Source organism: Gallalistipes aquisgranensis, from assembly GCF_014982715.1.
Classification (GTDB): domain Bacteria; phylum Bacteroidota; class Bacteroidia; order Bacteroidales; family Rikenellaceae; genus Gallalistipes; species Gallalistipes aquisgranensis.
In genome coordinates, this window is record NZ_JADCJY010000001.1 from 2,247,656 (window position 1) to 2,305,326 (window position 57,671).

45 protein-coding genes and 1 pseudogene (2 of these 46 running past the window's edge) are annotated in these 57,671 nt (G+C 64.1%); 24 read left to right on the plus strand and 22 right to left on the minus strand.

The features are described 5' to 3' along the window. Positions 1 to 221: the final stretch of an AIPR family protein gene (locus INF32_RS09090; RefSeq protein ID WP_226388019.1), read on the plus strand. Its footprint begins 1,897 nt before the window's first position; 221 of the gene's 2,118 nt are visible here — the last part of the coding sequence; the start codon falls outside the window, past its left edge; the stop codon is at positions 219 to 221. A 1,273-nt stretch (positions 222 to 1,494) separates the two neighbouring features. On the opposite strand, the gene INF32_RS09095 is transcribed toward INF32_RS09090, so the two are convergent. The 4 genes from INF32_RS09095 to INF32_RS09110 are packed head-to-tail and all read right to left on the minus strand — an operon-like array spanning position 1,495 to position 4,697. Then, positions 1,495 to 1,980: a dihydrofolate reductase gene (locus INF32_RS09095; RefSeq protein ID WP_226388020.1), complete on the minus strand. Its 486-nt coding sequence runs from the start codon at positions 1,978 to 1,980 to the stop codon at positions 1,495 to 1,497. Beyond that, positions 1,977 to 2,771, minus strand: a complete 795-nt coding sequence (locus INF32_RS09100) for a thymidylate synthase (RefSeq protein ID WP_226388021.1) — start codon at positions 2,769 to 2,771, stop codon at positions 1,977 to 1,979. Before INF32_RS09100 ends, INF32_RS09095 begins: the two co-directional genes overlap by 4 nt. Before the next feature lie 26 nt (positions 2,772 to 2,797). Then, complete coding sequence (locus tag INF32_RS09105; RefSeq protein ID WP_226388022.1) at positions 2,798 to 3,535, minus strand: UDP-2,3-diacylglucosamine diphosphatase; 738 nt, start codon at positions 3,533 to 3,535, stop codon at positions 2,798 to 2,800. 13 nt (positions 3,536 to 3,548) lie between these two features. Further along, complete coding sequence (locus INF32_RS09110; RefSeq protein ID WP_226388023.1) at positions 3,549 to 4,697, minus strand: peroxiredoxin family protein; 1,149 nt, start codon at positions 4,695 to 4,697, stop codon at positions 3,549 to 3,551. 166 nt (positions 4,698 to 4,863) lie between these two features. On the opposite strand from INF32_RS09110, the gene INF32_RS09115 reads away from it, so the two are divergent. Continuing rightward, positions 4,864 to 5,430 (plus strand): DUF4924 family protein, encoded by a 567-nt coding sequence (locus INF32_RS09115; protein WP_226388024.1) that lies wholly within the window; start codon positions 4,864 to 4,866, stop codon positions 5,428 to 5,430. A gap of 111 nt (positions 5,431 to 5,541) precedes the next feature. Here INF32_RS09115 and INF32_RS09120 read toward each other — a convergent pair whose 3' ends face one another. From INF32_RS09120 to INF32_RS09145, 6 genes are all read right to left on the minus strand, one after another. Continuing rightward, complete coding sequence (locus INF32_RS09120; protein ID WP_394368323.1) at positions 5,542 to 6,576, minus strand: DHH family phosphoesterase; 1,035 nt, start codon at positions 6,574 to 6,576, stop codon at positions 5,542 to 5,544. A 273-nt stretch (positions 6,577 to 6,849) separates the two neighbouring features. Beyond that, on the minus strand, positions 6,850 to 8,475 hold the full coding sequence (locus INF32_RS09125) for a S41 family peptidase (protein WP_226388026.1): 1,626 nt from the start codon (positions 8,473 to 8,475) through the stop codon (positions 6,850 to 6,852). A 163-nt stretch (positions 8,476 to 8,638) separates the two neighbouring features. Next, positions 8,639 to 9,322, minus strand: coding sequence for an endonuclease III (gene nth / locus INF32_RS09130; protein ID WP_226388027.1), 684 nt, complete (start codon positions 9,320 to 9,322; stop codon positions 8,639 to 8,641). Positions 9,323 to 9,348: 26 nt separating this feature from the next. Further along, positions 9,349 to 10,050, minus strand: a complete 702-nt coding sequence (locus INF32_RS09135) for an LrgB family protein (RefSeq protein WP_226388028.1) — start codon at positions 10,048 to 10,050, stop codon at positions 9,349 to 9,351. Further along, positions 10,047 to 10,496: a CidA/LrgA family protein gene (locus INF32_RS09140; protein ID WP_226388029.1), complete on the minus strand. Its 450-nt coding sequence runs from the start codon at positions 10,494 to 10,496 to the stop codon at positions 10,047 to 10,049. The genes INF32_RS09135 and INF32_RS09140 overlap by 4 nt, the downstream gene beginning before the upstream one ends. 28 nt (positions 10,497 to 10,524) lie before the next feature. After that, complete coding sequence (locus INF32_RS09145) at positions 10,525 to 13,119, minus strand: ATP-dependent helicase (protein ID WP_226388030.1); 2,595 nt, start codon at positions 13,117 to 13,119, stop codon at positions 10,525 to 10,527. Positions 13,120 to 13,258: 139 nt separating this feature from the next. Here INF32_RS09145 and INF32_RS09150 point away from each other — a divergent pair, with 139 nt between their 5' ends. The 10 genes and pseudogenes from INF32_RS09150 (at position 13,259) to INF32_RS09195 (ending at position 24,103) form a co-directional block, all read left to right on the plus strand. Next, a complete protein-coding gene (locus INF32_RS09150; RefSeq protein ID WP_226388031.1) occupies positions 13,259 to 14,257 on the plus strand; it encodes an AAA family ATPase in 999 nt (332 codons plus the stop codon). A gap of 15 nt (positions 14,258 to 14,272) precedes the next feature. Next, entirely contained in the window at positions 14,273 to 15,154 is an 882-nt protein-coding gene (locus tag INF32_RS09155) for a DUF58 domain-containing protein (protein WP_226388032.1), read from the plus strand. A gap of 98 nt (positions 15,155 to 15,252) precedes the next feature. Beyond that, positions 15,253 to 16,239 (plus strand): annotated as a pseudogene (locus INF32_RS09160) (hypothetical protein); the annotation flags it as partial. A 173-nt stretch (positions 16,240 to 16,412) separates the two neighbouring features. Next, complete coding sequence (locus INF32_RS09165) at positions 16,413 to 17,189, plus strand: tetratricopeptide repeat protein (protein ID WP_226388034.1); 777 nt, start codon at positions 16,413 to 16,415, stop codon at positions 17,187 to 17,189. A gap of 24 nt (positions 17,190 to 17,213) precedes the next feature. After that, entirely contained in the window at positions 17,214 to 18,200 is a 987-nt protein-coding gene (locus INF32_RS09170) for a vWA domain-containing protein (RefSeq protein WP_226388135.1), read from the plus strand. A 12-nt stretch (positions 18,201 to 18,212) separates the two neighbouring features. Continuing rightward, positions 18,213 to 19,232: a VWA domain-containing protein gene (locus INF32_RS09175; RefSeq protein ID WP_226388035.1), complete on the plus strand. Its 1,020-nt coding sequence runs from the start codon at positions 18,213 to 18,215 to the stop codon at positions 19,230 to 19,232. Between the two features lie 250 nt (positions 19,233 to 19,482). After that, positions 19,483 to 20,493 (plus strand): DUF3089 domain-containing protein, encoded by a 1,011-nt coding sequence (locus INF32_RS09180; RefSeq protein ID WP_226388036.1) that lies wholly within the window; start codon positions 19,483 to 19,485, stop codon positions 20,491 to 20,493. Positions 20,494 to 20,579: 86 nt separating this feature from the next. Beyond that, complete coding sequence (locus INF32_RS09185) at positions 20,580 to 21,593, plus strand: homoserine O-acetyltransferase family protein (RefSeq protein WP_226388037.1); 1,014 nt, start codon at positions 20,580 to 20,582, stop codon at positions 21,591 to 21,593. A gap of 38 nt (positions 21,594 to 21,631) precedes the next feature. After that, positions 21,632 to 22,930 carry a phosphoribosylamine--glycine ligase gene (purD, locus tag INF32_RS09190; protein WP_226388038.1) on the plus strand — a complete coding sequence of 433 codons (1,299 nt, stop codon included), beginning with the start codon at positions 21,632 to 21,634 and terminating at the stop codon, positions 22,928 to 22,930. A 66-nt stretch (positions 22,931 to 22,996) separates the two neighbouring features. After that, entirely contained in the window at positions 22,997 to 24,103 is a 1,107-nt protein-coding gene (locus INF32_RS09195; protein ID WP_226388039.1) for a hypothetical protein, read from the plus strand. Here INF32_RS09195 and bioA read toward each other — a convergent pair. Beyond that, the gene (bioA, locus tag INF32_RS09200; protein WP_226388040.1) at positions 24,092 to 25,396 is read right to left on the minus strand and encodes an adenosylmethionine--8-amino-7-oxononanoate transaminase; all 1,305 of its coding nucleotides are present in this window, start codon (positions 25,394 to 25,396) and stop codon (positions 24,092 to 24,094) included. The genes INF32_RS09195 and bioA overlap by 12 nt on opposite strands. 541 nt (positions 25,397 to 25,937) lie before the next feature. Between bioA and INF32_RS09205 the strand changes: the two genes are divergently transcribed. Next, on the plus strand, positions 25,938 to 26,861 hold the full coding sequence (locus INF32_RS09205; RefSeq protein ID WP_226388041.1) for a helix-turn-helix domain-containing protein: 924 nt from the start codon (positions 25,938 to 25,940) through the stop codon (positions 26,859 to 26,861). A gap of 407 nt (positions 26,862 to 27,268) precedes the next feature. Here INF32_RS09205 and terL read toward each other — a convergent pair whose 3' ends face one another. Further along, the gene (gene terL, locus INF32_RS09210) at positions 27,269 to 28,729 is read right to left on the minus strand and encodes a phage terminase large subunit (protein WP_226388042.1); all 1,461 of its coding nucleotides are present in this window, start codon (positions 28,727 to 28,729) and stop codon (positions 27,269 to 27,271) included. Positions 28,730 to 28,901: 172 nt separating this feature from the next. On the opposite strand from terL, the gene INF32_RS09215 reads away from it, so the two are divergent. Continuing rightward, positions 28,902 to 29,621 carry an XRE family transcriptional regulator gene (locus INF32_RS09215; RefSeq protein WP_226388043.1) on the plus strand — a complete coding sequence of 240 codons (720 nt, stop codon included), beginning with the start codon at positions 28,902 to 28,904 and terminating at the stop codon, positions 29,619 to 29,621. A 91-nt stretch (positions 29,622 to 29,712) separates the two neighbouring features. Continuing rightward, positions 29,713 to 30,375 carry a uracil-DNA glycosylase gene (ung, locus tag INF32_RS09220; protein ID WP_226388044.1) on the plus strand — a complete coding sequence of 221 codons (663 nt, stop codon included), beginning with the start codon at positions 29,713 to 29,715 and terminating at the stop codon, positions 30,373 to 30,375. Positions 30,376 to 30,525: 150 nt separating this feature from the next. On the opposite strand, the gene INF32_RS09225 is transcribed toward ung, so the two are convergent. The 10 genes from INF32_RS09225 to INF32_RS09270 form a co-directional block, all read right to left on the minus strand. After that, a complete protein-coding gene (locus INF32_RS09225) occupies positions 30,526 to 32,025 on the minus strand; it encodes an acyloxyacyl hydrolase (RefSeq protein WP_226388045.1) in 1,500 nt (499 codons plus the stop codon). A gap of 19 nt (positions 32,026 to 32,044) precedes the next feature. Further along, a complete protein-coding gene (locus INF32_RS09230; protein WP_226388046.1) occupies positions 32,045 to 33,016 on the minus strand; it encodes a KpsF/GutQ family sugar-phosphate isomerase in 972 nt (323 codons plus the stop codon). Positions 33,017 to 33,082: 66 nt separating this feature from the next. Then, positions 33,083 to 33,865, minus strand: coding sequence for a 3-deoxy-8-phosphooctulonate synthase (gene kdsA / locus INF32_RS09235; protein ID WP_226388047.1), 783 nt, complete (start codon positions 33,863 to 33,865; stop codon positions 33,083 to 33,085). Between the two features lie 11 nt (positions 33,866 to 33,876). Then, positions 33,877 to 34,968 carry a dTDP-glucose 4,6-dehydratase gene (gene rfbB / locus INF32_RS09240; protein ID WP_226388048.1) on the minus strand — a complete coding sequence of 364 codons (1,092 nt, stop codon included), beginning with the start codon at positions 34,966 to 34,968 and terminating at the stop codon, positions 33,877 to 33,879. 92 nt (positions 34,969 to 35,060) lie between these two features. After that, on the minus strand, positions 35,061 to 36,347 hold the full coding sequence (locus INF32_RS09245; RefSeq protein WP_226388049.1) for a glycosyl hydrolase family 28 protein: 1,287 nt from the start codon (positions 36,345 to 36,347) through the stop codon (positions 35,061 to 35,063). A 204-nt stretch (positions 36,348 to 36,551) separates the two neighbouring features. Further along, complete coding sequence (locus tag INF32_RS09250) at positions 36,552 to 39,047, minus strand: glycoside hydrolase family 31 protein (protein WP_226388050.1); 2,496 nt, start codon at positions 39,045 to 39,047, stop codon at positions 36,552 to 36,554. Positions 39,048 to 39,189: 142 nt separating this feature from the next. Next, positions 39,190 to 39,711, minus strand: a complete 522-nt coding sequence (locus tag INF32_RS09255; RefSeq protein ID WP_226388051.1) for a threonine/serine exporter family protein — start codon at positions 39,709 to 39,711, stop codon at positions 39,190 to 39,192. Continuing rightward, a complete protein-coding gene (locus INF32_RS09260; RefSeq protein ID WP_226388052.1) occupies positions 39,708 to 40,580 on the minus strand; it encodes a threonine/serine exporter family protein in 873 nt (290 codons plus the stop codon). Before INF32_RS09260 ends, INF32_RS09255 begins: the two co-directional genes overlap by 4 nt. Before the next feature lie 10 nt (positions 40,581 to 40,590). Continuing rightward, positions 40,591 to 41,871, minus strand: a complete 1,281-nt coding sequence (locus INF32_RS09265; protein WP_226388053.1) for an O-acetylhomoserine aminocarboxypropyltransferase/cysteine synthase family protein — start codon at positions 41,869 to 41,871, stop codon at positions 40,591 to 40,593. A 164-nt stretch (positions 41,872 to 42,035) separates the two neighbouring features. Then, entirely contained in the window at positions 42,036 to 43,664 is a 1,629-nt protein-coding gene (locus INF32_RS09270; protein WP_226388054.1) for a ribulokinase, read from the minus strand. Positions 43,665 to 43,788: 124 nt separating this feature from the next. Here INF32_RS09270 and INF32_RS09275 point away from each other — a divergent pair, with 124 nt between their 5' ends. The 9 genes from INF32_RS09275 to INF32_RS09315 form a co-directional block, all read left to right on the plus strand. Further along, complete coding sequence (locus INF32_RS09275) at positions 43,789 to 44,844, plus strand: LacI family DNA-binding transcriptional regulator (protein ID WP_226388055.1); 1,056 nt, start codon at positions 43,789 to 43,791, stop codon at positions 44,842 to 44,844. A 46-nt stretch (positions 44,845 to 44,890) separates the two neighbouring features. After that, positions 44,891 to 46,936: an FG-GAP repeat domain-containing protein gene (locus INF32_RS09280; RefSeq protein ID WP_226388056.1), complete on the plus strand. Its 2,046-nt coding sequence runs from the start codon at positions 44,891 to 44,893 to the stop codon at positions 46,934 to 46,936. Between the two features lie 94 nt (positions 46,937 to 47,030). After that, on the plus strand, positions 47,031 to 47,954 hold the full coding sequence (locus tag INF32_RS09285; RefSeq protein ID WP_226388057.1) for a dihydrodipicolinate synthase family protein: 924 nt from the start codon (positions 47,031 to 47,033) through the stop codon (positions 47,952 to 47,954). 105 nt (positions 47,955 to 48,059) lie between these two features. Then, complete coding sequence (locus tag INF32_RS09290) at positions 48,060 to 49,544, plus strand: sodium:solute symporter (protein WP_226388058.1); 1,485 nt, start codon at positions 48,060 to 48,062, stop codon at positions 49,542 to 49,544. A gap of 5 nt (positions 49,545 to 49,549) precedes the next feature. Then, positions 49,550 to 51,325, plus strand: coding sequence for an L-fucose isomerase (locus INF32_RS09295; RefSeq protein WP_226388059.1), 1,776 nt, complete (start codon positions 49,550 to 49,552; stop codon positions 51,323 to 51,325). Between the two features lie 222 nt (positions 51,326 to 51,547). Beyond that, entirely contained in the window at positions 51,548 to 54,736 is a 3,189-nt protein-coding gene (locus INF32_RS09300) for a SusC/RagA family TonB-linked outer membrane protein (protein WP_226388060.1), read from the plus strand. A gap of 19 nt (positions 54,737 to 54,755) precedes the next feature. Then, positions 54,756 to 56,351 (plus strand): RagB/SusD family nutrient uptake outer membrane protein, encoded by a 1,596-nt coding sequence (locus INF32_RS09305; protein WP_226388061.1) that lies wholly within the window; start codon positions 54,756 to 54,758, stop codon positions 56,349 to 56,351. A 20-nt stretch (positions 56,352 to 56,371) separates the two neighbouring features. Next, the gene (locus INF32_RS09310; protein WP_226388062.1) at positions 56,372 to 57,400 is read left to right on the plus strand and encodes a DUF5017 domain-containing protein; all 1,029 of its coding nucleotides are present in this window, start codon (positions 56,372 to 56,374) and stop codon (positions 57,398 to 57,400) included. A 12-nt stretch (positions 57,401 to 57,412) separates the two neighbouring features. Further along, on the plus strand, positions 57,413 to 57,671 hold the start of the coding sequence (locus INF32_RS09315; RefSeq protein WP_226388063.1) for a DUF5017 domain-containing protein. It continues 1,604 nt past the right edge of the window; only the first 259 of its 1,863 coding nucleotides appear in the window; the start codon lies at positions 57,413 to 57,415; its stop codon lies beyond the right edge, outside the window.

The following is a 57,671-nucleotide window of genomic DNA, read 5'->3' on the forward strand; positions in this document are numbered from 1 at the left end:
ATATAGATGCCTCAGTTGAGATATTTAAATTGGGAGCTGATTATTGGACTAAGGTGTGCAATGATTTATCAAAAGAGAATATACTGCCATATGGAGATGTGGCATTTATAGGCAGTATCGCAGAGTATATCAAGCGAAATTCTCTGCCGTCTGCCGCACAATGCAAGCGCCTTGTCAAGATTGTTGAGAAAGCCGAGGATAAGGGGTATATTATGCCATAGAAACGACATATAATCTTTGCCGCTTTAATCGGAGTGCCACTCCCGCTTCGAGATTCAACCAGCTATAAAAGACTCTTTCTGCTTGCAGTAAATAGGCAATTTGCCCGACGGCGCAAGGTGGTTGGGGTATTAGGCTCCCCTGAAAGGGATTTTAGTGGACATCGGGCAAGCCCGTTATGCTTTTTATAATCGGCAAATACACTACAAAGTCGGAGGAAATTTACATACTTAAAAGAGCTGCTATGCTGTACTCGCAGCGACCCCAAAGCCGACAATGACCAATACAGAACGAGGGTTGGAGAATTGCACATTCCCCAACCCTCGTTTCTGCTTCAAATAAACCTGCTGTTTTTCGTTTAGCTCTTTATAAGGCTCGAGTCTCAGTCCAGCTCAACCCTCGATACGACAAGCATATTGAATTGGATATTTCCATGAAATTATGGAGTATCGCCACCAAAATTGCAGCGAAAAGAGAAAATACGCAGTAACATTATCTTCTCTTTTGGCTGTACGTTTTCAGAAAGCAGAGAGGAAAAAGCCGAAAATTCAGTTTAGTTTGTGCATTAGCCTTATATAGGCTAAATCAAAGTAAACTATATTTAGAAAGGCATATTTGTTTTTCGGTGTGTCTATGCCGTAAAAAGCAATCATAGCCGAGAACAAGATGATGCGGAGAATCCGAGATGAAATAGTGCTTTGTCTCCTTTCTCTTTTGGATACAATAATAGGCGATGCGCTTTCGCAGTCGTAGCCATAAAACGAAAATGAGCGCATGCAAGTAGAGTGTCGCAGCTAAAAAGGCCTGCGAATGCCAGCAAGTGAAAAGACTGAAAAACAACTGCAATGTAAAAAACGAAGAATCGCTTAAATCCTTGATTTTGTTTCTGTATTGTTGCTTATTAGGACGATGCTCGGATTTATATTACTGAATATAAACAGATTGACATATATCTATCTAAGACTTCCTACGTTTTCAACTACAGGATAAGCATAACGCTTCTTTTCTCCTAATATGTACGGAACAGAATATCGCTCCGAAACAAAGTTAATCAAAAAATCGACAACCGGCTATCAATCAACGGATTTTTTCTGTCGCGGATACCGGAGCGGGAGTGCCCGGACGGGCACCTGCGGGGCACGGACGGCAGGACGGGAATGCAGGGGGCAGGACGGACGGAAGCGCAGGGGCAGGAAAGATCGGCCCGGGAAAGAACCGGGAGCGGGAGAGTCTGCAAGGGCGGAGAAACCGGGATGGACCGAAATCCCGGCGGGGCTACCGCCGGCGCACGAAGTCGCGGAAAGTGAAAGGAAAGGGAAATTTTTCGCCCCGCTCGTGCCGCTCGCAGAACACCTCGGTCCATTCGGCAGGGGCCCACTCCGGAAAGAGGGTGTCGCCCTCGTAGTCGGCTTCCACCTCGGTCAGGCAGAGGCGGTCGGCCAGGGGCAGGGCCTGGCGGTAGATCTCGCCGCCGCCGATCACGAACACCTCCTCCTCCGGCGGGAAGAGAGCCACGGCTTCGGCCAGCGAACCGACGGTCTCGGCCCCCGCGGGCCGGTAGGAGGACTGGCGGGTGACGACCACGTTGCGGCGGCCCGGCAGGGGACGGCCGAGCGACTCCCAGGTCTTGCGGCCCATCACCACGGGATGACCCGAGGTGATCGCCTTGAAGCGGCGCAGATCTTCCGAAATGTGCCAGAGGAGCCGGTTCTCCCCGCCGATCACCCCGCCGCGGGCGACGGCTGCAATCACCGAGATCATACGGCGATGGGGGCTTTGATCGAGGGCCACGGATCGTAGCCTTCGAGCGTGAAATCCTCGTAACGGAAGTCGAAGATCGACTTCACCTGCGGATTGAGCACCATGCGGGGCAGGGGCCGCGGCGTGCGGCTCAGCTGGAGGGCGACCTGATCCAGATGGTTCAGATAGATGTGCGTGTCGCCGAGCGTGTGGACGAAATCGCCCGGCCGGAGGCCCAGCACCTGCGCCATCATCATGGTGAGCAGGGCGTAGGAGGCGATATTGAAGGGCACCCCGAGGAAGACGTCGGCGCTGCGCTGGTAGAGCTGGCAGGAGAGCCGCCCGCCGGCCACGTAGAACTGGAAGAGCGCATGACAGGGGGGCAGCGCCATGCGGTCCACTTCGCCCACGTTCCAGGCGCTGACGATGTGGCGGCGCGAATCGGGGTTGCTGCGCAGCGACTCGACCACCTGCGCGATCTGGTCCACATGTCCCCCGTCGGGCGTGGGCCAGCTGCGCCACTGGTAGCCGTACACGTGGCCCAGGTCGCCGTTTTCGTCGGCCCACTCGTCCCAGATGGTCACCCCGTTCTCGTGCAGGTAACGGATGTTGGTGTCGCCCTTCAGGAACCAGAGCAGTTCGTGGATGATCGAGCGCAGGTGCAACTTCTTGGTGGTGAGCAGGGGGAAGCCCTCGCCCAGGTCGAAGCGCATCTGATGTCCGAAAATACTGATCGTGCCGGTTCCCGTGCGGTCGCTCTTGCGCACGCCCTCGGCCTCGATCTTCCTCAACAGGTCCAGATATTGTCGCATACCGATTCGATTGTCTTGTTCAGGAGCTACTGCCAGTAGCTCACCAGTTCCATGTTTCCCTCCGCATCCAGCACCGCGTAGGAGGGGTGTTCGATCCACTCCCCCAGGAAGAGCACGCGGCTGCCTCCGCCCAGGTCGTAGTTCTCCGCGCAGTGGATGTGGCCGAAGACGAAATAGTCCACGGGCTCCTCCGCCAGCCGCGCGCGGGCCCACCGCACCAGCCACTCTCCCTCGCCCCGGAAGGAGTGGGAAATGCTCTTGGCCTCCCGGCTCTTGCCCGACCACCAGTGGCCGAAGCGCATCGCCAGGTCGGGATGGACCAGCGCCGAAAAGAGACGGCGGACCGTGGGCGAATGGAACGCCCACACCATCAGCCGCTCCAGCCACGTGCGCTCGCCGCCCATGTTGTCGCCGTGGGCCACGAGCACCCTCCGGCCCGAGAGTTCGAACACTTCGGGAACCGTGTGCATCACCACGCCGCACTCGCGGCTCAGGTAGTCGCAGGCCCACATGTCGTGGTTGCCCGTGAAGAAATGGATCGTCACGCCGCGGTCGGTCAGCTCCGAGAGCTTGCCCAGCAGGCGCGTGAATCCCTGGGGCACCACCCGCCGGTATTCGAACCAGAAATCGAACACGTCGCCCACGAGGAAGATGGCCTCGGCATCGGCCGACACCTCTTCCAGCCAGCGCACGAGCAACTTTTCCCGGCGCCGCGGATCGCCGCAGCCCGAGCCCAGGTGCATGTCCGATGCGAAATAGTACACGCTCTCCCGGATTTTACAGCAAACCCTTCACCTTTTCGACCAGCACCGCACCGTAGAGGTCGCGCCCCACGATGTTGCCCTCGCGGTCGATCAGAAAGTTGGTCGGCACGCTGCGGATGTTGTAGAGCCGGGCGGCGGGACTCTCCGCCCCCCGGAAGTCGCAGACGCTCACCCAGGGCAGCTTCTGGTTCTGCACCGTGGTCACCCACAGCGGCTTGGAGTCGTCGAGCGACACCTGGTACACCTCGAAACCGCGCCCCTTCAGCTCGTCGTAATGCTCCTTCATCTCGGCGTTCATCAGCCGGCTGCGGTCGGAAACCGCCGACCAGAAGTCGAGCAGCACCACCTTGCCCTCCAGCGAGGAGAGCCGTATCTTTTTCCCGTACATGTCGGGCAGTTCCAGGTCGGGATAGTTCATCGACCGGACCCCGTCGCTCCGGGAGAGGAGCTGCTGGAGCGTGTTCCCGGCGGTCATGTTCTGTATCTGGCGGCGCAGCGGGGCCAGGTAGGGCGACCCGGGCAGGCGGGACTCCACCGAGTCAGCCACCATGCGGTAGTAGACCACGTCCCCCTCGCCGTTGAAGAGCGCGTTGTCGTTGGGCAGCCGCTGGTAGAGGGCGTAGAAGGCGGCCAGCGAACCCGGATTGCCCACGATGAAGGCGATCTGCTCGCGTTTGGTCTTATAGAACTGGCGGGCGTAGTCCGAAGCGATCCGGCGGCGCAGGGAGTCCTCGCCGGGTTCGAGTTTCGCATAGCGCCCCGTGATGGAATCCAGCGCCGAGGCTCCCTCGACCATGATGCGGCTGAGCTCCTTCATCAGGGCCGAACCCTCCGACCCCTGCACGGTGTAGTTCCGCGAGAGGCGGCCCATCGAACTGATCTTCACGTGCTCCCCGGCCTCAAGCAGCAGGGGGATCGACTCCTCGCCGCAGCGCACGGTGTAGATGGCCGGACCCTCGGGCAGCTCCACCCGGAAACGGAAATCCCCCTTCTCGGTGGTCTTCGCCGAATCGACGATGCTGTTGCCCGTCGGGGAGACCGACTCCAGATATACGGTACGCGGGTCGCCGCAGGCGAACCGTCCGCTGATCTTCGCACGATCGCCCCCGCACGAGGCCAGAAGCCCGCCCAGGGCCAACACGCACAAGCTGTATCCTTTCATTTTCTATCGTTTAGAGAAACAAATATACGAATTTTCCGCAATCCGTACACCATTAGAACGCAGGAAAACGAGAAAACGTATCGCACAGGGAAAGAAGGCAGCGAATTTGCGAAAGAGTTCGTATCTTTACCCGTCCGGAACGAACCGGCAAAAAACGAACCGAACCATGTATATCGCACGCGCCAAACGCAAAGAGAACATCGCCGAATACATCCTCTACCTCTGGCAGCTGGAAGACCTGCTGAGGGCCCTCCAGATGAGCCCCGAAGCGATCTACTCCCAGCTCGCGGAGCCGCTGCCCGCCGACGCCGCGGGCAGGCAGGAGGCTTTCCTGTGGTATATGGAGCTGGTGAACCTGCTCCGCGAGGAGGGCAAGGAGCAGCACGGCCACCTCGACCACACGCTCCACCTGATCGCAGACCTGCAGAACCTCCACCTGCAGCTGATGAAGCTGCCCGCCGGGGAGCACTACCGCACCCTCTTCGCCCGTCTGGCCCCCGAGCTGCCCCGCCTGCGCCAGGCGCTCGGCAAGCCGGAGGTGAGCGACATCGAACTCTGTTTCCGCGCCCTCTACGCCGTGATGCTCTACCGGATCAAGGACAAGGACGCCCCGGCGAACGAACAGACCGCCGTGCGGGACGTGCTGGAACTCATCTCCCCCGTCATCGCCGAGCTGGCGAAGGTCTACGGCCAGAGCGAGCGGGGAGAGATCGACCTGTTCCGCGAAGCCTGACGCGGCCCGCGCCGGCATCAAACGTTTCACCCCTGCCGGAACGGGTTCCGGCAGGGGTGACGATTATCTTTCCGGGGCCGGCAAGCGGCCCTTCCCGCAGTCGCGGACGGATCACTCCGCGCCGCTTCTCTCCCCGAAAAACTCCTCCACCGCGGCGCGGAAGCGCTCGACCGTCTCCGGCATGGGCAGGAACGACTTGCCGCCGGCGGCGTTGCGGTGTCCGCCCCCGTCGAAATAGCGGCGGGCGAAGACGTTCACGTCCACGTCGCCCCGCGAACGGAGCGACACGCGGATGAAGTTCTTCGTCTCCAGGAACATGGCCGACATCGAGACTTCGCGGATCGCCAGCGGGAAGTTGACGAACCCCTCGCTGTCGCCGATCTGGAAGCGGAAGCGGCGCAGGTCCCTCTCGGTGAGCGAAATGTAGGCCGCGCCGTAGGGGTGCATGATCTCCATCTTGCGGTTGAGCGCGTAGCCCAGAAGACGGATGCGGCCCTCCGAAAAGCTGTTGTAGACGTTGTTGTGGATCGCGGGGATGTCGATGCCGCGCTCGGCGAGCACGGCCACCGCCCGGTAGAGCTCCGGAGTGAGGTTGCTGAAGCTGAAGTTGCCCGTGTCGGTCATCATGCCCACGTAGAGCGACTCGGCCGTCGCATAGTCCACGGCCTTCTCGCCCGCCAGCGCCACGATGAGGCCGTACACCAGGAACGAGGTGGACGAGGCGGCCGGAACCGAGAACTGCAGGTCGTAGATGGCCGGGGGATTGAGGTGGTGGTCGATCAGCACGCGCCGGGCCCGGGTGTTGGCCGCGATGGCGGCGCTCATTCCCTCGAGCCGCTCGATCTGGTTGAAGTCGAGGCAGAAGATCAGGTCGGCCTCCGCGATGAAGCGGGCCACCTCCCCGTCCGTGTCCTCGCGGAAGATGCGCAGGTGGCCGATGTCGGTCATCCAGCCCAGAAATGCCGGGTAGCGGTTGGGCACCGCGCAGCACACCTCATGGCCCATGCCCGCCAGCAGCCTGCGCCAGGCCAGCGCCGAACCGATGGCGTCGCCGTCGGGATTGGTGTGGGCCACCACCGCGATCCTCTGCCCGCCCGGAGCGAGCAGCCGCTTCAGTCTCTCCAAGTCGTTGCGATCTATCATCACCGTAATCCTTTCTTTCCGTTTTTTCAGATTTACCTTCGGGATTGAAGGGGCAAAAGTAACGAAATTTCCCGAAATCCGCCATCATCCCCGCACGATTTCCCGGACGGACCGCCTTCCGCCCGTCCGGAAAGGCGGGAGACAGGGGTTCCGGCAAGTTTTTTTGATGTCACGGACGCACTCCGGAACGGAAATACTCCCTCCGGGGGGAACGGAGACAGAAGCGGAGGGCACCCCGGACCGCGTTCCGGACGGAGCGGGAAGAGGGGCCGAAAATCACTCTCCGGGAAGCGCCGTGCGCACGTATCCCCCGGCCGCCTTACGGTCGAGCGACGAGAAGGGCAGTTCGCGGAACCCGCTCCCCTCTCTGCCGCTGCGCACCGGAACGGCAGAAAGGGTCTCTCCGCCGGAGATCAGCGAGAGGGCCCGGTCCAGCAGGGGCTCCGAGAGGTCGCCCAGCGGGGGGAGACGGAACTCCTCGCCCGCCACCGGATCGGGCAGTTCGTCCGCCTCGTAGGCTTCGCTGCCGGCGGCGTCCGTGCCGGGCGGGAAGCCGTTGGCGAAGTCCGACTCGTTCCGGGCGTTGAAGTTCTGGAAGCAGATCGGACGGATATAGTACTCCGTCCCTCCGAACACACCCCCGGCATAGGGGGTTCCGGCCGTGGTGGTCCGGTCGAAGAGGTAGGAGCCCACGTTCTTTCCCTCGGTCCGCTTACCGATCAGGTGCACCGCGACGCCCGCGCCCCGCAGCCCGTTGACGAGCACCTCGCTGGCCGAGGCGGTGCGGGAAGAGGCCAGCACCCAGAGCCGATCCAGCCCGAGGCAGACGCCCTCCCCGCCGGTGAAATTCCCCTCGGACATCTGGGATAGGGTGAGGAAGCGTTCGTCCGTATAGCGTCCCGCGTTGTCGCGCACCCGGTTGAACACCGTCCCGGCCCGGTCCGCCGGGGCGATCATGCTGGCCAGCAGCTGGCACGAGAGAGCGTAGCCGCCCGGATTGTAGCGCAGGTCGAGCACCAGGTCGTCGAGGGGGGCCATCTCCCGCAGCGCCTCCTTCAGCGCATCGTCGTAGGTGCGGTCGTCGTAATCGTCCTCGAAGGTCGAGGGGTCGCGTCCGCGGTCGAAACCGTTGTAGACCAGATAGCCCACCCGGCGGCCGCCCACCTCGTGCACCGCATGGAGGTGGACCGGACTGTCGTCCACGGCCCCGGCCGTCAGCCTCACCTTCTGCGGCGTGTCGTCACGGACGATCAGCCGGCCCGCGGGAGTGCATTCGATCGGCACCACCGTCACCTCGGCCTGTGCGCTTCCCGAACCGGGGAGCAGCTTCCGGGCGAGGTCCGCGTAGTTCGAATCGGTGAAGGCCACGCCGTCCACCTCCATGATCCAGTCGCCGCGCCGCAGGCCCGCCCGGTCGGCCGGGGAGTCCGGCACCGTGTAGAGCACCTGCGCGAAGACGAGGGTCCCGCCGGTCGAGCGGAATCCGTATATCTGGAACTCGAACCCGAAGGAGCGCGTGCCCGACACCGAGCGCACGGCCGGCTCCACGGAGCGGATATAGGAGTAGGGCGACCAGACGGAACCGAACGACTCCACCGTACCGTCGTGCGGCTCGCCCGAAGGCAGGAGACCGAGGCCCGAGAAGGAATAGCTCCCGGGCACCGGCCTCTTGAGCAGGGAGCGGAAAAACTCCTCGTAGCCGAGCGAATAGTCGGGCGACGGGGTGATCTCCCCGTTCCAGAGATAGCTCACCTTCATCACCTTGTAGACCCAGCGGTTCAGTTCGCCGTCCGCCGGAGCGGAACCGTCTCCCCCGCCGGAGACCTCCTCCTTGCCGCAACCCGCGGCCAAAACGCCCGCTGCGATCAGAGGCAGCAGGCGGCAGTACCACACTTTTTTCATAGCGATTTCATGGATCGGAACCGGATAAAAGCCGTCCGCACCCTCCCCGGCCTCCCGCAGCTCCGTCCCCGGAAAGGGAGACGGCACCGGCGGAAGCCCGGCGAAAATCCGGACAGGACCTAAAGCTACGAAAAATTTTCCGAGGCCGCTCCCCTTTGCGGCACTATTTCGACACGGGAGCCTCTTTTTTCTCCCCGGCGGCCGCCTTCCGGGCCGCCGCCTGTCCGTAGCGGCACCAGCGGAGGATGCCGCACTCCCCGCATCGGGGTTTGCGGGCCGTGCAGACGTAGCGCCCGTGCAGGATGAGCCAGTGGTGCGCCACGGGCAGCAGCGGGGCGGGGATGTGATCGGTCAGCTGCAGCTCGGTCTGGAGCGGGGTCTTCGCCCCGCGGGTGAGGCCGATGCGGGCCGACACGCGGAAGACGTGGGTGTCGACCGGCATGACGAACTTGTTGTAGATGACCGAGGCCACCACGTTGGCCGTCTTGCGGCCCACGCCGGGCAGCCGCTGCAGCTGCTCCACGTCGTCGGGCACCACGCCCCCGAACTCCGAAGAGAGCATCCGGGCCATGGCCGCCAGGTTCTTCGCCTTGTTGTTGGGATAGGAGATGCTGCGGATGTAGGGATAGATGTCGTCCTGGGTGGCCGTGGCCATCGAAGCCGCGTCGGGCCACCGTTCGAACAGCGCGGGAGTGGTCATGTTCACCCGCTTGTCGGTGCACTGGGCCGACAGGATCACGGCCACCAGCAACTGGAACGGGTCCGTGTAGTGCAGTTCGGAACCCGCCGAGGGCATCGCCTCCGAAAAGTAGGCGATCACCCCTTCGTAACGCTCTTTGATCGTCATATCGTTCGAGAGTTAAAATGGATGTGTCACATGACCGATTCGATCACCGGGATCACCAGCGAGGTGGCCACGCCCATCAGCCCGATGGCCGCGCCCCCGATGGCGCCCTCCACGGCCCCCAGCTCCATGGCCTTGGCCGTGCCCATGGCGTGCGAGGCGGCGCCCATGGCCAGCCCCCGCGCCACGCTCTGCTTCACCCCGGCCGTGCGGAGCAGCCACGGGCCGAAGATGCTCCCGAAGATGCCCGCCACGATCACCGCCACGGAGGTCAGGGCCGGAATCCCGCCCGAATGTTCCGAGACGGCCAGCGCGATCGGCGTGGTGACCGACTTGGGCTGGAGCGAGGCCACGATCGCGTGTCCCGCGCCCAGCCAACGGGCGATCAGCACCACGCTCACCACCCCCAGCACGCTGCCCACGAAGACGGAGAAGAGGATCGAGAGCTCCTTGCCGCGGATCTGTTCGAAATTCTCGTGCAGGAGGTAGCCCAGCGCCACCACCGAGAGGCCCAGCATGAAGTTGATGATGCCGTTGGCCTCGTAGTAGGCCCGGTAGTCCACGCCGGTCCATTTCAGGAAGAGGATGATGACCACCATCGAGACCAGCAGCGGGTGGAGAACGCTCCAGCCCGTGCGTCGGTAGAGCGTGACGGCCCCCCAGTAGACCCCGACCGTGAGGGTCAGCAGGAAGAGCGGCTCCGAAATCCAGCCGTCCAGCAGCGCGGTCATGGCCGTACCTCCTTTCCCTCCTCTCCGGCGGCCCGGGAATCCCCCTCCGACGGCTCCCGGTGCCAGCGGCCCACGGAGTGGCCGGCCCGGCGCACGGCCATATAGCGGCGCGGATGGAGCGACCCGGCCGTCTGCTGCACCCGGCCCACCACGACGATCACCAGCACCGTGCTCACCACGAGCGAGACGAGAATGGCCCAGAGGTTGCCCCCGATCATCGAATAGGTGGTCATCAGGCCCACACCCACGGGCACGAAAAAGAGCATCATGTTGTCCAGCAGCAGGTTCACGATCCCCGCCACCTCCTCCGCCCGCACCACGCGGCTCCTGAGCGCCGCGAAGAGCACGAGCATGCCCAGCACGCTGCCCGGCAGGAAGCCGCCCAGCAGCGCGGCGAGCAGGTCGCCCGCCAGGTAGGCCAGCAGTATGAAAAACAGTCCTTTCATCCTTCCGTTCTTTCCGGTTCGTTCCGCGTCAGCCGATCACCGTCAGCCGCGCGAACTTGCTCAGCAGGGTTTTGCGTCCGGCGCCGTCGAACTCCACCACGAGCTTCACGTCGTCCGAGGCGCGCTCCACGGCCACGATCCGGCCCCGGCCGAACTTGCCGTGCTCGACCGTCATTCCCTCGGCGTAGGCCGCCGTTCCGGACGAGGGTGCGGAGAAGCGGCTCGGAGGCACGTCGCCCTCCACGGCCGGGGAGGCGGCACGCACGCCCATGCTCCTGAAGCGGGTCCCCTCGCCCACCTGCGGCCGGGGCACCTCCACCCTCTCCACGGGCCGCGGGGCCGCGGGCGATCCTCCGCCCGGCCGGGGACTGACCCACCGCCGGGCCGCCTCGCCCCGCTGCGTATTGTATTCGCGGTCGGCGGACGAACGGCCGTCGCGCCCGGCATACCCACCGCGCGCCGCACCGCCGCCGTACCCCTCCCGGGAAGCTCCGTAACGGCCCGCCGGGGCTCCGCCGGACTCCCGTTCGGCGAAACGCCGCCGGGCTCCCTCGACGGGGTGTTCCTCCCCGCCTTCGCCGGGGCCCTCCAGGTCGAAGGCGATGTCCAGGTATTTCGGGTCGATCTCCGAGAGGAAGCGGCTCGGGCGACAGAACTCCGTGTTGCCCCACTTGAAACGTGTCTCGGAAAAGGTCAGCACCGCCGCCTCCTTCGCCCGCGTGAGGGCCACGTAGAAGAGCCTCCGCTCCTCCTCCAGCCCCTCGAGCGTGCCCATCCCCATCAGGTTGGGGAAGAGGTTCTCCTCCAGCCCCACGATGAAGACGAAGCGGAACTCCAGCCCTTTGGCGCTGTGGACGGTCATGAGCGTCACCTTGTTCCGCTCGTCGGGCTTCTCGTTGTCGGCGTCGGTGAGCAGGGCCACGTTCTGGAGCCACTCCTCCAGTGTGGGAGGACCCGACACCTGCACCCCGGCCCCCTCCGGCAGCCCCTCCGCCTCTTCGGGCGAGGACTCCTGCATGCGCAGCTCCTCCTCGCGCTGCTCCTCGAAGGTCTTCATCGAGTTGAGCAGCTCCTGTATGTTGTCGAGCGCGCTCATCGCCTCGGGCGTGTTCTCCATCTTGTAGAGCCCGATGATCCCGGAGCGCGCGGCGATCTCCAGCCCCATGTCGTACAGGCCGGTGGTGGCCCGCATCAGCGACAGCGAACGGATCAGCTCCACGAACTCGCCCACCTTCCTCCCCGCTCCGGACTTCAGCGCCAGATCGTCGGCCGGCAGCATCGAAACCGCCTCCCAGAGGCTCACCCCGTGGGCGGCGGCCGCCTCGCCGATCCGGTTCAGGGTCACGTCGCCGATCCCCCGGGCCGGATAGTTGACGATGCGGCGGAACGCCTCGTCGTCCTTCGGGTTGACCACCAGCCGGATGTAGGCGATCAGGTCCTTCACCTCCTTGCGCTGGTAGAAGGAGAGACCGCCGTATATCTTATAGGGAATACCCCGCCGGCGCAGCGCCTCCTCCATCACGCGCGACTGCATGTTCGTGCGGTAGAGCAGCGCCGCCTCGCTCCAGTCGGCCCCGCTGTCGCGCACCCGGGCCCGCAACTCGTCGGCCACCAGCGACGCCTCCTCCTGGTCGGTGTAGGCCTTCAGCACCTTGATCGCCTCGCCTTTGGCCCCCTCGGAGAAGGACTCCTTCCTGATCTGGTTGCGGTTCTTCCCGATCACGCTGTTGGCGGCGTTCACGATGGTCTGCGTCGAACGGTAGTTCTGCTCGAGCTTGAAGATCTCCGCCCCCGGAAAGTCGTTGCGGAAACGGAGGATGTTCTCGATCTTCGCCCCGCGGAACGAGTAGATGCTCTGCGCGTCGTCGCCCACCACGCAGACGTTGGAGTGGTGCTGGGCCAGCCGCCGGATGATGATGTACTGGGCGTAGTTGGTGTCCTGGTACTCGTCCACCAGAATGTAGCGGAACATCTGCTGGTACTTGGCCAGCACCTGAGGGAAGTCGCGGAACAGGATGTTGATGTTGAGCAGCAGGTCGTCGAAGTCCATCGCCCCGTACTCCCGGCACCTAGCGGCATAGCGTTTGTATATCTCGCAGAGCTGGGGCACCTTCCGCTCGCGGTCCTCGCCCACCAGCGCGGCGTTGGCCTCGTAGGCCTCCGGCGTCACCAGATTGTTCTTGGCCAGCGAGATGCGGGCCTGGATGGCCGCCGGCTTGTAGGTCTCGTCGCTGAGGGAGAGCTCCCGGACGATGGTCTTGATGACATTGCGGCTGTCGGCCGTGTCGTAGATAGTGAACGACTGGGGGTAGCCCAGCGAGGCGGCCTCGGCGCGCAGGATGCGCGAAAAGATGCTGTGGAAGGTCCCCATCCAGATGTAGCGGCTGCGGGCCTGTCCCACCAGCGCGGCGATCCGCTCGCGCATCTCGGCGGCGGCCTTGTTGGTGAAGGTGAGGGCGAGGATCGTGTGGGGGGCGACCCCCTGCTCGAGCATGTAGGCGATGCGGCAGGTGAGCACGCGGGTCTTGCCCGATCCGGCGCCCGCCACGATCAGCGAAGGCTTCTCGAAATGGACCACGGCGGCACGCTGGGCCTCGTTCAGGTTCTTTATGTAATCCGACACTTCGTTTCCGTTTTGGGCGCAAAGTTACGAACGAAAAATGTGAAAAGCGGGAGTAATTTTCTTTTTTTTATAATAACTTTGCCTTCCGTTCGTTATGAACGCGGAGACCGGACAAACCGAAAACAAGATAAACAGAGTTATGAGTGAGGTAATCAACATCAAGGAACTCAACGAGCGCATCGAACGCGAAAGCGTCTTCGTCGACACGCTGAACATGGAGATGGGCAAAGTGATCGTGGGCCAGAAGCATCTGGTGGACACCCTGCTGATCGGCCTGCTCTCCAACGGGCACATCCTGCTGGAAGGCGTTCCCGGGCTGGCCAAGACGCTGGCCATCACCACGCTGGCGCAGGCCGTGGATGCCAAGTTCAGCCGTATCCAGTTCACCCCCGACCTGCTGCCCGCCGACCTGATCGGTACGCTGATCTACTCGCAGAAGAGCGAGGAGTTCACCGTGAAGAAGGGTCCCGTGTTCGCCAACTTCGTGCTGGCGGACGAGATCAACCGGTCGCCGGCCAAGGTGCAGAGCGCCCTGCTCGAGGCGATGCAGGAGCGCCAGGTGACCATCGGCGACCAGACCTATCCCCTGCCCCGGCCGTTCCTCGTGCTGGCCACGCAGAACCCGCTGGAACAGGAGGGGACCTACCCCCTGCCCGAGGCGCAGGTGGACCGTTTCATGCTCAAGGCCCGGATCACCTATCCCAAGAAGCAGGAGGAGCGCGACATCGTGCGCCTGAACCTGCTGGGCGGCGGCCTTCCCCGGCCCAACCGCGTGATCTCGCCCGAGGACATCGTGAAGGCCCGCGAAGTGGTCGGCGACGTCTACATGGACGAGAAGATCGAAAAATACATCGTGGACATCATCTTCGCCACGCGCGAGCCGCAGGAGTACGGGCTGGCCTCGCTCTCGCCGCTCATCGGCTACGGCGGCTCGCCCCGTGCCAGCATCTCGCTGGCCAGGGCCTCGAAGGCCTACGCCTTCATCAAGCGCCGCGGGTACGTGATCCCCGAGGACGTGCGGGCCGTATGCCACGACGTGTTGCGCCACCGCATCGGGCTCACTTACGAGGCCGAAGCCGAGAACATCGACAGCGAGGAGATCATCACCGAGATCCTGAACAAGGTGGAGGTACCCTAATCCCTTTCCCCGGCCATGGAAACGAGCAGCGACATACTCAAACAGGTCCGCAAGATCGAGATCAAGACGCGCGGCCTCTCCAACGACATCTTCGCGGGGCACTACCACAGCGCCTTCAAGGGGCGCGGCATGGCTTTCAGCGAGGTGAGGGAGTACCGCATCGGCGACGACGTCCGCGACATCGACTGGAACGTCACCGCCCGCAGCCGCAAGCCCCACATCAAGACCTACGAGGAGGAGCGGGAGCTCACCATGATGCTCCTGGTGGACGTCAGCGGATCGCGCCTGTTCGGCACCACGGACAAGCTCAAGAAGAACACCATCACCGAGATCGCCGCCGTGCTGGCCTTCTCCGCCGCCGAGAACAACGACAAGGTGGGCTGTATCTTCTTCAGCGACCGCGTGGAGAAGTTCATCCCGCCGAAAAAGGGGCGCTCCCACATCCTGATGATCATCCGCGAGCTGATCGAGTTCCGTCCCGAGCACCGCACCACCTCCCTTTCGGAGCCCCTGCGCTACCTGACCAACCTCATCAAGAAGCGCTGCACGACCTTCATCCTCTCCGACTTCCTCGACACGAAGGAGGGCGAGAGCGCCTTCGAGGAGGCGCTCAAGATCGCCTCGGGCAAGCACGACCTGGTGGGCATCCGCATCTACGACCGTCGGGAGACGGAGCTGCCCGACGTGGGCATCGTGGAGCTGCAGGACGCGGAGACGGGCCGCAAGGCGTGGGTGGACACCTCCTCCCGCACCGTGCGCGACACCTACCGCCGCCGCTGGGAGGAGAGCAGCCGCGCGATCGACACCACGCTCAGGCGCAGCCGCGTGGACAGCGTGTCGGTGGCCACGGGCGAGGACTACGTGAAGTCGCTCATCAAGCTCTTCAAGAAACGGTGACGCCTCCCCTCCGCCGGGGAAGCGTCCGGCACAGAAACGAAACCTTATTTTATCGACATACAAAGACTATGTCCGTAACGAACATACCGCATTTTACGATCCGCACGGCGCTCGCGGCGGTGCTGGCCGCAGGCGCGCTCGCGGCGGAGGCGCAGAACGCCCCGGCCGGTTCCGGGGCCGGGAAGGCGGCGGAGGGAGCCCCCGTCGTCCGCGCCCGCTTCGAGCCCGACAGCGTGGGGATCGGCGACGCCTTTCTGCTCAGGGTCGAGGTCGAGAAGGACATCGTGCAGCAGATCGGCTTCCCCCAGTTCGACAACAACAAGCTGGGCGACGTGGTCGAGATCATGGAGGAGAGCGCCTGCGACACGCTCGCCCGGGAGGGCCGCCGCGTGACCCTCGGCAAGAGCTACCGGCTCATCTCCTTCGACGAGGGGATCTACCGCATGGGGCATTTCCCGATGCTCTACATGGACAAGAACATCACCGACACGCTCTACTCGCGCGACTCGCTCAACCTCTTCGTGGGCACCTACCAGATCGACACCGCGACTCAGACCATCTACGACATCCTGCCCCCGATGGAGACCCCCTTCCGGCCGGGCGAGATCAGCGGCTACGTGCTCTGGGGGCTGCTGGGCGCCGCCGTACTGGGCGTGCTCGCATGGCTCCTCGTGAAGTACCGCCGCCGGCTGCCGGGCCTGGGGCCCAAGCCCAAGGAGCCGCCCCACGTGATCGCCATCAAGGCGCTCGAGGCGCTCCACAACCAGAAGGTGTGGCAGAACAACCGGCATAAGCTCTATTATACGCGGCTGACCGACATCCTGCGCGAATACCTCACGGGACGTTTCGGCGTGCGGGCCATGGAGATGACCTCGGACGAGATCATGGAGGCCGTCCGCGGGCTCGACCTCCCGGCCAGGAGCGCCGGGGAGCTGAACGCCCTGCTGCGCACGGCCGACCTAGTGAAATTCGCCAAGCACGTCCCCGAAGCGGAGGAGAACGAGAGCTCCTACCTGAGCGCCTACTACTTCGTGGAGGAGACCAAGGAGGCCACCGAGACGGCGATCGAAAGTCCCGACACTCCGGTGGAGCCGGTCACCCCGGCAGACAGGAAGGCCCCTTCCGCCGCGCCGGCCGCGGAAGGAGAGGCGGCCCTCCCCGCATCCGGGGCGTCCGCACCGGGCACGGCAGGCGACGGAACGCCTGAGAAGCGGCCTGTGCCGCCCCCCGCACCCCAACCGAGAAAGGAGGAGGAACGATGAAACGGATCGCAGTCATGACGCTGGCCGCCCTGTTCTGTTCGGCGGGGCTCCACGCACAGAAATATCCCGAACGCCGATACGTCCGTTCGGGCAACGAGGCATACGAACGGAGCAACTACGTGGAGAGCGAGGCGGCCTACCGCCGGGCGCTGGAGAAGACGCCCGGCTCCTACGAAGCGCAGTTCAACCTGGGCAACGCCCTCTACCGGCAGGGACGCTACCCCGACGCCGCGCAGGTGTACGGGCAGCTGGCCGCCGACTCCACGCAGACGGAGCGTGCGGCGGGCGCCTTCTACAACACGGGCAACGCCCTGTTCCAGCAGCGCCAGCTGGAGCAGGCGCTCGAAGCCTACAAGAACGCCCTGCGTCTGAACCCCGGGGACGAGCAGGCCAAGTTCAACCTGGCCTACACCAAGAAGCTGCTCGACAAGGACAAGAACGGCGGCGGGGGCGGAGGCGACCAAAACCGAAACGACCAGAATCAAAACGACAAGGACAAGAACCGGCAGGGCGGAGACGACCGGAAAGACCCGGACAAGAAGGGGCAGGAGAAGAACGACCCCGACCGGCAGCAGGGCGGAGAGAATCCGGACAGGAACCGTCAGGAGCCCGGGAAGTCCGACCCTTCGGAGGGGCAGCCGCGCGAAGGCGGCATGAGCCGCGAAGAGGCCGACCAGATGCTCCAGGCCATGCAGAACGAGGAGAACAAGACCCGCGAAAAGGTCAACGCGCAGAAGGCGAAGGCCGTGGGCCGTTCGGGTAAAAACTGGTAAAGAGAGAAGTACGTCATGGATATCATACGTTTCGCAAATCCGCACCTGCTCTGGCTGCTGCTCCTGCTGCCGGCCATGATCGGGTACTACGTCTACCGCAACCGGCAGGGGGGCGCCACCCTCCGCATCTCCACGCTGGACGGGGTGAAAGGGGCCCCGAAGACCCTGCGCTACCGGCTGCGGCACCTGCCCTTCGTGCTGCGCTGCTGCACGGTGGCGCTGCTGGCCGTGGCCATGGCCCGTCCGCAGAGCTCGGAGAGCAACAGCCGCTCCACCACCGAAGGCATCGACATCGTGCTGGCGCTCGACGTCTCGACCAGCATGCTGGCCCGCGACTTCGACCCCGACCGCATCGGCGCCGCGAAGGAGGTGGCCGCCAAGTTCATCGTGGACCGTCCGAACGACCGGATCGGGCTGGTGATCTTCGCCGGGGAGAGCTTCACGCAGAGCCCGCTGACCACCGACAAGAAGTCGCTGCTCAACCTGCTGGGGCAGGTGCAGAGCGGCATGATCGACGACGGAACGGCCATCGGCACCGGTCTGGCCACGGCCATCAACCGCCTGCGGGAGAGCGACGCCAAGAGCAAGGTGATCATCCTGCTCACGGACGGCGTGAACAACGTGGGGCAGATCGCCCCCCTCACCGCGGCCGGAATCGCCGAAGAGTACGGCATCCGTGTCTACACCGTGGGCGTGGGCTCGATGGGCACGGCCCCCTATCCGGCCGTGGACATCTGGGGCAACATCTCCTTCGTCCCGGCCAAGGTGGAGATCGACGAGGAGGTGCTCACCCGGATCGCGGAAGAGACCGGGGGCGAGTATTTCCGGGCCACGGACAACAAGACCCTCTCCGCGATCTACGACAAGATCAACCAGCTGGAACGCTCCAGGGTCGAGGTCGACAACTTCACCCGCTACCACGAGCGGTTCGCCCCGTTCCTGCTGGCGGCCGTCCTGCTGCTGGTAGCCGAATTCCTCACCAAGTTCATCTGGCTCCGCCAGATCCCCTAACACCCGCACGTCATGTTCAGATTCGAATCCCCCCATATCCTCTGGCTGCTGATCCTCGTCCCGCTGCTGATCGGCGGCTACCTCTGGGCCGCCCGGCTCTACCGCCGGCGGCTGGCCCGCTTCGGCGAACCGGAGACCGTCCGCACGCTCATGCCCGACGCATCGCCCCTGCGCGTGCGCAACAAGTTCATCCTCTGTCTCGCGGCCCTCGGGCTGCTGGTCGTGGCGCTGGCCCGCCCGCAGTTCGGTTCGAAACTGCGCGAGGTGACGCGGCAGGGCATCGAGATCATGCTGGCGGTGGACGTCTCCAACAGCATGCTGGCACAGGACTTCGAGCCCAACCGGCTCGAACGCACCAAATTCGCCATCAACCGCCTGCTCGAAGGGCTCCGCCAGGACCGCGTGGGGCTGGTCGCCTTTGCCGGCGACGCCTACGTGCAGCTCCCCATCACGGCCGACTACGTGACGGCCCGCAACTTCGCCGCCCAGCTCTCGCCCACGATGGTCTCGCGGCAGGGCACGGCCATCGGCGCGGCCATCGACCTGGCCGCCAGCTCCTTCTCCTCGGGCAGCGAGGGGAGCCGGGTGCTGATCGTCATCTCGGACGGAGAGAACCACGAGGACGACGCCCTGGCCGCGGCGAAACGGGCTGCCGAGCAGGGTATCAAGATCTACACGATCGGTATCGGCACCCCCGAGGGGGCCCCGATCCAGATCGGCGGAGAATTCCTGAAGGACGACCAGGGCAACATGGTGGTCTCGAAGCTCGACGAGCCCTCGCTGGAGGAGATCGCCCTCTCCACGGGCGGTGCCTACATCCGGGCCACGAACAAGAGCATCGGGCTGGAGGAGATCATCGCCAAGATCAACCAGACCGAGAAGAAGAAGCTCACCTCCACCATCTTCGAGGAGTTCAACGAACAGTTCCAGTACCTGGTGGGGGCGGCGCTGCTCCTGCTGCTCGCCGACGTGCTGATGCTCAGCCGCCGCAACCGCATCTTCGCCCGGTTCAACATCTTCAACCGCAGCTGACCGCACCGCCGGGACCCCGGTTGCGGCCATCCTTCTGCCGATGAACCGGGAGAACCTCATCGGCCCGGCGCACCTCGCCGTCTTCGCGGGTGCGTCCGTCCCCATGCGGAGATACCGGCTCCATCCGACCCTCACCGGCTGCCCGGCCGGAACGGCCGGAACGAGCCGCGACCGACCGGAGTTGTCCGGAAAATTGTGTAATTTCGCAACGTGCGGGAACTCCACCCGGCACCGAAAACCATACACGACCATGAAGAAAGCACTCCGAACGATCCTCCTGCTGCTCCTGCCGCTGCTCGCGGCCTGCGGGAAACAGGAGGGAGGCGGGACGGTCCCCCCGGCCCCCGACTATGCCGACGCGACCTACTGGTACGAGCTCTCCGCCCCCGACCGGGCGGTGGACATCTTCTACGTCTACCCCACCGTGGGGACCGTTCCCACCGACGAACACGGCAACGTGCTCGAATACACGAACGTAGACCAGCCGCGCGAACGGGAGGCCGCCGTGGCCAATCAGCGGTTCAACCGGGAAGCCTACGCGGCCGGGCGGTTCAACTTCTTCGCCCCCTACTACCGGCAGATCACCATGGCCGTCTACGAGGCCGGACCCGAGGCGGTGGAGGCCCGGAGCGACATTCCCCGCGGAGACATCCGCCGCGCCTTCGACTACTACATGGAGCACCTCAACGGCGGACGTCCGTTCCTGCTGTTGGGCCACAGCCAGGGATCGGCCGTGCTGATCGACCTGCTCAAGCACGGCATGAGCGAGGCCCGGCGCTCCCGCATGGTGGCCGCCTACCTGATCGGCTACCAGATCACCCGGGAGGAGCTCGGACGCTATCCCGACCGCCTGCGCCCGGCCGCGGGTCCCGACGACACGGGGGTGATCGTCCTCTACAACTCGCTCACCGACCCGGCGGCCCGCTCGCCCCTGATGGACCGTTCGGCGGTCTGCATCAATCCCCTCAACTGGCGCACGGACGGCACCCCCGCCTCCCGCGCCGAGCACCGGGGCATCATCCGCTACAATCCCGGCACGGACTCCTACGACGAAGTGCCCGGCTACACGACCGGCGCCCGCATCGAGGACCATTACCTGATCTGCGACGACATCGACCCCCGCGAATGTTACGCCGAGGAGTACCGGGAGCTCTTCCCGCTGGGCAACCTCCACTTCATGGATTCGTGGCTCTATGCGGTGAACCTGCGCGAGAACATGGTCCTGCGGAGCGAAGCCTTCCTCTCGTCGGCGCAACGGTGAATCTTTTCGGAACCGCCGCGATTTTCCGGAGCGGGGAGAGCCGGATTTTTGGAAAAATTGCGTAGCTTTGCGGGAACAGAAAACCGATGCCTGTCCGCTATTTCAAATACGACAAGCCCTTCCGGCTCGAAAACGGGGAGGAACTTCCCGAACTCACCATCGCATACCACACTTTCGGAAAACCGAAAGGGGACAATACGATCTGGGTGTGCCATGCCCTGACGGCCAATTCGGACGTGGCCGACTGGTGGCCCCACTCGGTGGAGCAGGGCCGGTTTCTCGACCCGAGGCGCTATTTCGTGGTGTGCGCCAACATCATCGGCTCCCACTACGGCTCGACCGGGCCGCTGAGCGTCAATCCCGCCACGGGCCGCCCCTACTACGACACGTTCCCCTTCATCACCGTGCGCGACATGGTCGCCGCCCACCTGCTGCTGGCCGACCACCTCGGCATCCGCCGCATGCGGGCCATCGTGGGCAGTTCGATCGGAGGGTTCCAGGCGATGGAGATGGCCCTCTCGCGCCCGGGAATCGCGGAGAAACTGGTGCTGATCGCCACCGCCGCCCGCAGCCAGCCGTGGGCCATCGCCTTCAACGAATCGCAGCGCATGGCCATCGAGGCCGACGCCACCTACGGACGGCCCGAGCCCGACGCCGGGATGAAGGGCATGCGCGTGTCGCGGTCGATCGGCCTGCTGAGCTACCGGGGCTCCTCGGCCTACAACGCCACCCAGCAGGAGAACGACACGATGTACAAGGTGGCCGGTTTCCGCGCCACCACCTACCAGCAGTACCAGGGCGACAAGCTCTGCCGACGCTTCGACGCCTACTCCTACTACCGCCTCACGCAAGCGTTCGACTCCCACAACGTGGGCCGCTACCGGGGCGGCATCGAGAGCGCCCTCGGCCAGATCGCCTGCCCCACGCTGGTGGTGGGCATCTCGTCGGACATCATCTTCCCCGTATCGGAGCAGATATACCTCTACCGCCACATCCCCGGCGCCCGGCTGCACCTGATCAGCTCGCCCTTCGGGCACGACGGGTTCCTGGTGGAGCACGACAAGCTCAACGCCCTGCTCAAACCCTTTCTGGCAGACTGACCCATACAACACAACATACACACATTAAGCCATACGCAATGAAATTACCCGAATCCGTCAACGTGTTACTCCTGGGCTCCGGCGGCCGCGAACACGCGATCGCCCGCCAGATTTCGCTCAGCCCCCGCACCGCACGCCTCTACATCGCACCCGGCAACGCCGGAACCGCGGCGCTGGGTACCAACGTGGAACTCTCGCCCACCCATTTCGGCACGCTGAAACAGTTCGTCCTCACCAACAATATCAACCTGGTCATGGTAGGGCCCGAGGAGCCCCTCGTCAAGGGGATCTACGACTTTTTCCACGAAGACAGCGACATCCACCACATTCCGGTGATCGGTCCGTCGGCCGCAGGGGCCCGGCTCGAAGGGAGCAAGGATTTCGCCAAGGCCTTCATGGCCCGCCACGGCATCCCCACGGCCGCCTACCGCAGTTTCACGAAGGAGACGCTCGATGAAGGACGCCGCTTTCTGGAGACCCTGAAGGCACCCTACGTGCTCAAGGCCGACGGGCTGGCCGCCGGCAAGGGCGTGCTGATCCTCCCCTCGCTCGACGAGGCGAAGGAGGAACTGGGCCGGATGCTGGAAGGCAAGTTCGGCGCCGCGGGCAACACGGTGGTGATCGAGGAGTACCTGGACGGCATCGAGTGTTCGGTCTTCGTGGCCACCGACGGCGCCCACTACAAGATTCTCCCCGTAGCCAAGGACTACAAGCGCGTCGGAGAGGGCGACACGGGCCTCAACACGGGCGGCATGGGCGCCGTATCGCCCGTTCCGTTCGCCGACGACGTCTTCATGGAGAAGGTGCGCACGACGATCGTGGAACCCACCGTGGAGGGGCTCCGGAAAGAGAAGATCGACTATAAGGGATTCATCTTCATCGGCCTGATGAATGTGGGCGGAACGCCCTACGTCATCGAATACAACGTCCGCATGGGCGACCCGGAGACCGAGGTGGTCTTCCCGCGCATCGAATCGGACATCATGGAGCTCTTCGAGGGCATGGCCCACGGGTCGCTCGACCGCTACCGGCTGAAGATCGACCCGCGCACGGCCACGACCGTGGTCTGCGTCTCGGGCGGCTATCCGGGCGACTACACGAAGGGATTCGCCATCGAGGGGCTCGACACGCCCTGCGAGAGCATCGTCTACCACGCCGGCACCGCCGTCAAAGGGGGGAAAACCGTCACCGCGGGCGGGCGCGTGCTGGCCGTCACCTCGCTGGGAGACAGCATCGCCGAGGCACTGGAAAAGAGCTACCGCACCATCTCCGGCATCCGCTACGAGGGTCTCTACCGCCGGGGCGACATCGGGCAGGACCTGATGAAACTGGAATAACCGGACCGCCCGGCAGGCCGGGTGTCCGCGCGGGTGCCGCCCGCCGAACCGCCAACAGGAAACACCATGCAACTCGACATCGTCCGCCAACCGCTTTCGCTCACCCTGCTGCTGCTCGCCCTGCTGCTGGCCCTCTTCTGGGGCAGCGGGGATGCCGGGCCGGCAGGAGTGCGGGAACGGCAGGCCCTTCCTGCGGCCGTGATGCGGGAAGCGGCGGGTCCGGCGGACCGGGCGGAGGGCAGAGCGGAGAAGAACGGAACGGGGGCCGGAGAGGATACCGCCACGCGGGCTGCGGCCCGTGCCATGCCGCTGGAGGCGCTGCTCGTGCCGGGGAGCGTCCCGCCCGGATTTCCCTACCGGCTCGGGACGGCCGCCCTGCTCTTTCTGGCGGCGCTGCTGGTCACGCGCATCGTCACCCGCAACATGGTGCTGGTGGTACGCACCTATCTGCCGGCGCTCTTCTTCGCCGTCGTCGCCTCGGGATTCTACCGTTCGGACAACGGAGCGGCCTCGGCCGTGGCCGCGCTGCTGCTCATCGCGGGTTCCGACCGGCTGATCGCGGGATTCCGGCGCAAGGCGAGTTTCGATCCGCTCTTCCGGGGAGCCTTCCTGCTGGGCACCGCCCCGCTGGTCGCCGCGCCCGCCGTGCTCTTCTTTCCGGCGGTGCCCGTGGCGGTCGTCCTCTTCCGGCGCAACGGACACGAGGCGGCTGTCGCCCTCATCGGGTACGTGCTGCCCCTGCTGGTCTGCTCCTATGTCTATTGGGGGATGGGGTATCCGTTCGGCCACGTGGGGGAAATGCTCGCCGGGGCGCTCACGACACCGGCCGTCCCCGACATGCTGACGCTGCGGGCCGGGCTCTGGCGCATGGCGCTCGCGGCCCTGCTTCTGCTGCTCACCGTCCTCTCCATCGTCTCCTTCGCGGGCCATGCGGCGCAGATGCGGACGCGCGCCCGCCGCATTTTCCTCTATTTCATCTATATGCTGGTCCCCGGAGCGGGACTTTTCCTGCTGCCGGGCCGCTCGCCGGAGATGTTCGCCCTGCTGGCCGTGCCGCTGGCGGTCATCGCCCCCAACTTCTTCGTGCGGCATACGGGAGCACTGCCCGCCCTGCTCTACCTGTCGTTGCTGCTCTGTGCAGCGGCCGTCCGCTTCCTGCCGTCACCCTTCTGATCCGGACTCCGCAGACACCACGTCCACCAGCGCGGAGGTCAGCCGGGCCAGTTCGTCGTCCGTGATAATATAGGGAGGCATCACATAGACCAGCCGTCCGAAGGGACGCACCCACACGCCGCGCTCCACGAACCGCCGCTGCATGGAGGCCATCTCCACGGGCCGCCGCATCTCGACCACGCCGATCGCCCCCAGCACCCGCACGTCGGCCACGCCCGGCAGTCCGGAAGCCGGGGCCAGTCCCCGCCGCAGGCCCTGCTCGATCTGCGCGATCCGCTCCAGGGGCGGATGTTCCGCGAGCAGTTCCAGCGAGGCGTTCGCCACGGCGCAGGCGAGCGGATTTCCCATGAAGGTGGGCCCGTGCATGAATTCGGCCGGATCGCCCGAAGAGATGGTGTCGGCCACCCCGCCCGTGGCCAGTACGGCCGCGAAACTCATGTAGCCGCCCGTGATCGCCTTGCCCACGCAGAGGATGTCGGGCGTGATGCCGGCCCACTCCGAGGCGAACATGCGGCCCGTGCGCCCGAATCCGGTGGCGATCTCGTCGGCGATGAGCAGCATGCCCAGCTCCGAGCACTTCTCCCGCAGCCGCCTGAGGTAGTCCGGATGGTAGAACCACATGCCGCCGGCCCCCTGCACCACGGGTTCGAGAATGACGGCCGCGATACGGTCGCGGTGCTCTTCGAGCAGGGCCGCCATCGGTGCGAAATCGGCCTCGTCCCACTCACCGCCGAAACGGACGGAGGGACGCGGAGCGAAGAACTGGATCGGCAGCCGCCCCGTGTAGAGCGAGTGCATGCCCCCGACCGGGTCGCAGACCGACATGGCGTGCCACGTGTCGCCGTGGTAACCGCCCCGGATCGTGGCGATGCGGTTGCGGCCCCCTTCGCCCCGGGCGTGCATGTACTGGAGCGCCATCTTCACGGCCACCTCCACGGCCACCGATCCCGAGTCGCAGAAGAAGACCCGGTCGAGTCCCTCCGGGGTCATGGCCACCAGCCGCCGGGCCAGCTCCACGGCCGGGGCGTGGGTGAGGCCGCCGAACATGACGTGGGCCATCCGCTCCGACTGCTCCCGCAGGGCGCGGTTGAGTACAGGATGGTTGTAGCCGTGCACGGCGCACCACCACGACGACATGCCGTCGATCAGGCGCCGGCCGTCCTCGAGTTCGAGCCAGACGCCCCGGGCGGAGACCACGGGATAGACCGGCAGGGGCCGGATCATGGAGGTATAGGGGTGCCAGATGTGGTCGCGGTCGAACGCCGTGTCGACACGCTGCTGTTTCGGGTCCATTCGCATCGTATTTAACGGGACAAAGATAACATTTCCCCGCCGAAACGGATCGCCCGGAGCCGCACAATATCGCATGCGGCCGGCCGGAAAGAGGGCGGACACCGGGGATCCCTCTCCGCCGCGGTCCGCGGGACACGGACGGAAGCCCCGGAAGATGAACGGGGAGGCCGCGATACCGCCGCATACAGACGGCGGAGATGACCGGAAAAAAACGGGAAGCTGGCACGAAGATTGTTCGGGTTCATTCGTAGCACATCCGTTCCGCACGGGGCGTCATTTCGTGCCGGAATAGATAATATTGTATTTTTTACAATAAAATATTGTATCGTACGTATATTAAATTGCATGCCGATTGCATTTCGTTTTTCAGACAAATCACTAATATACAACATACTACGACAATAAAGAGAAATTACATTGTAAAAATCTTGCAAAAACTATTGCTTTAATGAATTAATATTGTACATTTGTGTCAGGAGCATTCAATAATTCATCAAATATTCTATTCTCTATTATTATTCACAATTAAAAATCCAACATTATGACCAACCGTTTTCCGACTCCGACCCAACAACCGATGATCGTGAAGTATGTACAACCCTACCGCAACGGCATCCAGTCCCACAACCTCTCCCGCCACGGCATCGGCTACGTACTGCGCGGCAAAAAGTACATCTACTACGGCGACGTCCGCCACGAAGTGAACCGCGGCGACCTCTTCTACCTGAGCACCGGCCATCACTACACCGAAGACATCCCGGAAAACGGAAAGCCTTTCGAACAGATCACCTTCTACTATACGCCCGAACAGTTGGGCCGCATCCTCACCCAGCTGAGCATGAACTACCAGCTCAACATCACCAACGACCACAGCTGCGAGAACTGCCGCGAACAGAGCCACGTGATCTATCCGGCATGGAGCACCGTCCGCAACTTCTTCTCGACGATCAACCAGTACATCAAGGACGACCTGTTCACCCAGGACGAAACGGCCGAAACGCTCAAAATGACCGAACTGATGTACCTGATCCTCACACAGAACGACTGCTGCCTCAAGAGCAAGGTGCTCGGCAACATCGACCAGATGAAGGAGAACTTCGAGCAGACGATCCACCAGAACATATTCAACGACGTGTCGATCGACGAACTGGCCCAGATGTGCAACCGCAGCCTCACCTCGTTCAAGAAGGAGTTCAAGAAGCACTTTTTCGAACCGCCCCACAAATGGTTCATCAAACAGCGGCTCATGCACTCGCGCCTGCTGCTGATCTCCACCAACAAGTCCATTTCGGAGATCGGAATCGAATGCAATTTCCCGAACACCTCCCATTTCATCAAGCTCTTCAAGAAGGAGTACGGCCTCACGCCGGCCACCTACCGCGGCCGCCACAGCGAGGGAAACGCTCCTGCGGGATACCCCGCCACGGCAGGAAACACCAGCCGTGAGGTATTCCAGAGCGCATAACCCCACCCATCGGAAACACCAATTTTACCCTGAGAAACCGGACGTCGGTCTGTCTTCATCGTTTTTCGAAACAGGAGACGCAATAACGATCCAATTATCCATGCAACAAGCTATCGAATATTCTATTTAATAACGTATGACCAACCTTTTTTCCTAAAATCGTAAAATAAGGGATATTCCGGCGTCCGGTTTTTTTTAAAAAGAGCTTCATATTCCCCTCTCCGCCGTCGGCGGAAAGAATAAATTTCAAAAAGTCGCAGATTTACTGCGACTTTTTTTTGTTAATTGAAAATAAACCCTAACTTTGTATATGGAAGTCTGGGGGAATGCTCCCCAAACCTCTACTAACCAATGCTAACCTAACCTGATAAAATGGGGAAACGAGTTTCTCCATTTTATTTTTGTCCCTACCGGAGGAACCCCACGGCCTGGAGCCGCGCCCGGTGGGGCTGCACCGTCTCCCGCTCCACGATTCCGGTCAGTACGTCGGGCGCGTCGTGCCAGCGGTTGGCCCGGAAGCTGCGTCGGTAGGTGGTCAGGTGGCGGGCGAACAGGGGCCAGCGGCGCTCCCAGTCGGCGGGCATGCGGATCTGGCGCAGCACGGTGGAGGAGTTGGAGAGGATGCGGGCCTCCTTGTTGGCACTCTGACAGAACCACTCCACCCGGGCCAGCGTCGCCAGGCGCGCCACGGAACGGGCGAATCCCCGGCCGCCGTTGTTGCTCTCGACGCGGGCCAGGCGCGTCTGTTCCCGCCCCAGCATGTCGGCCACCAGCTGTTCGGTCACCTCCATCCGCTCGCGGGAGTAGACCACATCCGTCACATAGATCGCCCCCGTGCGGTCCACCGCGTAGCAGACCGAGCAGAGAAAGTCGTCGCCCGTGTCGGCCGTGTCGGTGTAGTTGGCCCGGGCCACCACGTCGGAGTCGGGGGGCAGGCGGTCGTAGAGGAGGAAATTCCCTCCGTAGAGCAGTCCCTCCCGGGAGCAGGGACGCCCCTGGTAGAGCGCCTCGAAACGCCACGGATCGAGACGGGCCTTCTCCTGCAGCAGACGGACGCTGTGCCGCTGCGGCCAGAGGGCTTCGCCCGGGGTGCGGGGATCGACCTCGGTGGGTCCGCCCTCCTTGAGCGCCTCGAAGTGGAGCGCCAGCCATCCCTCGCGCGGCTCCCCGAGCTGTGCCCAGCGGGTGAGGCGTTCGACCGGTTCGCGGGCCCCGATCCGGCCGATCAGGTCCTCCTCGTGCCAGCGGGTGAAGACCAGCAGTTCGGAAGAGTCGTTGTGCAGGCGGGTCTTCACCACGGAGGTGTACCACTCCCAGCAGTTCTCGCGGATGAGGGGCGAATCGGCCTCCATCGCGTCGCGGTAGAGATCGTCCAGTATGAACGTGTCCACCCGGTTTCCGGTGAGAGCCCCCTCCCGGCCCACGGCGAAGAGTTCTCCCTGGTGGCCGACCACCTCCGTCCGTTCGCCCGTGCGGACGAAACCCGTACTCTCCTGCGGAGGAAGGCCGGGCGAACCCTTGATGAGGGTGTCCGGGAAAAAGGCACGGTAGGCGGGCGAGAGGATCGTCCTCTGCACCCGGCGGTTGAAACGCATGGCCAGCGACGCGGCATAGGAGGCGACCGTGATCCGGCGGTCGGGATCGAGGCCCAGCAGGTAGGCCGGAAGCAGTTCGCACGCGCCCAGCGACTTGCCGTGCTGCGGAGGCACGGTGACGATGAGCCGCCGCACGCCTCCCCGGGCGAAAGCCTCCAGCACGCGGTAGTAGGCTTCGTGGAAGGGCGTCAGCTCCAGCATGGGGAAAAGGGCCCGGGCGAACCGGACGAACTCCGGGCCGGCGGCGGGCCCTGCCGATCTCTTTTTAGTCATGGTCTTCACTGCTGCGGAATGCCGCGGAGCACGGGTTTCTCCCGCACCTTCCGGACGGCCGCCCCAAAAATAGGCCGGCAGGGGGGATTCCCTTTTCCATAAATGCGGACCCCGCTGTTGCCGGGTCAATTTTTTATCGTTATCTTTGTCTCTATCCAACCGTTGAACCGACATGAAAGAGAAAGTCAACGACCGGCTGAAACGTTTCCGCAAGGAGCTGCATCTGACCCAGGAGTCGGTGGCCGCCCGGCTGGGCATCGGCAAGAGCGCCCTGTCGATGGTAGAAAACGGGCATGCCGCCCTGTCGGCCCGCAACCGCGACCTGCTGATCCGCGCCTACGGCCTCAACCCCGCCTGGCTGGACGAGGGGACGGAGCCGATGCTGGCCGGTGTGCCCGGAGAGGGGGCTGCCGAAGGGAACGGGGCGGCGTCTCCGGCCCCCCTGCCCGTACCGGAAGGAGGAGCCCGCCACCGGCAGGTCATCCCGCTGCGCGAAACGGTCACGGCGGGCGGCCTTTCGCCCCTGCTGGAGCGTCCGGAGGAGTTCGCCCCGGAGGAGTACCTGCAAATCCCGGGGCTCTCCCGCTGCGACGGGGCCGTACGGATACACGACGACGGGATGGCCCCCCTGCTCAGGCGGGGCGACCTGGCGCTGTACCGGGCCGCCGACCCGGAGGGGGAACCCTTCTGGGGCGACATGTATCTGGTGGGGGTGGAGATCGGGGGCGAGGAGACGGTCGCGGTGCGCTACCTGCGTCCCGGCAGGCGGGAGGGATTCCTCGAACTGCGGGGCGCCGACCCTTCGCTTCCGGGACGGGAGGTGGAACGGAAGCGTATCCGGGCGCTGGCCCGGGTGGTGGCTACCCTGCGCATCGGCGGGGGAGGTCTCTGAGAGAAGGATTTTCCGCGGGAAAGGAGGACAATGAACCGGCAAATTCCTATCTTTGGCAGAAACAACTACGTACGAACCCAAATCACAGGCTATGGAGGTAAAGATATCCGCCGACTGGAAAGAGCTGCTGGCCCCCGAATTCGAGGAGCCCTATTTCGCGCAGCTGGTCGACTTCGTCAAAAAGGAGTACTTCACGCGCACCGTCTACCCGAAGGGCCGGGACATCTTCCGGGCCTTCGACAAGTGCGGTTTCGACAACCTGAAGGTGGTCATCATCGGACAGGACCCCTACCACGGACCCGGACAGGCCAACGGGCTCTGCTTCTCGGTGAACGACGGGGTACCCTTTCCGCCCTCGCTGCAGAACATCTTCAAGGAGGTGCAGGACGACACGGGAGCTCCCCAGCCCGCCAGCGGCAACCTCGACCGCTGGGCCGAACAGGGCGTGCTGTTGCTCAACGCGGTGCTGACCGTGCGGGCCCACGAGGCGGCATCCCACGCGGGCGCGGGATGGGAACGGTTCACGGACGCCGTGGTGCGTACGATCGCCGAACGCAAGAGCCACGTGGTCTACATGCTTTGGGGCTCCTATGCCCAGCGCAAGGGGGCGATCGTCGATCCCACGCGCAACTGCATCCTCAAGAGCGTGCATCCCTCGCCCCTGTCGGTCTACCGGGGATTCTTCGGCTGCCGCCACTTCTCGCAGGCCAACGAATACCTCGTCCGCACGGGACAGGAACCGATCCGCTGGTAGCCTCGGAGAACCTCACACGCGGCCTCCGGTCCGGCCGGGAAGCCCGGAAGATCCCTCCGGCGGACGAGGTATCCGGCCACATTCCGCCGAACAGCCCCGTGCGGTTCCGCGCGAGGGCGCACCCCGCCGGAAGTGCCGCGGCGGGAACGGTCAGCGCAGGCGGGGATAGCGGTTGTGGAGACGGAACCCGACGCCGAGCATCAGGAAATTGGGGTCCTGGAAGTTCTGGAGGCTGTACCCGATGTGCAGATAGGTGCTCCGGGTCGTGTTGATCTTCAGGTAAAGCATCTGGTAGAGGGCGTCGAGATCGCCCTGGCCGTGGAGCACGTTGGACCCGATGCCGAGCCCCACCGTGCAGTAGGGCATCACGTACTCGGCCCGGCCCGAGAGCCCCAGCGCCAGCTGCCGCGACGCCTCCGGCCGCCGGAAGACGAGGTCGGGCGTCTCGCCGACCGCCACGAGCTGATCTTCGAGGTAGACATTGGCGCTGGTGTCGTAGACACCGTCCAGCGAGATGCCCAGCCGCAGTTTATAGCTGAGGTTGTACATCGGCGAGAAGTTGAATCCCACCACGGGATAGGCCTTGGGCGAAGCGATCTGGCCCTCGCCGTAGTAGTCCACCCCTTTGCGCCGCCAGGAGCCGAACACCGTGAGGTCGTAGCTGACATGCCGGGGAAAGGGGTGTTCCGTGCGCGGACGGGAGAGCCGGGACACGAAGCGCTCCCGGCGGTTGAACCAGGCGGTGAGCCCCGTTTTGAGCCCCACGGTGTTCAGCCCCGCGTTGGGCACCCAGGTATTGCCGTTGGAGAAATGGGTCATGTCGAGGCCCGCATTGAGGTCGAGCAGGCGCGAGAGCCTCCAGCTGAAATAGACGTTCACGTCGATGTAGGCGTTCATCTCCGACCCCATCATCTTGTTGTTCGGATTGTACTCCCGGTCGTAGGACTTCCACCCGGTCGAAAGGCCGAAATTCCACTCGTAGTTGAGCGTGAGCCACGGGGCGACGCGGGCGATGCGGGCCCCCTGGAACAGATAGAGGGCGAGCGGCGAACCGATCTCCTCCCGGTCGGGGAACAGGTAGCCGGAGAGGCCGACCCCCTGGTAGACCCCGCCGTAAATCCGGTCGGTCTGCGACCCGGGGCGGAACCCGAAGGCATAACGCAGATGGAAAGAGGCGGAGTAGCGGATCGGCTGGCGGTAGAGGTTGTCGCCACGCAGGAAATCGTTGGTAGGCAGGATGTAGCTCGGACGGTACTCCACCCCGAGGCCGTGCACCAGCCGGCGGCGCGGACGGGAAACAGGCTCCTCCTCCACCGGTGCGGAATGCGGGGAAACGGCGGCGGAAGCGCTCCGGGGCGGGATCCCCGTCCGCGCGGAAGAACGCGTGAGAAGCCCCCGGCCGAAAGTTCCGGAGAGGAAAAAGGCACGCGGCCCGGCGGCACGGAACACCGTGCGGGAAGAGTCGGCCTCCGGGCAGGTTCCGCCGGGCCCGGCACAAAGGAAGAGCGGAAAGGCCAGCATCCCTGCCGCGAAAAGGGCCGCCGTCCGGCTCCGGATGCCGTTCCCGCGCGCAGAGCCGCTGTCGGCAGCGTCCCTCCGGGCCTTTCTTTCCGTATGCTTGTCTCCGCAGCCGCGTCCGGGTGTCGTCATCGCTTCTCTCTCCCTGCGGTTAAAAGTTCACGTGCGTGTTGTCGCTCATCAGATCGTAGAGCTCGACGATACCCGTCAGGCGGCCCTCCCCGTCGGTCACCAGCAGGGAGTGGATCTTGAACCGGCGCATGATCTCCTCGGCCTCCGTGATGCGGGCGCTCTGGAGGATCATCTTGGGCGTGCGGGTCATCACCTCCTCCACGCGGATCTCGAAGAAGCGGCTACGGTACTTCTGCATGGCACGCCGCACGTCGCCGTCGGTCACCAGTCCGCAGATGCGGTCGCCCTCCATGATGGCCGCCACGCCGAGGCGGGCGTTGCTGATCTCGATAATCACGTCGCTCAGCAGCATCTGGGGCGGCACGCAGGGCAGGTTGTCGCGCCGCATCACGTCGCCCACGCGGGTGAGCAGCTTGCGGCCCAGGCTCCCGCCGGGGTGGAAACGGGCGAAATCCTCCGCCTTGAAACCCCGCTCGTGCATCAGCGCCATCGCCAGCGCGTCGCCCATCACCAGGGCCGCCGTCGTCGAAGAGGTGGGAGCCAGCGAGAGCGGACAGGCCTCCTCGGCCACGCTCACGTCGAGGTGGAAACGGGAGTGGCGGGCCAGCGTCGAACCCGAGCTTCCGGTCATCGAGATCACGATGTTGCCGTTGTCCTCCAGAAAGGGGATCAGTTTCAGGATTTCGTCGGTCTGTCCCGAATTGGAGATGGCCAGCACCACGTCCTGCGGGGAGATCATCCCCAGGTCGCCGTGGTAGGCCTCGCCGGGGTGCATGAAGAAGGAGGGGGTGCCCGTGCTGGCGAGCGTGGCGGCGATCTTCGAGCCGATCAGACCCGACTTGCCCATACCCGTCACGATCAGCTTCCCGCGACAGGCGAGCACGGCCCGCACGGCGCCCTCGAAATCGCCGGTCAGCTTCGAGGCCAGCGCCCCGACCGCCTCCGACTCCACCCGGAACGTATGCCGGGCTATATCCGTAATCGTACTCATATCTTTCGTTTCGGGCGGAACGGCCTCAGACCGTCCCGCACTGGTTTACCGTCGTTCGCACGCCCGCTACAACAGCGAGCGGATCACCCCTTCGAGCTGCTGGAGGGGCAGCATGTTGGGACCGTCGCTCAGGGCCCGGTCGGGATCGGGATGCACCTCGAAAAAGTAGCCGTTCGCCCCGAACGCCCGGGCGGCCAGCGCCATGGCCGGCACGAACTGCCGGTCGCCCCCCGTGGCCCCGCCCGCCGAACCGGGGCGCTGCACGGAATGGGTGCAGTCCATAATCACGCGCGGGGTGAACGCGGCCATGTCCGCCAGGTTGCGGAAATCGACCACCAGATTGTTGTATCCGTACACGTTGCCCCGCTCCGTAAGCCATACGCGGTCGTTGCCCGATTCGCGCACCTTCTCCACCGGGTAGCGCATGTCGGCGCCCGAGAGGAACTGGGCCTTCTTGACGTTGACCACCCGGCCCGTGCGCGCGGCCGCCACGAGCAGATCGGTCTGCCGGCAGAGGAAGGCGGGTATCTGGAGAATGTCCACCGCCTCGGCGGCGGGGGCGGCCTGTCCCGGCTCGTGGATGTCGGTGGTCAGCGGCAGGCCGTACCTTTCGCCGACGTCGGCGAGCATCCGCAGCCCCCTTTCGAGCCCCGGCCCCCGGAAGGAGGCGAGCGAGGTGCGGTTGGCCTTGTCGAACGAGGCCTTGAAGACGATCTGTACGCCCAATCCGTCGCGCAGGCGCACCAGTTCGCGGGCCACCTCGTCGAGCAGCTCCGCACTCTCTATCACGCAGGGCCCGGCGATGAAGAGCGGCCGGGCGGGATCGAATTCCGTGGTTCCGATTGCCATATCTTGTTTTTTCACTGTCTGTCGGTATCGCCGCGCGTGCCGTACATCGCCGCGTAATAGTCCCGGTAGGCACCGCTGGTCACGCGGTCGAGCCACTCCCGGTTGTCGAGGTACCAGCGCACGGTGCGCTCGACGCCCTCCCCGAAACCGAGCGAGGGCCTCCAGCCCAGTTCGTTCTCCAGCCGCGAGGAGTCGATCGCATAGCGCAGGTCGTGGCCCGCCCGGTCGGCCACGTAGGTCACCAGCCCGTCCGAAGCGCCCTCCGGACGGCCCAGCAGACGGTCGGCGGTGCGGATCACCTGCCGGACGACGTCGATGTTGCGCCGTTCGTCGAACCCTCCGATGTTGTAGGTCTCCCCCGGCCGGCCCCGGTGGAACAGCAGGTCGATGGCCCGCGCGTGGTCCTCCACGTAGAGCCAGTCGCGCACGTTCTCGCCCCGGCCGTAGACCGGAATCGGCCGGCCGAGGCACACATTGTTGATGCAGAGGGGGATCAGTTTCTCCGGGAACTGGTTCGGACCGTAGTTGTTCGAACAGTTGGAGACGATCGCAGGCAGGCCGTAGGTGTTGGCATAGGCCCGCACGAAGTGGTCGCCCGCCGCCTTGGAGGCGGAATAGGGACTGCGCGGATCGTAGGGCGAACGCTCGGTGAAGAGGCCCTCGCGGCCCAGCGAGCCGTAGACCTCATCGGTGGAGACATGGTAGAAGAGCCTGCCCGAGGGGTCTCTCCCCTCCCCCGTCCACGCTTCGCGCGCGGCCTGGAGCAGGGAAAGGGTGCCCAGCACGTTGGTGCGGGCGAAGGTGAAGGGGTCGCGGATGCTGCGGTCCACGTGGCTCTCGGCGGCCAGGTGGATCACCCCGTCGAAGTCGTGCCGGGCGAACAGCTCCCGCAGCAGCTCCGTGTCGCAAACGTCGCCCCTGACGAAACGGTAGTTGGGAGCCGCCTCCACGTCGCGCAGGTTCTCGAGGTTGCCCGCGTAGGTCAGCTTGTCGAGGTTCCAGACCGTACAGTCCGGATAGCTCCGCACGAAGAGCCGCACCACGTGCGACCCGATGAAACCGGCACCGCCGGTAATCAGTATATTACGCCGTTTTGTCCCCATAGCCCGCAAACAGGATTTCATTCCGCCGCTAAAGGTAAGCATTTTTCACGGAATAATCCCCTTCCGGACAGGGAAAGCGTCGGCAGGGCCCGTCACGGCTCCACCGTCACCTGCGCGTTCTCGATCCGGAACAGGGGGTCGTCCGCCGAGGAGACCGGGCGGCCCAGGTAGCGGAATTCCCGGAAAACCACGTCCCGGATCGCTCCGGAGCCGCCGCCCCGGATCACCACGGGGACCTCCCGGCCCCTCAGGTAACTCACCTGCTCGAAGCGGACGTTCTCCACCGAACCGCCTCCGCTCCCCCATTTCCCGGCGGGGATGAGCTCGATCCAGACGAGGTTCTCCTCGACCGATTCGATGCGGATGTCGCGGTAGAGCACGTCCGAAACGGCCGCGTTGCCGATGTGGTGGATCGAGAGGGCCGCCCGCTTGAAGAGGTGGTCGGCGGTTCCCTTGCGGATGATGTCGATATTCTCGAAACGGATGCGCCGCACCCACTCGGCGTCGAGCTCCCAGCCGATTTCGAGCGCGTTGCCCTGCCGGCCGCTCCAGAAGGTGGAGTTGCGCACGACGATGTTCTCCGCGTTGCCCGAGAAACCGAACTTCCTGGTCTTGATCGAGATGCAGTCGTCCTCGTTGCGGATGAAGATGTCGTCGACCAGCACGTCCGATGTGGCCAGCAGGTCGATCCCGTCCGAAAAGACCTGCGAGGAGAGCACCTTGAGGTTGCGCAGGGTGACGCCGCGGCACTCGAAAAAGGAGTTCGACCAGCCGTTGCGGCTCAGCACCACGGGACCGTCGATCTCGACGCCTTCGCAGCGTTCGAAACGGGTGCCGCGTTTCGTACCGCGGCCGTCGATCACGCCGTAGCCGAGAATCCGGACGTTCGTGGCCCCCTTGCCGTAGATGCAGCCCCGGAGCACGGCCCCCTCCTCCAGGAAAAAGGTCCTGTCGCGGCCCGTCACCACACGGGTGCCGATCTCGTGCACACCCGGGCCGAACCGGACGGCATCCGCCGGCAGGCGCCTCCACTCCTTCGGGGCGGGCGGATCGGCGAACAGGTAAACGGGACGGGAGGGATCGTCGTTGAAGGTGACGGCGATCTTGCAGGGGGTGACCCCCAGCAGGCGCAGGCGCCCCTCCTCCACGCGGCAGGCGATGTTCCGCGAAACGGGGCGGATGTCCACCCCGCGGATCGCCCCGCCGCGGGCGTCGAGCACGATGTCGGTGGGACCGTCGAGCGTGAGGCGGATGAAGTCGCCCACCTCCGTGGTGTCGGCCCGGAAGTCGGTGCCTTCCCGGAGCGTCTTCACGCCCCGGGCGCCGAGCGTCCCGCAGAGGAGGAGCGAAACGGCGGCAAGCAAAAGGGTTCTTTTCATGGGCAATATACGGTTATAGCGGCAAAGATAGCGCATCGCCGCACACCGCAGGAGGCAATATCGACCGCAAAAGAGCATAAGATCGTCCGGAGGGGGGGGGGGATTCTCCGCCGCACGCCGCAACGTGGGCGGGAGCTCCGGCCGCGCAGAGCCGTTCCCCCGGAAAAGTGCCCGGGAGAGGGACGAGGAGCCCGGCCCGCAAGATCAGCGCCCCTTCAGCGGACGGAATTTCAGTTCGACACCCGTGTATTCGGCCTCACGTTCGACGGTCTCCACCTTCCAGGCGCCCTTCACGCGCACGGGACGGTGGACGATCACCCGCAGCCGTATCCGGGCCTCCATACCGGGATAGGAACCCTGCCGTGCGCCGAGCGTGAGCAGCCCCGAACGGTCGTTCCAACGCACGGGAACGGTGGCGCAGGCCCCCTTCTCGTAGTCGTAGCTCTCGCCGTCGTCCCCGTAGAGGGTGAAGGAGGCGTCGCGGCCGCCCCACACGGTGAGGATCAGTTCGCCGGGCCGCTCGCCCGTATGCTGCACGGGGGGAATGGTCGGGATCACCGAGCCGCCCCGCACGAAAAGGGGCAGACGCGTGAGGGGGGCGTCGCAGGTGATCCTGCGTCCCCCGTCGTACACCCGCTGAGGATCGTTCATGTCGAACCACAACTCCCGCTGCGGTCCCCGGCCGCCGGGCAGCCAGACGCGCACCCGGGTGTCGGGATTCTCCCGCACGCCGAGCGAATCGGCGTACATGGGCTCGGTGACGGGCCGCACGAGGATCGAGGGACCGAACAGATAGGCATCGGACGAGGCGGCGGCATGGGGATCGTGCGGAAAGTCCATCACCAGCGGACGCATCATGGTGTATCCGTCGCGGGTCACGCGCCAGGCCGTCGAGTAGATATAGGGCAGCAGGGAGTAGCGCAGGCGGATCATCGCCACCTGGGCCTCGTAGGCCGGTTCCCCGGGCTTGCCGAACTGCCACACCTCGCGGGGAACGTTGGTGCCGTGGGCGCGGAACAGGGGCGTGAAGGCCCCGTGCTGGAACCACCGCACGTACAGCTCCCGGTAGGCGGGATCGTCGAGCCCGCGGGGATACTCACCGCCCCGCTCGTTCACGAAGAAGCCGCCGATGTCGGAGGTCCAGTAGGGGATTCCGCTCAGGGAGAGGTTGAGCCCGGCGGGCAGCTGACGCCGGAAGGTCTCCCACGAGGCGGAGACGTCGCCCGACCAGAGGGCCGTGGCGTAGCGCTGCTGGGAGGCGAAGGCCGAACGGGTGAGAATCTGCACCCGGCGGTTGTCGCCCGTGGCCCGCAGCCTGTCGTAGACGGTGCGGGTCATCGCCAGCGAGTAGGCGTTGAGCCAGCGGTGGAAGGACCCGATGGCCGTCATGCCGGCCGACTTGCTCCGGGCCTCCTGTCCCTGCTGGGTGAAGCCGTCGCGGAACGAGGGTTCGGTGGCGTCGAGCCACCAGCCGTCCACGCCTTTCGAGTAGAGCCCGCCGCGCAGGTGGCGCCAGAAAATCTCCTGGGCCCGGGGATCGAACATGTCGACCACCTTGTACCCGGCCCACGTAGGCTCGTCGAAGAGGACGTCCGCCCGCTCCATATCGCGGTACACGGCCGTGGCGGGGCCCACGCCCGGCCACACCGAAACGGTCAGCTTCACCTTCAGCTCGTCGTGCAGGCGGCCGATGGCGCTCTCCGGATCGGGAAAACTGTCGGGGGCGAAGCGCATGGAGTTCCAGTGGGCCTTGTCGCCCCAGTACGACCAGTCGAGCACGATGTTGTCGATCGGAATACGGCGACGGCGGTACTCCTCGACCACGCCCGTCAGTTCGTCGAACGACTTGTAGCGCTCCTTCGACTGCCAGAAGCCGAAGAACGACCGGGGAAACATAGGCGCAGCCCCGGTGAGGGTGCGGTAACCGGCCACCACGCCGTCCATGTCCCCGCCCGCGATCACGTAGTAGTCGGCAGCCCCGCCCGCCTCGGAGACGATCGAGAGGGTGTCGCCCCGGGTGTTGTCCGCCACGGTCTTCGAATAGTTGTCCCACAGGATGCCGTATCCCCGGTCGGAGACCAGCACGGGATTGACGATCTCCTTGTTGGCCTGCACGAGGTTCACGCGGTGGCCCCGGTAGTTCCACACGCCCTCCTGGTACTGCCCGAGCCCGTAAATCCCCTCGTCCGGGGCGAGCACGAAGCGCTGTTCGACCCGCCAGCCGCCGTCCGGAGCGCCGGAAGGCGAAAAGCGGCGGGCACCGGCCAGCGGCTCCCGCACCAGATAGCCTCCCCGGCGGGAATCGACCACGCAGAAGGTTCCCGTCCGGTAGTCGTAACGGGCTTCAAGGGCGGCCGTGAGCAGGCTCATCCGGCCTTTCCCGGGCCGGATGCGGACGCGGGGTCCCTCCGCGGGGAGAGGCCTCACGGCCAGCGAGGCGCTCCGGTAGGCGGAATCGGGCGAGACGGTCACGTGGAGGATGCGGTCGGTGACAGCCTCCACACGGAGGGTGCGCAGGCTGTCCCGGATCACCATGCCCCGGGGAAGGGCCGTCACGCGCACGCCGGCACGGGCCACGCCGGGAGTCCAAACCCGGTCGCCCGCCCGGTCGCGCAGATTTCCGTGCGCTCCGTCGGCCGGAACCGCGGCCGACAGGGCCGCCAGCAGGACGAACCCTGCGTAAATCCTCATTCCTTTCATACTATCTCAAATTTTCCATACGTTCGAAAACACCTCGGCGGTCCCGGACGCCGCGCACCGGAAGGGTTCCACACGGCTGCGGATGCCCGGGTAAAGATACGAATTTTTCCTTTCGGGGCGAGGGTCCGGCACAAAAAACGGGTCACCGGCGCCGCGTCCGGTCGCCGGGACTGAGCAGACGGGTCATCATGAAGGACTGCCGGTGGAAGATGAACAGCGGCAGGGAGGCGCCCACCACCAGCGCGAACATCACGAACATCGTGGTCAGTCCGTTGCGGAAGACCTCCACGATCAGGGCCCCCTGCTCCGCGGCGGCGTCCCCGGCCATGAACTGCATGAGGGCGAGCACGGTCTTGTAGGCATACATGCCCGGGATCATGGGCAGCAGCGAGGGGAAGGTGAAGACCTCGGCCGGGCAGTGCATCAGTTTGGCGAAGAGCATGCCGAACAGGCCGATCACGAAGGCGGCCGCGAGCGAGGAGACGGTGATCTCCAGCGGCGTGTAGTGCAGCAGGTAGTAGCGCAGGGCATGACCCACGGCGGCCAGCAGGGCCGAGACGAGAACGGTGCGGCGGGGCGGGTTGGAGATCACCGCGAAGCCCACGGCGGCCACGGCGGCGAAGAAGCCGTCGCCCAGCACCTGTATGATCCACTCCCCGTTCATAGGATGCCGACCCCCACGATGAGCAGCGTGGCCGAGAGGCCCAGCGCGATGCAGATAATCAGGATGCAGGCGTTCACGGCCCGCGAGAAGCCGACCAGCACGTGTCCCTCCAGCGTGTCGATGATGGCGTTGATGAGCGGAACGCCCGGAATGAGGAAGAGGACGCTGGTACCCAGCGCGATCTGGGGCGTATCGCCCAACCCGTACCAGATGCCGAGGGCCGCGATCATCGAGGCGATGAAGGAGCAGAGAAAGAAGACGGCCATGTGGTTCATGCCCCGGCGCGTGGTCTCCTGCCGCACGAAAAAGCCGGCCAGCGTGGCGGCGAACACCAGTCCCATCGCCGCGGGATCGCCTCCGAACAGGCGGCAGAAGGCGGCGTTGGCCAGCGAAACGAGCAGCAGCACCCACCAGCGCGAGAGGCGCGGTTCGGCGACGACGGCCTCGTAGCGGCGGCGCAGCTCCGGCAGGGGCAGGTGACGGTCGTGGGCGGCCCAGCTCAGGGAGCTCAGCTGCGAAATGGTGTTGAAGTTGAAGGGACCGGGCTCGATCTTGCGCACGGAGGTGCGGCGGATGGTGTCGTCCGACCCGTGCAGGACGCTCATGGTGATATGTTTCTGGAAAACGGTCATCTCCACCTCGTAACCGAACGAGGCGGCGATCCGCGTGACGTTGCGCACCACGCGCGAGGTGTGCACCCCGGCCGTCATCAGCGTGGTGGAGAAATCGAGCAGGAAATTGGAGAGGTCGCGTATGGAGACCTCCCCGCATCCGCTCCGCCCGGCACCGTCCGGAGTGCCGCACAGCGGGGCCTCCGCCCCTCCGGGGGCGGGGTCCGCTCCCGTCACCGCGCTTTTCCGCTCTTCCATTGCCGTCCGTTTACTCTCCGAGGGCCTGACGGATGTCGTCCAGAATGTCCTCCACGTCCTCGATGCCCACCGACAGGCGGATCAGGTCGGGGGCCACGCCCGCCTCGCGGAGCTGTTCGTCCGAGAGCTGGCGGTGGGTGTGGCTGGCCGGATGGAGCACCGAGGTGCGGGCATCGGCCACGTGGGTGACGATGGCGGCCAGCTTCAGGCTGTCCATGAACCGGATCGCCTCGTCGCGTCCGCCCCGGAGACCGAAGGCGATCACGCCGCAGCTGCCGTCGGGCAGGTACTTGCGGGCCAGGGCGTGATACCTGTCCCCCGGCAGACCGGGATAGCTGACCCAGGCCACCTTGTCGTTCCCGGAGAGGTATTCGGCCACCCGCAGGGCGTTCTGGCAATGGCGCTGCACACGCAGGTGGAGGGTCTCCAGCCCGAGGTTGAGCAGGAAGGCGTTCATCGGGGCGGGCGAGGAGCCCAGGTCGCGCATCAGCTGCACGACGGCCTTGGTGATGTAGGCGTTGCGGCCGAACGCCTTCGTGTAGGTGAGCCCGTGATAGGAGGGATCGGGCTGCGTGAGACCGGGGAACCGGTCGGCGTGGGCCTCCCAGTCGAAGTTGCCGCTGTCGACGATCGCACCGCCCACCGAGGTGGCGTGGCCGTCCATGTACTTGGTGGTGGAATGGGTCACGATGTCGGCCCCCCACTCGAAGGGGCGGCAGTTGACCGGCGTGGCGAAGGTGTTGTCCACGATGAGGGGCACCCCGTGGCCGTGGGCGATGCGGGCGAACTTCTCGATGTCGAGCACCTCCACGCCGGGGTTGGAGATCGTCTCCCCGAACAGCGCCTTCGTATTGGGACGGAAGGCCCGGCCGATCTCCCCCTCCGAAGCGTCCTGGTCGACGAAGGTCACCTCGACGCCCATCTTCTTCATGGTCACGGCGAAGAGATTGTAGGTTCCGCCGTAGATGGTGGCCGAGCTCACCAGGTGGTCGCCCGCCGAGCAGAGGTTGAGCACGGCGAAAAACGAAGCCGCCTGCCCCGAAGAGGTGAGCATACCCGCCACACCCCCTTCGAGCGCGGCGATCTTGGCCGCCACCGCGTCGCAGGTGGGATTCTGGAGACGGGTGTAGAAATACCCGGCGTCCTCCAGGTCGAACAGGCGGGCCATCTGCTCGCTGGTTTCGTATTTGAACGTGGTGCTCTGGCAGATCGGCACCACGCGGGATTCGCCCCGCTTCGGATTCCACCCCCCCTGCACGCAGAGGGTGGCGGGTTTCAATCTCTTTGTCATCTTCTCTTTCGGTCTTGATCGTTCACAGGTTGCAAATATAACGATTCTTCCGTTTTTTTAACGGCCGGAGCACCCGGCAAATGCCGAAAAAAACGAATCCCGACCCTGTGCAGCACACTGCGGCAGGGTCGGGACCGTAAAAAGAGATCGTTCCGGGGACGCCGTTAAAATCCGTCGATGAACGCGCCCAGCGCCCGGTACCTTTCATACACCCGGTCGTAACGGGCGTGCCGGGCCGGATCGGGCACATACTCCGCATCGAATCCGGCACCCATCGCCCGCTGGGCCTCCTCCACCGAAGGATAGAGGCCGGCCGCCACCGCCGCGAACATGGCCGCGCCGGCGGCGCAGGTCTGCGAGGTACGGGCCACGCGGATCGGCAGACCGATCACGTCGGCCATCACCTGCATCACGAAAGGCGACTTGCGGGCGATGCCGCCCAGCGCGATGATCCCCGCGATCTCCACGCCCTCGTCCGTCATCCGTTCGTTGATGGCCCGCGAACCGAAGGCCGTGGCCTCGACCAGCGCCCGGAAAATGGCCGGAGCCGAGGTCGAGAGGGTCAGCCCCGTCAGAGCTCCCTGCACACGGGGGTTGGCATCGGGCGTGCGGCGTCCGTTCATCCAGTCGAGCGCCAGGGGCAGCGACTCCTCCGGGTCGATGCGTTCCGCCTGGCGGGTCAGTTCGTCCAGAATCCTCTCCTCCAGCGCCGGGTCGGCATGCGCGACGTGGCGCAACGGCCAGCTCATCAACTCGCGGAACCAGGCATAGATGTCGCCGAAGGCCGACTGCCCGGCTTCGAGCCCCTCGTACCCGGGCAGGACCGAACCGTCCACCTGGCCGCAGATGCCCCGGATCACCCGGCTGCCGATCTTCTCCACGGGCGTCATCAGAATGTCGCAGGTGGAAGTCCCCATCGCCTTGACCAGCACGTTGGGCGTGATACCGGCCCCGACGGCCCCCACGTGGCAGTCGATGGCCCCCACGCCCACAGCAATGCCCTCGGGCAGCCCCAGCCGGGCCGCCCACTCGGACGTGAGCCCGCCCACGCGGGTGTCGCCGGTGCAGGTCTCCGTGTAGAGCCTTTCTCGGAAGCCCGCCAGCAGGGGATCGAGCGCCTCGAGGAACTCCCCGGAGGGAAGTCCGCCCCACGAGGCGTGCCACATGGCCTTGTGCCCGGCCGCGCAGCGGCTGCGGACGACCCGCCCGGGCTCCGTGTTGCCGGTCAGCAGGGCGGGCATCCAGTCGCAGTGTTCGATCCACGCCCAGGCGTCCTCCCGCAGCGACGGGTCTTCACGCAGGCAGTGGAGCACCTTCGACCACACCCACTCGCAGGAGTAGATCCCTCCCTCGTAACGGGTGTAGTCGATCTCCCATCGCCGGGCCAGGTCGTTGATCTCCTCCGACTCGGCGATGGCCGTGTGGTCCTTCCAGAGCACGAACATGGCATTCGGGTTCTCGGCGTGGCGGGGAAGCAGGGCCAGCGGCGTCCCGGCCCGGTCGGTCAGCACGGGCGTGGAGCAGGTGGTATCGAACGAAATGCCGCACACGCGCTCCGCCACGCCGGGCCCGCAGGCAGCCAGGGCCTCCCGCACGACCCGTTCCAGCGACTCGATGTAGTCGAGCGGGTGCTGGCGGTAGCGGTTGCGGGCCGGATCGCAGTACTTTCCCGCCTTCCAGCGGGGATAATAGCAGACGGCGGAGCCTGTTTCAGCACCGTTTTTAGCATTTACGACCACGCAGCGCACCGAATCGCTGCCGTAATCGAGACCTATAACAAACTGATCCTTCATTATTTAAAATTTTTCAGGTTATTTTTTTCGAAATTTATTTTGGAATTATAACGTTTTAGCATACATTTGCAAATGTATAACGATTTAGCTGATAAAACAAAATTATTTTCCAAATATTTTTCCGATGCAGACACGCCGCGTAACCATCAAAGACATAGCCGAAGCCGTTGGGGTTTCCACCTCGCTGGTGTCGTTCGTGATGAACAACAAGGGCAAGCGCTACCGGGTGAGCGAGGAGATGACCCGCCGCATACAGGAGGCCGCCCGCGAACTCAACTACCAGCCCAACAGCGCGGCACGCAGCCTGCGCAGCGGACGGTCGCGCACGATCGGGGTGATCGTCTCCGACATCTCCAACCCCTTCTTCGCCGACATCGCCCGCCGGATCGAGGACAACGCCTACAAATATAACTACACGGTGATCTTCGGCAGTTCGGACGAGAACGCGGCCAAGCTGGAGAACCTGATCGACGTGCTGGTCAACAAGGGGGTGGACGGGCTCATCATCGTGCCGTGCCACGGTTCGGAAGAGGTGGTGCGCAGAGTGGCCGGAACGTCGCTTCCCGTGGTCCTGCTCGACCGGTACATCCCCGATTCGGACATCAGCCACGTGGTGCTCAACAACCGCAAGGCCACGTCGCTGGCCGTCGAACACCTGATCGGACAGGGGTACCGCCGGATCGAAATGGTCTCCTACGACATGCGGCTCTCCAACACCCGCGAACGGGAAGAGGGCTACATCTCCACGATGGAGCGCCACGGGCTGGGAGAGTTCGTCCGCACCCACAGGGTCAAGTTCCAGCGTATCCCGGAGCAGATCCGAGAAGTCATCCGGGAGATGACCCTGCACGAACCCGCGGCCGAAGCGGTGATCTTCGCCACCAATACGCTGGCCGTCGAGGGTCTCAAGGCCCTGGCCGGCTTCGGGACGGTCGTACCGCGCGACATCGCCGTGGTGGGATTCGACGGCAGCGAGGCCTTCGAACTCTACTACACGACGCTGACCTACATCAAACAGCCCATCGACCAGTTCGGTCACGAAGCGGTGGAGCTGCTCATCAGGAGCATCGAGGAGAGGGACAGGAGCCGGGTGGCCGCCGTCACGCTGAATCCCGAGCTGGTGGAGGGCGACTCCTCCCGCCACAGGCAGAGCGCCGCGGAAACGGCCGGTGTCCTATGACCCTGTTTTCGTCCCGAATTGCTAAAACGTTTTATTTTACCTGAATATGAACAGAATAACCGAACGAAAGAACCTTGTGCGAGCGATGTTCCCGCTGATGGCGCTGTTCTGCGCCGCACCTGCCGACGCCTCGCAGGCGAAGGCTCCGGACCAGGCCACAGAGACGCAGGCCCCGGCGAAAAAGAAAAAAGAACCCCGTCCCAGTACGGACCCCTACCGTGTGAGATATAATAATGGGGGACTGGAGGTAGACCTCGGGGTAGGCCTTTGGGGGATACCGATGCCTCTGGACTGGGACGGTGACGGGCTGACGGACCTGGTGATATCGTGTCCGGACACTCCGTACAAGGGGGTTTACCTGTTCCGGAACATCGGGAGTTTGGAACGGCCGTTTTTCGACCGGGCGAAGAAGCTGACGGGCCGTGCGGCGAACAACATCAAGCTGTCGATGGTGGACGGGAAGCCGCGCGTGCTGATGCACGGGTTCGAATACGACGGATTTTTCAGGGATTTCTTCAAGAACAAGCGACCGATTCCCTACGAGGGTCCTGTGATGGACGAAGGGTTCAAGAAGTCGCGGAGCAAGATGTGGAGCTACGTGGACTGGGACGGTGACGGCGACCAGGACATCGTGGCGGGGATAGACACGTGGGACGACTACGGCTGGGACAACGCCTTCAACGGGAAGGGCGAGTGGACCCGGGGCCCGCTGCACGGCTACGTCCACCTGCTGGAGAACGTGGAGGGGAGGTATGTGAACCGGGGACGGATCGAGGCCGGCGGCCGCGAGATCGACACCTACGGGGCGCCGAACCCGAACGTGTGGGACTGGGACGGCGACGGCGACCTGGATATCATCTGCGGGGAGTTCGTGGACGGTCTCACGTGGTTCGAGAACGTCGGTACGCGGAACAAGCCCCGCTTTGAGGCGGGCCGCCAGCTGGCGAACGGCGAAGGCGACATCCGTTTCCATGTGGAGATGATCGTTCCGGTGATGTGCGACCTGGACCGCGACGGGAAAATGGACCTGCTGGTGGGCGACGAGGACGGCCGGGTGGCGTGGGTGCGCAACACGGGCCGGGTGAAGGGAGGGATGCCCCAGTTCGAATCGCCCGTATACCTCCGCCAGAAGGCCGACGCGGTGAAGTTCGGCGCGCTCTCCACGCCCTGCGCCTATGACTGGGACGGGGACGGGAAACAGGATATCGTGACGGGGAACTCGGCGGGGAACATCGCGCTGATCCGGAACCTGTCGGGCGGGGAGCATCCCGTGTGGGACGCGCCGCAGCCGTTCACCGTGGGGGGCCGGCCGATCCGCATCATGGCGGGGGAGAACGGTTCGATCCAGGGACCTGCCGAACGCAAATGGGGCTATACGGTGCTGACGGTGGCCGACTGGGACGGCGACGGACGTGCGGACCTGATCGTGAACTCGATCTGGGGCCGGATAGAGTGGTTCCGCAACATCGGCAAGGGGCTGGAGCTGGCCCCCGCACAGCCCGTGAAGGTTGCCTGGGAGGGCCGGGCGCCCAAGCCGGCGTGGAACTGGTGGGACCCGGAGCCGGGGACGCTGGTGACACAGTGGCGGACCACGCCCGTGGCCGTGGACTGGAACCGGGACGGGCTGACCGACCTGATCCTGCTGGACCACGAGGGATACCTCTGCTTCTGGGAGCGGTTCCGGGCCGGGAACGGGGAGCTGCTGCTCAAGCCGGGGCGCCGCATCTTCCGGTGCGGGGAGAACTCGTCCTACAACAACCGTTCGGAGGTGACGGACACGGCGGGGGGTCCCCTGCGTCTCAACTCGGCGGAGGCGGGCGCATCCGGCCGCCGCAAGATATGCATAACGGACTGGGACGGTGACGGCGACCTGGACATCATCGTGAGCAGCCGGAATGCGGAGTGGTTCGAGAATCTGGGCGAAAAGGACGGCATCGTGGAGCTGCGCTGGCGGGGGAACGTCTCCGACGTGCGGCTGGCGGGCCACACCACCTGCCCCACGCCGGTGGACTGGGACGGGAACGGGGTTCCCGACCTGCTGCTGGGGGCCGAGGACGGGCACTTCTACCTGCTGAAGAACAACGTCCGCTGAGACCGTGCTAAAATGGAGCCTTCACCGCCGCAGGGCGGGAGGGGTTCCGGATGCGAATTATGTTAAAACGATATAAACAGAAAACTAACCAGACATGACAACACGCAAACCGATCGTACGGGGCATCGTTCCCCCGATGATCACCCCCATGAAAGACAACAACACGCTCGACGCGGAGGGAGCCCGCCGGCTGGTGGAGCACATGATCGCCGGCGGCGTTCACGGCATCTTCATCCTGGGCACCACGGGCGAGGCCCAGAGCCTGAGCTATCCGCTGCGCTACGAGCTGACGGACCTGGTCTGCACGCAGGTGGCCGGCCGCGTTCCGGTGCTGGTGGGCATCACGGACACCTCGCTGGAGGAGAGCCTGCGGCTGGCCCGCAAGGCGGCCGACTGCGGGGCGGCAGCGGTGGTCTCGGCCCCTCCCTACTACTTCGCGCCCTCGCAGCAGGAGCTGATCGAATACTACACGGCGCTGGCCGACCGTCTTCCCCTGCCGCTCTACCTGTACAACATGCCCTCGCACGTGAAGGTGATGATCGAGCCGGCCACGGTGAAGGTGCTCTCGGCCCATCCGAACATCGTGGGGCTGAAGGACAGCTCGGCCAACATGGTCTACTTCCAGACGCTGATGCACATCCTGGGCGAGGGGTCCGACTTCGACCTGCTCGTGGGACCGGAGGAGTTGACGGCCGAGTGCGTGATGATGGGAGCCGCGGGGGGCGTGAACGGCGGGGCCAACATGTTCCCGGAGCTCTACGTGAAACTGTACGAGGCGGCGCTGGCCCACGACACGGAGACGATCCGTACGCTCCAGCGGCGGGTGATGGACATCAGCACCACGATCTACTGCGTCGGCCGGTACGGCTCCAGCTACCTGAAGGGAGTCAAGTGCGCCCTTTCGCTGATGGGGCTGTGCGACGACTACCTGTGCTACCCCTACCAGCGCTTCCGCGAGGCGGAGCGGGAGAAGGTGCGGGCCGCCCTCGAACGCCTGGGGGTGAAGACCGTGAAGTAGCTCCGCCCTCCGGAGCGGCCGGGGGACTTCCCCCGGCGGAGACCGGACGGCCTTCGTCCCGGCGCTCCGGCACCCTTTTTCAACCGAACCTCTAACCCGTTATCTATGGACATCACCGCATTAGACTACATCGTATTCTTCCTTTTCGTGGGGGGCGTGGCCCTGTTCGGCTGCTCCTTCTACTTCAAGAGCCGCAAGGGCTCCGCCTCGTTCACGGCGGCCGAGGGCTCGCTGCCCACCTGGATCGTGGGCATGTCGATCTTCGCCACGTTCGTCAGCAGCATCAGCTTCCTGGGTCTTCCGGGCGACGCCTACAAGGGCAACTGGAACCCCTTCGTGTTCAGCCTCTCGATCCCGATCGCCACGTGGCTGGCGGCCAAGGTCTTCATCCCCCTGTACCGGGGCATGAACTCCGTGTCGGCCTACCACTACCTGGAGGTGAAGTTCGGCTACTGGGCCCGCTGCTACGTGGCCGTCTGCTACCTGCTCACGCAGCTGGCCCGCACGGGGTCGATCCTGCTGCTGCTGGCCCTGCCGATCCACAACATGTTCGGCTGGGACATCACCTCGATCATCGTGTGGACGGGCGTGGTGACGCTGCTCTACACTCTGCTGGGCGGTATCGCCGCCGTGGTGTGGACCGACGCCATCCAGGGGATCATCCTGATCGCCGGGGCCGTGGCCTGCGCCCTGATCCTCACCTTCTCGATGCCCGAGGGGCCCGGACAGCTCTTCCAGATCGCCTCCGAGCACGGTAAGTTCAGCCTCGGGAGCTTCGGCAGCAGCCTCGCCGAACCCACCTTCTGGGTGGTGCTCGTCTACGGACTGTTCATCAACATGCAGAACTACGGCATCGACCAAAACTACGTACAGCGCTACATGACCACCAAATCGACGGCGGCGGCCGTGAAGTCCACCCTCTTCGGGGGGCTGCTCTACATCCCCGTGTCGCTGGTGTTCGTCTACATCGGGACGGCGCTGTTCGCCTACTACACGGCACGGCCCGAGCTGCTGCCGGCCGGCACGCCCGGCGACGGGGTCTTCCCCCACTTCATCGTGCACGGGCTGCCCACGGGCGTGACGGGACTGGTGATCGCCTCGATCTTCGCCGCCGGCATGAGCACCATCGCCACGAGCATCAACTCCTCGGCCACGGTGGTGCTGACGGACTTCGTGAAGCAGCTCTCCAAAAAGGAGGTGTCGGACCGGCAGAGCATGAAGGTGCTCTACTCGACCTCCTTCATCGTGGGGGCGCTGGGCGTGATCGTCGGGCTGCTGATGATGAAGGTGGACGGCGTGCTGGACGCCTGGTGGAAGCTCTCCTCGATCTTCAGCGGCGGCATGCTGGGGCTCTTCCTGCTGGGACTGGTGTGCCACAAGACCCGTCGCAGCCATGTGGTAGCCGCCGTGATCTGCGGGCTGATCGTGATCGCCTGGATGAGCCTCAGCCCCCTGATCAACGAGGGCTCGCCCTTCTACCGCTTCCACAGTCCGTTCCACACCTATCTGACCATCGTGTTCGGAACCACGGTGATCTTCCTGGTCGGCTTCATCCTGACCAAACTCGGTAAAAACACTTCGAAACAATAACTGCCATGAACAACAAACCGAAAATCGGAATCCGCCCGATCATCGACGGGCGCCGGGGCGGTATCCGCGAATCCCTTGAAGAGATGACGATGGGTATGGCCCAAAGCGTTGCAAAACTCTATGCCGAGAAGCTGCGCTATGCCGACGGAGCACCCGTCGAATGTGTCATCGCCGACACGACGATCGGCGGCGTGGCCGAAGCGGCCGCCGCGACCGACAAATTCCGTGACAACAACGTCGGGGCCGTCCTCTCGGTGACCCCCTGCTGGTGCTACGGTTCCGAAACCATCGACATGGACCCGCTGATGCCCAAAGCCATCTGGGGCTTCAACAAAACCCAGCGTCCGGGAGCCGTCTACCTCGCCTCGGCACTGGCCGGGCACAACCAGAAGGGGCTGCCCGCATTCGGCATCTACGGCTCCGAAGTGCAGGAGTTGGACGACAACAGTATCACCCCCGACGTAGAGGAGAAGTTGCTCCGCTTCGGCCGTGCGGCCGTCGCCGTCATGGAGATGCGCGGCAAATCCTACCTATCTATCGGCTCCGTGTCGATGGGCATCGCCGGTTCGATGCCCGACCCCGATTTCTTCCAGGAATATCTGGGTATGCGCAACGAAGCCGTCGATTGCTCGGAAATCGCACGCCGCATCGAACTGGGCATCTATGACAAAGAGGAGTTCAAACGAGCTATGGCCTGGGTCGAAAAGCACTGCAAGACGCACGAAGGTGAGGACCTCAACCCGGAACACCTCCGCTATTCGCGCGAAAAGAAAGACGAGGTGTGGGAGTATGTGGTCAAGATGACGATGATCTTCCGCGACCTGATGGTCGGCAATCCGAAACTCGCCGAAATGGGCTTCGAAGAGGAGGCCGCCGGACACAACGCCATCGCCGGCGGTTTCCAGGGCCAGCGCCAGTGGACCGACTTCCGCCCCGACGGCGACTTCTCGGAAGCCATTCTCAACACGTCGTTCGACTGGAACGGCATCCGCGAAGCCTATACCTTCGCTACCGAGAACGACACGCTGAACGGCGTTTCGATGCTCTTCATGCACCTGCTGACCAATCAGGCACAACTTTTCTCCGACGTCCGCTCCTATTGGAGCCCCGAGGCCGTAGAGCGCGCCACGGGCAAGAAACTGGCGGGCAAAGCCGCGAACGGCATCATCCATCTGATCAACTCGGGAAGCAGCACGCTGGACGCTTCGGGCGCGATGTCCGACGCCGAGGGTAACCCCGTGATGAAACCCTTCTGGGAGATCACCGAACAGGATGCCGAACGGTGCCTCGAAGCGACGACCTGGCACCCGGCCGGCCGCGAATACATGCGCGGCGGCGGTTTCTCGTCGAAGTTCCTCACGCGTGGCGACATGCCGGTCACGATGTGCCGTCTGAACCTGATAAAAGGCCAGGGTCCGGTGCTGCAAATCGCCGAAGGTTGGACCGTGAACGTCGATTGCGCAATCTTCGAGCACATCGACAAACGCACCGATCCCTCGTGGCCCACGACCTACTTCGCACCCCGACTGACGGGCAAGGGAGCTTTCAAGAGCGTCTACGACGTGATGAACAACTGGGGGGCCAACCACGGGGCCATCACCTACGGACACATCGGTGCCGATCTGATAACCCTCGCATCCATGCTCCGGATACCCGTCTGCATGCACAACGTCCCCGACGAACTGGTCTTCAGACCCTCCGCCTGGAACGCCTTCGGCACGCACGACCCCGAAGCCGCCGACTTCAGAGCCGCTAAAAACTTCGGACCGCTGTATAAGTAACGAACAAGCCGGGACGGAAGGAGTCCGTTCCTTCCGTCCCGGTTCTACGAACGATACGACATGCCCGGAACAATGGAACTACAACCGATCGTTTTTTCTGTATTTTACAATAATATGATTACGGCCGCCGACCACCCGGGAGGCGACGGTTCCGGCATCCGCAGGGCTTTCGTATCCATCAGCCAATAACACCTCAAACAACCTTTTCAACTACTTCCAACAATGAGACAGAGACTACATTCAAACGCCACACGGAGTGCGGCGGAGCGCTTCACCTGCGGAATCTTCCGCGCGGCGCTCCTCTGCGCGCTGCTGCTGGCCGCGGGAGGGAAAGGCCTGATGGCCCAGACGTCCCAGCCGAAAGTGCGGGGAGTGGTGCTCGACGAGAAGAAACAGCCGCTGGTCGGTGCCACCGTACTCGTGAAAGGCACGAACCGGGGTGCGACCACCAATGCGGACGGCAAATTCTCGATCGCGGCCAAACCCAACCAGACCCTGGTGATCAGCATGCTGGGATTCGTCCCGCAGGAGATCCCCGTCGGGAAACAGACCCAGCTCAGGGTCACCCTGAAGGAGGACACCCAGATGATCGAAAACGTGGTGGTGGAGATCGGGTACGGCAGCCAGCGGCTGGCCGACCTGACGGGAACCGTGAGCCGCGTGAAGATGGACGACATCATCAAGGCGCCGGTCGCCTCGTTCGACCAGGCGCTCCAGGGACGTCTGGCCGGCGTGCAGGTAAGTTCGACGGACGGACAGCCCGGCGCCGAAATGGAGATCGTGATCCGCGGCGCCAACTCCCTGACCCAAAGCAACGCCCCGCTCTACGTGGTGGACGGATTCCCGATCGAGGACTTCTCCAGCGCAGCACTAAGCGCCTCGGACATAGCCTCGATGACCGTGCTCAAGGACGCTTCGGCCACGGCGATCTACGGTTCGCGCGGAGCCAACGGCGTCATCATCATCGAGACGAAACAGGGACAGGTGGGCAAACCGCAGGTGACCTACAACGGCACGTTCGGATTCCAGCAGGTGACCAAACAGATGGAGCTGATGAATCCCTACGAATTCGTGGTCTACCAGATCGAACGCGACCCCTCGAACCTGGACGCCTACCTCACCAACCCCGGTCGCACGCTCGACTACTACCGCACGCATCCGGGCATCGACTGGCAGGACCGTCTGTTCCGCAACGCCTTCGTGCACATGCACAACATCTCGGTGTCGGGCGGAACCAAGCAGACCCGCTACGCCATTTCAGGAGCCGCGGTGGGACAGGACGGCGTGATCGACAACTCGGGCTACAAAAAATATCAGGGGCGCCTGTCGCTGACCCAGCAACTCAACAAGCGGGCCCAGCTGAGCCTCAACGTCAATTACACCGAGGACAAGAGTTTCGGGCAGACCTCGTCGGCGGCCCTCTCCACCTCGAACTCCTACGCCACCTATCTGATGTACCGCACGTGGGCCTACAAGCCCGTCTTCTCGAAGGACATCGCCGAGGACGAGCTCTTCGACGACGAATTCGACGGGGTGGCCTCCTCGACGATGAACCCGATCATCTCGAACAAGAACGAAGACACGTGGAAGAAGACCGCCACGTTCCTGGCGAACGTCCGGCTCAACTATGAGATCATCAATGACCTGCGGCTGACCGTACGGGCCGGATACGGCAAAAAGACCACGCGCACGGAGACCTTCAACAACTCGAAGACCTACTCGGGATACCCCACCGTGAACAACACGAAGGGCGTGAACGGTCTTTTCGACGAACGGGTCAAGACCGACTGGATGAACGAGAACACGCTCACCTACAAGAAGGAGTTCGGCAAGAACCACCGGTTCGACGCGACGGCGGGATTCACCATGCAGGGAACCCACACTTCGCGTTACGGATTCAGCACGCAGCAGATTCCCAACGAATTCCTCGGAATGAGCGGCATGGACGACGGCCTGCCCTACTCGACCACGGCCCTGCTGTCGGAAAACGTGCTGATGTCGTGGCTGGGCAGGGTCAACTACCAGTACAAATCGCGCTACCTGTTCACCGCCTCGTTCCGCGCCGACGGATCGTCGAAGTTCACGCCGGCCAACCGCTGGGGCTATTTCCCCTCGGGCGCCTTCGCCTGGCGCATGGGCAAGGAGAAGTTCATGCGGCGGCTCAAGTTCGTGGACGACGCCAAACTGAGGATCAGCTACGGCGTCACGGGCAACAACCGTGTGGGCGACTTCATCACCTACCCCTCGCTGACCATGTCGGACTACTACTCGTTCAACAACGGCACCCCGCAGGACGCCATCGTCCAGAACAACCTGGGCAACAGCGACCTGACGTGGGAGAGCACCGAACAGATCGACATCGGGTACGACCTGCGGCTGTTCAAGGACCGGATCAACTTCACGGTGGACCTCTACCGGAAAACGACCCGCGACCTGCTGCTGAACGCCAACCTGCCCTACTCGAGCGGTTACAGGACCGTCTACAAAAACGTGGGCAAGGTGCGCAACGACGGCGTGGAATTCACGCTGAGCACCGTCAACGTCCGGACCAAAAACTTCATGTGGACGAGCGACTTCAACATCAGTTTCAACCGGGGGCGGGTGCTCGAACTGGCCGAAGGCGAGGAGAACCTGCTCTCGAAAATCTCCTTTACGGGCGACTTCAACGCCACGCCGCTCTACATCGCCCAGCTCGGCGGCCCGATGGCCTCGTTCTACGGCATGGTGTGGGACGGCGTCTACACCTATGAGGACTTCGACCGGGACGCCGCGGGAAAATACACGCTGAAGAAGGGCGTCCCCACCAACGGCGACGACCGTTCGGTCATCCAGCCCGGAGACATCAAGTATGTCGACCAGAACGGCGACGGCGTGGTCAACGACCTGGACCGGGTGGTCATCGGACGGTGCACCCCCGTCCACACGGGAGGATTCAACAACAACTTCACGTGGAAAGGATTCAACCTGAACGTCTTCTTCCAATGGAGCTACGGCAACGACGTGATGAACGCCAACCGGATCATCTTCGAAGGCAACTACGCCAACAAGAACATCAACCAGTTCCGCAGCTACGTGGACCACTGGTCGCCGGAGAACCCCACGAGCAAGAACTTCCGCCCGGGCGGACAGGGCCCGCGGGGCGTCTACTCGTCGCGCACGATTGAGGACGGTTCGTTCCTGCGGCTCAAGACCCTGCAGCTGAGCTACACGCTCCCGAAAAAGATCGTCCGGAAGATCCGGCTCAACGACATACAGGTCTTCGTCTCGGGACAGAACCTCTGGACCTGGACCAACTATTCGGGACTCGACCCCGAGGTGTCGACCCGCAACAGCGCGCTGACCCCCGGCTTCGACTACTCCGCCTACGCCCGCAACAAGATTTTCACGGCGGGACTGAAAGTCGTCTTCTAACCTGTAAACGATTCTCGAAATGAAAACATTCAGCATCAAGATATTCGTCCTGCTCGGCCTGCTGTTCCCGGTCTGCTCGTGCAGCCTGCTCGACACCGAGCCGCAGGACTTCATCGACCCCGGCACCTACTACGACACGGAGGAGAAACTGGACATCGCCCTGAACGGAGTGTACGCCACCCTGGCCCAGACCACCCTCTACGGCGGCGACATGCTGGCCCGCATGGGGCTTTCGGCCGACCTCGGGTACGAGAGCTACTCCACGGACGAAGGCACGGTGGGCTATTACGACGCCTCCCCGAGCGACCCCAGAATCCTCAACTACTGGCGCGACCTGTACGCCGGCATCGGACGGGCCAACCGTCTGCTGGAAAACCTGCACAAACCGGAGATGGACGAGAAGGAACGCGACAACATCCGGGGACAGGCGCTCTTCCTGAGGGCCTACTATCACTTCCTTCTGGTCACCCGTTTCGGCGACGTTCCGCTCGTACTGACAGTGCCCCCTTCGGGCAAACTGACGGACGTGCAGCTTCCCCAGACCCCGAAACGGGAGGTCTACCTGCGGATCATCTCCGACATGGAGACGGCGGCCGGACTGGTCAAACCGGCCAGCGAGGTGGAGTGCGGCGGACGCATCAGCCAGTCGGCCGTGTGGGGCATCCTGGCCCGCGTGTGCCTCTACATGGCCGGGGAGCCGGTCAACGAACCGGGCATGTACGCCAAGGCGAAGGAGTATGCCCAAAAGGTGATCGACACCCAATTCCACAAACTGAACACCTCCTTCGAACAGGTCTTCATCAACTACATCCAGGACAAGTACGACATCAAGGAGAGCATCTTCGAGGTGGAGTTCTGGGGCAACAACGTCGGTACCTACACCACGACCGCCGGCCGGGTGGGACGCGACAACGGCATCGGACTCTCCAACGCCGATCTGGAGATCGGCGTTTCGCCGGGAATGATCCGCGCCACGGCCTATTTCCTGTCGCTGTTCGAGGAGAACGACCTGCGCCGCGACTGGACGATCGCCCCCTTCACCTACACGAAAGAGACCGGAGAGAAGGTGTATCAGACCACCAACTACTGGATCCGCTACTGCGGCAAGTTCCGCAGGGAGTATGAACTGACCTCGCCGAAAAGCGTGACCTATACGCCGATCAACTTCCCGATCCTGCGCTATTCGGACGTGCTGCTGATGTATGCCGAAGGCGTGGCCGCCGATCCGGCGAACGCCAGCGACGAGGAGCTGGCCCTCGCCTACGAATACCTCAACCAGGTACGCCGGCGGGGCTACGGCAAGGACATTTACACGCCGGACGACGCGGTCGATTTCGAAAAGGAGAGCAAGCTCGACCTGATGGAGCACATCAAGGACGAACGGGCGCGGGAACTGGGCTTCGAGATCATGCGCAAGGACGACATCATCCGCTGGGGCGAATTCCTCACCCGGATGCAGTCGATCGCCCCGTCGGTGCCCGAATCCTACACTTCGTCCTACTACGTGGCGGCCCGAACCATCTATAAAAACGCCAAAAGCCGGGACGTTCTCTGGCCGATCCCGTCCTACGAGATCGGAGTGAACCGCAACCTGGTACAGAACAAAGGCTGGTAATCCCCAAATCCAAAACGACCATGAAACACACGAAAATAAAGACGATCTCCGCGGGAATCCTGCTCGCCGCCCTGTTCGCTTCGGCCGGCTGCAGCAAGGAGGACTCCGTGGACATGCCCTCGTTCGAGGTGACCCTTCCCGGCTCCGTCTTCAAGGTGGGGGAACCGGTGGCATTCAGCCTGTCGGGGAACCCGGACATCATCTCCTTCTATTCGGGAGAGGCCGGCAACGCCTACGAATACAAGGACAAGGACCGGATCACTCCGGCGGAAATGACCCTTTCATTCACCACGCTGGCCTCGTCGGGCACAGCCGGTTATCCCAACCCGGCCATGGCCCCGATCAGCTACTCCACCGATTTCGACGGGGACTACACCGAAGAGGGGGTCCGGCGGGCCACATGGACCGACATTTCGGACAACTTCAAATTCCCGACGGACGTGGGGCAGAACATCCCTTCGGGGACGATGTTCATCGACGACCTCTTCCCCGCGGACGGACGGCCGCTCTATTTCCGGTTCCACTATCAGGTCGACAAATTCGACCAGAGCGCTGCGGGAGGCAAGGGAAACGGCCGCACGCAGGTCAACATCCAGAACTTCCTCATCAACGGAATGACGGCATCGGGCAGTACGCCGGTGTACGACGTCCTGACTTCCGGCTGGCAGTGCGTCCTGACGCCCAGTTACGACGACTGTCCCACGGCCAACCTGCCCAGCATGCCGGGTACCTCTCCGCGTATCCTGCTGCGCAGCGACTTCCGCCCCACGCAGGACCGCGAATGCTGGGCCGTATCGGGTCCGCTGTACCGGGCGGAGGACGTCAACACGGGTCCCGACATGGGAGTGGGCATCAAGACCGTCTCCGATCCGGGTCTGACCCGCTACGAACACACCTACACCACGCCCGGCACCTATACGGTGACCTTCGTGGGGGCGAACTCCAACGTCTACGGACGGAAAGAGGTCGTCCGCCAGCTCACGCTCACCGTCGTGGGCGACGAGGGTGGAATCACACCGCCCGAGTACGAACCGTGGCCTAACCCTTAAACCGATCCGACGATGAAAAAGACACTGTATATACTGGGCGCGATCGCCCTGCTGGCCGGTTGCAGCCAGGACAACCTGAGCGGAGAAGATCCCGCGGCCGGCGACCCGCGCGCCGTGCGGTTCACGGGCTGCGGCACTCCCCTCTCCCGCACCTCGGTGGAGGCGGACGGCAACGAAATCGAAATCACCTGGACCGACAGGGACCAGGTGGGCATCTTCGGCCGGGGCGGCTACACCGCCAACAACTACGCCTACACGGCCGTACCCGACG

Excerpts from the sequence above, each read along its gene's own strand:
- INF32_RS09285 (WP_226388057.1), top strand. The coding sequence starts at position 47,031 with ATGACAACACGCAAACCGATCGTACGGGGCATCGTTCCCCCGATGATC.
- INF32_RS09225 (WP_226388045.1), bottom strand. The coding sequence starts at position 32,025 with ATGACGACACCCGGACGCGGCTGCGGAGACAAGCATACGGAAAGAAAG.
- INF32_RS09155 (WP_226388032.1), top strand. The coding sequence starts at position 14,273 with ATGGAAACGAGCAGCGACATACTCAAACAGGTCCGCAAGATCGAGATC.
- INF32_RS09205 (WP_226388041.1), top strand. The coding sequence starts at position 25,938 with ATGACCAACCGTTTTCCGACTCCGACCCAACAACCGATGATCGTGAAG.
- INF32_RS09260 (WP_226388052.1), bottom strand. The coding sequence starts at position 40,580 with ATGGAAGAGCGGAAAAGCGCGGTGACGGGAGCGGACCCCGCCCCCGGA.
- INF32_RS09230 (WP_226388046.1), bottom strand. The coding sequence starts at position 33,016 with ATGAGTACGATTACGGATATAGCCCGGCATACGTTCCGGGTGGAGTCG.
- INF32_RS09095 (WP_226388020.1), bottom strand. The coding sequence starts at position 1,980 with ATGATCTCGGTGATTGCAGCCGTCGCCCGCGGCGGGGTGATCGGCGGG.
- INF32_RS09140 (WP_226388029.1), bottom strand. The coding sequence starts at position 10,496 with ATGAAAGGACTGTTTTTCATACTGCTGGCCTACCTGGCGGGCGACCTG.
- INF32_RS09165 (WP_226388034.1), top strand. The coding sequence starts at position 16,413 with ATGAAACGGATCGCAGTCATGACGCTGGCCGCCCTGTTCTGTTCGGCG.
- purD (WP_226388038.1), top strand. The coding sequence starts at position 21,632 with ATGAAATTACCCGAATCCGTCAACGTGTTACTCCTGGGCTCCGGCGGC.
- INF32_RS09305 (WP_226388061.1), top strand. The coding sequence starts at position 54,756 with ATGAAAACATTCAGCATCAAGATATTCGTCCTGCTCGGCCTGCTGTTC.
- INF32_RS09310 (WP_226388062.1), top strand. The coding sequence starts at position 56,372 with ATGAAACACACGAAAATAAAGACGATCTCCGCGGGAATCCTGCTCGCC.
- kdsA (WP_226388047.1), bottom strand. The coding sequence starts at position 33,865 with ATGGCAATCGGAACCACGGAATTCGATCCCGCCCGGCCGCTCTTCATC.
- INF32_RS09295 (WP_226388059.1), top strand. The coding sequence starts at position 49,550 with ATGAACAACAAACCGAAAATCGGAATCCGCCCGATCATCGACGGGCGC.
- ung (WP_226388044.1), top strand. The coding sequence starts at position 29,713 with ATGGAGGTAAAGATATCCGCCGACTGGAAAGAGCTGCTGGCCCCCGAA.
- INF32_RS09215 (WP_226388043.1), top strand. The coding sequence starts at position 28,902 with ATGAAAGAGAAAGTCAACGACCGGCTGAAACGTTTCCGCAAGGAGCTG.
- INF32_RS09180 (WP_226388036.1), top strand. The coding sequence starts at position 19,483 with ATGAAGAAAGCACTCCGAACGATCCTCCTGCTGCTCCTGCCGCTGCTC.
- nth (WP_226388027.1), bottom strand. The coding sequence starts at position 9,322 with ATGACGATCAAAGAGCGTTACGAAGGGGTGATCGCCTACTTTTCGGAG.
- INF32_RS09150 (WP_226388031.1), top strand. The coding sequence starts at position 13,259 with ATGAGTGAGGTAATCAACATCAAGGAACTCAACGAGCGCATCGAACGC.
- INF32_RS09195 (WP_226388039.1), top strand. The coding sequence starts at position 22,997 with ATGCAACTCGACATCGTCCGCCAACCGCTTTCGCTCACCCTGCTGCTG.
- INF32_RS09125 (WP_226388026.1), bottom strand. The coding sequence starts at position 8,475 with ATGAAAAAAGTGTGGTACTGCCGCCTGCTGCCTCTGATCGCAGCGGGC.
- bioA (WP_226388040.1), bottom strand. The coding sequence starts at position 25,396 with ATGGACCCGAAACAGCAGCGTGTCGACACGGCGTTCGACCGCGACCAC.
- INF32_RS09280 (WP_226388056.1), top strand. The coding sequence starts at position 44,891 with ATGAACAGAATAACCGAACGAAAGAACCTTGTGCGAGCGATGTTCCCG.
- INF32_RS09275 (WP_226388055.1), top strand. The coding sequence starts at position 43,789 with ATGCAGACACGCCGCGTAACCATCAAAGACATAGCCGAAGCCGTTGGG.
- terL (WP_226388042.1), bottom strand. The coding sequence starts at position 28,729 with ATGACTAAAAAGAGATCGGCAGGGCCCGCCGCCGGCCCGGAGTTCGTC.
- INF32_RS09110 (WP_226388023.1), bottom strand. The coding sequence starts at position 4,697 with ATGAAAGGATACAGCTTGTGCGTGTTGGCCCTGGGCGGGCTTCTGGCC.
- INF32_RS09290 (WP_226388058.1), top strand. The coding sequence starts at position 48,060 with ATGGACATCACCGCATTAGACTACATCGTATTCTTCCTTTTCGTGGGG.
- INF32_RS09115 (WP_226388024.1), top strand. The coding sequence starts at position 4,864 with ATGTATATCGCACGCGCCAAACGCAAAGAGAACATCGCCGAATACATC.
- INF32_RS09100 (WP_226388021.1), bottom strand. The coding sequence starts at position 2,771 with ATGCGACAATATCTGGACCTGTTGAGGAAGATCGAGGCCGAGGGCGTG.
- INF32_RS09265 (WP_226388053.1), bottom strand. The coding sequence starts at position 41,871 with ATGACAAAGAGATTGAAACCCGCCACCCTCTGCGTGCAGGGGGGGTGG.
- rfbB (WP_226388048.1), bottom strand. The coding sequence starts at position 34,968 with ATGGGGACAAAACGGCGTAATATACTGATTACCGGCGGTGCCGGTTTC.
- INF32_RS09185 (WP_226388037.1), top strand. The coding sequence starts at position 20,580 with ATGCCTGTCCGCTATTTCAAATACGACAAGCCCTTCCGGCTCGAAAAC.
- INF32_RS09270 (WP_226388054.1), bottom strand. The coding sequence starts at position 43,664 with ATGAAGGATCAGTTTGTTATAGGTCTCGATTACGGCAGCGATTCGGTG.
- INF32_RS09250 (WP_226388050.1), bottom strand. The coding sequence starts at position 39,047 with ATGAAAGGAATGAGGATTTACGCAGGGTTCGTCCTGCTGGCGGCCCTG.
- INF32_RS09175 (WP_226388035.1), top strand. The coding sequence starts at position 18,213 with ATGTTCAGATTCGAATCCCCCCATATCCTCTGGCTGCTGATCCTCGTC.
- INF32_RS09255 (WP_226388051.1), bottom strand. The coding sequence starts at position 39,711 with ATGAACGGGGAGTGGATCATACAGGTGCTGGGCGACGGCTTCTTCGCC.
- INF32_RS09245 (WP_226388049.1), bottom strand. The coding sequence starts at position 36,347 with ATGAAAAGAACCCTTTTGCTTGCCGCCGTTTCGCTCCTCCTCTGCGGG.
- INF32_RS09135 (WP_226388028.1), bottom strand. The coding sequence starts at position 10,050 with ATGACCGCGCTGCTGGACGGCTGGATTTCGGAGCCGCTCTTCCTGCTG.
- INF32_RS09300 (WP_226388060.1), top strand. The coding sequence starts at position 51,548 with ATGAGACAGAGACTACATTCAAACGCCACACGGAGTGCGGCGGAGCGC.